Consider the following 44,455-nt stretch of genomic DNA (forward strand, 5'->3'; position numbering starts at 1 on the left):
AGCAGGCGGCTGGGGTGCGCCTGCAGAAGGACGCCGCGGTCGTTCCGATGCGGCGGCGGGCAAGCGTGGCGGCAGCGGCTATGACGCTGCTGCTCCTAAGGGCGGCGGCAAGGCTGCCGGCGTAGTGCGAGTAGGCGGCGGCTATGGCGCCTTCGCCTCCCGAGGCGAAGCGTCTGCCAGCGGCAACGCGGCAACGCCTAGCGCCGGTTCGCGCGGTGCGAACCGGAAGGGCGGCCCAAGCACTGGCTACAGTGAGAACGTAGCTAGAGGTGCGGACGGCGGTGCCTACACTGGAGGCACTCCACGTGGCGGCTTAGGCAGCGGCTACGGTGCAGGCCCGTCTAGAGGCGGCAAAGGTGGTAAAGGCAGCAAAGGAGGATACGCCGGTGCCAAGGGTGGCGCTGCTGGCAAAGGCGGCCGCAACGGCGGCGGCGGATCTTCACGCGGTGGCCGTAGCAATGGATCCGGTGGCTTTAAAAGCGGCGGTCGCGGTACTTCCAGATAAAGTTAGTAGAGTTTTATAGATGAAACTTGTTACCATAGGGTAGTTAGCGCTGAAGCTAATGACCTATGGTAACCTTTATTTTATAGCGTAGAACATATTGATTTTTATATTTAAATTAGGTTCTTAGTGAAACATTTATGAAGGAAAGCCTGTCTAATAGATAAATAGAATGTTCGGCTTCGAGGAGGAAGAACTTACAGATGTCAAAAAAATTTAAAATTATAATCTTGTTAATTGTCGTTATTGCTGTCGGTTGGGGAATAGGAAAGTACACGTCTCCTTCTGCTTCGGAGAGTAACGGTTCAAATATAAATGTGGGGGATAATCTTCAAGGTGAGCCTGGGGATACGGGGGAAAGTGATGGAGGGGGGATTACAGACCCGGCAGTAGCTGATCCATCTGATACACCAGATCCATCAGAACCCTCCAGTCCGCCTGAATCAGGCGGTGATAATGCCGGTAGTGTACCAGATCCTATATCTGCAGAGCCTGATAGTATTACAGTGATGGTAAATAAGCAGTATGGTTTGCCTGATAATTATAAACCAACGGATCTTGTCTATCCTGATGTCCGTTTTACCTTCAAAGAGAAAATCGAAAAGCGTATGATGCGCAGCGAAGCCGCTAAAGCCTTGGAGAAGATGTTCGCAGGTGCAGAGGAAGACGGAATTTATTTAGCGGGCGTTTCTGCCTACCGCTCACAGGCAACCCAGACGACTTTGTATAACCGTTATGTGGAGAGAGATGGGGAAGAAAAAGCCCGTACTTACAGTGCAGTCCCTGGCTATAGCGAGCATCAGACCGGGCTGGCTATTGATGTCTCGGGAAGTGATGGCAAGTGTGCCGCCGAGAGCTGTTTTGGTGGAACGAAGGAAGCCGAGTGGTTGGCCAAGCATGTAGGAGAATATGGTTTTATCATCAGATATCCTGAAGGTAAGCAAGACATTACCGGATATAAGTACGAGCCTTGGCATATCCGTTATGTAGGTAAGGACATTGCTGCCTATATCAATGAGAAGGATATTACGTTGGAAGAATATTATGACGCAATTCCGGTATCGAAATAACACAGACGCAGAGAGCAGTCCTATGAAATTTGTAGGGCTGCTTTTTCTATGGCAATAAAAAAAGCTCAGAAGTTGCATTCCCTTACAGTTCGGGTAAGATACGTAGTGTAGTCTAAGTACAAGGAAGGAAGGGGAATAAAGATGTCGATCTACAATTTTGCCGGCGTTACACCTTCGGGTAAAGAAGTGCCGTTTGCGGAGTATGAAGGTAAGGTGCTGCTGATTGCTAATACGGCTAGTAAGTGCGGACTTACGCCACAGTATGGAGACCTTCAGAAACTATACGAACAGTATAGCGATCAAGGACTTGCAGTATTAGGATTCCCCTGCAACCAGTTTGCGGGCCAGGAGCCAGGTACGAGTGAAGAGGCTGAGGAATTCTGTCAGATTAATTATGGAGTTACCTTTCCGGTCTTCGCCAAAGTTGATGTTAATGGACCGGATGCCAGCCCGCTTTTTAAATATTTGAAGGAGCAGCAGCCTGGTGCTGGAGACAGCAGCGACATTAGCTGGAATTTCACGAAATTTCTAATTGATCGCAGCGGCAATGTAGTGGCTCGTGTGGAGCCCAAAGAATCGCCGGAAACGATGAAACAACATATTGAGTCACTACTGTAGATCCATTATGGGGTCAGTTGCAGAGTGATCTTTCAAGTATCCCTTCGACTCGGTTTCGACCGATGCTCGCGGGGATTTTCTTTTTTTTAAAGGATTAATGGAGATTGCCTTGAATTTTTATTGTGATAAATTATACTTGACGCTTTAAAAAGACGATGTATCCTTTGAAGAGAATATAGCAACTGTGCGAACATGCATAAAAAAGCGGAGTACAGCAGGATAATAACGGCAGGAGGGTTTTATACAAGCATGAAGTTAATTACAGAGGTAGCAGCACAAGCAGGAATCGACGAGCAGCATCTGGAACTATACGGCAAATATAAAAGCAAACTCTCACCTTCCTTATGGGAGGATATGAAAAACAAGCCAGATGGCAAGCTGGTTCTGGTCACTGCGGTGAATCCGACCCCTGCTGGAGAGGGTAAGACCTTAACAACCATCGGGTTGGCGCAGGCAATGAATGCAGCAGGTGTGAAGACTGTGGCTGCTTTACGTGAGCCCTCGCTTGGGCCTTGCTTAGGGATGAAGGGCGGTGCAACAGGCGGCGGGAAGTCGCAGATTGTTCCGGCTGATGAGATTAATTTGCACTTTACCGGTGACATTCATGCAGTAACTTCTGCGCATAATTTATTGTCCGCTATGATTGACAATCATATCTTCCAAGGCAATGAGCTGGGACTGGATCCGCAGCGTATCGTTTGGAAACGTGTCATGGATATGAATGACCGCAGCCTGCGCAGTATTGTGACTGGGCTCGGGGACGGAAATGGAGCGGTACGGGAAAGTGGCTTTCAGATTACAACAGCTTCTGAGATTATGGCTGTGTTATGCCTATGCGATAACCTTATTGATCTCAAGAAGCGTTTAAATCGTATTCTGATTGGTTACGACCAAGAGGGACAACCGGTAACAGCTGAGCAAATCGGGGCCGTTGAAGCGATGACAGCGCTGCTTAAGGAAGCAGTTAAGCCAAACTTGGTACAGACTCTGGAAGGTACGCCTGTTATTGTGCACGGGGGGCCGTTTGCGAATATCGCTCATGGCTGCAGCAGTGTTATTGGCACTCGTTATGCCCTTAAGCTGGGAGAGGTTGTGGTCACCGAAGCAGGCTTCGGAGCGGATCTTGGTGCAGAGAAATTCATGGATATCAAATGCCAACAGGCCGGGTTGACTCCTTCTGCTGCTGTTCTTGTTGTAACTGTTAAGTCCTTAAAATATAACGGTGGTGTGCCTAAAGGTGAGCTTCTAACCGAGAATCGGACGGCGCTGCGCGCGGGATTGGTGAATTTAGAACGTCATGTAGAGAATCTCGGTAAATTTGGAGTCCCTGTTTTAGTTGCCATAAATCATTTTGAAGGGGACAGTGAGGGCGAGATTAACGATGTACTGGAGGCCTGCCGCAATTTAAACGTGCCGGCTGCGATCTCAAAAGTATGGGCGGAAGGTAGTGCAGGTGGACAGGAGCTGGCTTCTGAGCTGAACAAGCTCTTGGACAATAGTGGCACGAGCCAGTTTGCTCCTTTGTATGAGAAGGATCTCAACATTTCATCCAAAATTAACAAAATTGTCCGTGAGATCTACCGCGGGGCAGAAGTGAACTTTTCTCCGGCGGCTAAGCGGAGTCTGGCGGTTATCGAGCGGCTTGGGCTAAATGATCTTCAAGTATGTTTGGCGAAGACACCTTATTCCTTCTCCGACCAGCCTAGACTACTCGGAGCACCTGAAGGCTTTACGATTGGTGTCCGAGATATTACCCTTTCACTTGGTGCCGGCTTTGCGGTAGTTATTACAGGCAATATCGTTACGATGCCAGGTCTGCCAGCTAAGCCAGCTGCTGAGGGACTATGGATGGACGAGGACGGCGAGATTCACGGTCTGGTGTAAAGTGTTTTTATAAAAGGCTTCTCCTTATTGAATTAGAGGGGAAGCCTTTTTTATGTTTCCTTTGAATTCCTGCAAAATGCGGATCATAATGTACCTCCCACGTGGCAAAGCTAACGGAGTCGCATTCGGCAGCAGTGGCGGAAAAAAACTTAAAATTGTGAACAATATGAGGATATAGGTAAAAAAGACTTGTAATGTGATAAATATCACAATATAATCAGTTTATAAAGTGAAATTAATCACAACCAACCCATTGTTGATCAGATTCCATCATTGATCGGTCATGCAAGTCAAATATATAACCCGATTGTCCATTTGAAGGAGGAAGAAATAATGAAAGTAGCTGTCATTGGATGTACCCATGCCGGAACCGCCGCAATTGTGAATACTGCTCAGCTTTACCCGGATGCCGAGATTACTGTATATGAGCGTAATGATAATATTTCCTTCTTATCCTGTGGAATTGCCTTGTATGTAGGTGGAGTGGTCAAAGACCCAGAGGGGCTATTCTATTCTTCACCAGAAAAGCTTGCAGAGCTTGGCGTAAAGACCAATATGCGTCATGAAGTAACTGCAGTGGATACGAATTCCAAAACATTACGTGTTCGCAATCTGGAGACAGGCCGCGAGTTCGCTGACACCTACGATAAGCTGATTATGACTACAGGTTCATGGCCGATTGTGCCGAAGCTTGAAGGGTTTGAACTCGAGGGGATTTTACTTTCCAAGAACTATGATCATTCCAACACTATTATAGAAAAAGCTAAACAAGCGAATAAAATAACCGTCGTCGGTGCTGGATATATCGGCGTTGAACTGGTGGAAGCTTTTCAAATGAATGGTAAGCAAGTTACGCTAATTGATGGTGAAGATCGCATTCTGAGTAAATATCTGGACCAAGAATTTACTGCACCGATCGAACAATCTTTTCAGGATCATGGGATTAAATTGGCACTGAATGAGAAGGTCAGCTCTTTTGCAGGCAAAGACGGTAAGGTTACAAAAGTTATTACAAGCAAAGGTGAGCATGAGACAGATCTGGTCATTCTCTGCATTGGTTTCCGTCCTAATACTGAACTCTTAAAAGGTCAAGTCGATATGCTGCCTAATGGTGCCATTGTAGTCAATAACTATATGCAGACTAGCTGCCCGGATGTATATGCCGCTGGCGACAGCTGTGCGATTCATTACAACCCTACAGGCAAACACGCCTATATCCCACTGGCAACCAATGCTGTGCGGATGGGAACCTTAGTTGCACGCAACTTGGTAACAGAAACCATTCCTTATATGGGTACACAAGGGACTTCGGGCATTAAGATTTATGAAGACAATATCGCTGCAACAGGGCTTACTGAAGAAGGAGCTAAGGCTGAAGGAATGGACGTAGAAACCGCCATGATTATTGATAACTACCGTCCGGAATTTATGCCAACCTTTGAGCAGGTTCAGTTAAAAGTAGTGTTTGATCGCGCCACACGCCGTATTCTCGGGGCTCAAATTATGTCCAAGATGGATCTGACGCAATCGATCAACACAGTGTCTGTATGTATTCAAAATCAAATGACAATCGACCAACTAGCCTTTATCGATTTCTTCTTCCAACCGCATTACAACAAACCTTGGAACTTCCTGAATACAGTAGGTCTTCAAGCGCTGCCGACAACAGTACCAAGCAAAGAGGCTGTAACGGTTTAAAAAGAAACGATTGTTTCTGAGTGATTTATCGACGAAAAGACAACCTTATAAAGCTAGAAAAGCAGCGATTCTCCTGTAACGGGAGGATTGCTGCTTTTTTTGTTAGGTGCAGAATGATTAGCTGCTTGGGTAGATGCAATCCAATGGCTTCGGTGATGGTAGCAATCCAAATATGCTCAAAAGTTACGACTAGGGTCAACTGTGTCCGATCGTGCTGAGTCATCATCCCTCCGCAGAAGCTTTCGGACTCAGAAGGCGCTATTTAGCAATTAATCGCCGTTTGAGTGTGATTTCGGACTCCAATGCAGCTATTACATAGAATGAGGTACAACTAGTGTGTTTTTCGTGCTAATAGCGACTATGGGGTCCGATAGCAAGCCAAATGTGCTCAAAAGCTACGTATAAGGTCATCTGAGTCCGATCGTGCTGAATCATCGCCCTCCGCAGAAGCTTTCGGACTCAGAAGCCGCTATTTAGCAATTAATCGCCGTTTGAGCGTGGTTTCGGACTCCAATGCAGCTATTACATGGAATGAGGTACAACTAGTGTGTTTTTCGTGCTAATAGCGACTATGGGGTCCAATAGCAAGCCAAATGTGCTCGAAAGTTAAGATTAGGGGCATCTGGGTCCGATGTCCGGGTGTGGGCCAAATATGCTCAAAAGCTACGATTAGAGTCATCCGAGTCCGATAGAATGCCGATAGTGAAGTATGACGATAGTGAAGTATGACGATAGTGAAGTATGACTATAGTGAGGTATGACTCCAGTGAGGTATGACTCCAGTTAGGTATAGCTCCAGTGAGATATAGCTGCATATAGGGTCAACTGAGTCCGATAGCTGCTGCGTACGCCCAAATGTAATCCAACGAAACAAGATATGCTGGCTTAGTAGGTCAGTCGCAAACTTCTAATTGTGCACAGGTCGGAGTAAATTTGACATGTCAGTGAAAACTTTCACTTAGTTTTCTCAAAGTGATAATTATCACGTTAATGTGTTTTACGACACGCTACAATGGTCATAAAGGAACAAATTTGAAGTAAATAGATGAAGGGGATAGGAACCATGGCTTATAGCAAACCGCAGCAAATTGCCGAAGTAACTGTAGAGAACGGCATAAAAAAAGCTCATAATCCGCTAAGTACCGTACTTATTCTGGGCTTTTTGGGAGGAGCGTTTATTGCGCTCGGGTTTTTATTAGATATTCGCGTCATTGCTGGCGCACCACAGGAATGGGGTTCCATTGCTAACTTTATCGGAGCCGCAGTCTTCCCCGTTGGGCTGATCATGGTACTCCTTGCAGGTGGAGAACTGCTAACAGGAAATATGATGGCCGTGCCGCTCGCTTTTATGGCTAAGAAGATTTCTTTCTGGGAAGTTGTGAAGAATCTTTTGCTCATTACGATTAGTAATCTGGCAGGGGCATTATTTGTAGCTTATTTCTTCGGTCATGTGGTGGGTTTAACTTCAGAGGGTGTATATTTAGAAAAATTGGTGGATATGGCTGGTCATAAAATCGATGCAGAATTCTTTCCGGCATTTGTTTCGGGTATCGGCTGTAACTGGCTCGTTGCACTGGCCGTATGGCTCTCCTACGGAGCAGATAACTTCAGCGGCAAAATCCTTGGTATTTGGTTTCCAACAATGGCCTTTGTTGCGATCGGATTCCAGCACGTTGTAGCTAACATGTTCCTAATTCCAGCAGCTATTTTTGAAGGTTATTATTCATGGGGGCAATACTTCACTAACTTTGTTCCCGTCTGGCTCGGCAATCTAACGGGTGGAGCAATATTTGTCGCAGCTGCCTATTGGATGGCATACTTGCGTAAAGCACCTACGGCTATTCAATCCGTAGATAGCATGTCCGGCAGCAGTGTCAAAAAACACGCTTAAGCTCGTCTTATAGAGCACTCCATAGAACATTCAAGGTCTGCCTTATTGGTGGCGTTAATGTTTTAGGGGTGCTTTTTGTTATGTAGACACAAAAAAATCCGCCGTGATATATCCGCGCTCGGGGGAACGAAATCGGATCACGGCGAATTTTGAAGGGGGAGTGTTTCTAGGCTCTATTACCCCGTCTTTCGGATAGCGAATCAGTTTCTTCTTGTTTAGTTTGCTTTACGGACGACAGCCACGGCTTTAAAATAAGAATAGATATTAGAACTAGGGAGGACTGCGGACGTGAACCCCAAGGGAGACGGGATATTTCATGCGATATGTGCGTTTTATCCTCTAGATTTCATGCGTACTTTATCACGATAAAACGTCAATGTGTATGCTTGCTCATAGCCCTGTTTTGGGATGATACTGGATGAATTAATGACACATATATAACAGGGGATGTACACTACTTATGAAGTTTTTACAGGCATATCCAAAAGAAGTGAAAATATTTCTAATTGCCAGCCTAATTAACGCAACAGGTAGTGCGCTGATGTGGCCGCTCGTTACGATGTATGTATTTGATGAGCTTGGACGCAGCATGTCAGATGCTGGACTGGTGATTCTTATTCAATCGGTTGGTGGGATCGTGGGTCAACTACTCGGAGGCTCACTCTATCATAAGGTAGGCGTTAACCGGCTGATTGTCGGTGCGCTCGCCATGAATGCTTTAGCACTGTTCACCTTGCCGGCAGCTAGTAACAACTGGACGTTATTTATGGTTGCAATGGGACTGGTAGGATTATTTAATTCCTTATCATTACCGGCCATTCAGGCATTTATCGGCTTTCGTTTCACGAAGCAGCGTGGTGAGCTGTTTAATGTTATTTATGTCGCCAATAATATTGGTGTAGCACTGGGTACGGCATTAAGTGGGTTTTTGGCTGATATTTCCTATATGCTAAGCTTTGTAATGAATGGTGTAACTTCGGCGGTATTTGCGGGTTTCTTTTTTATATATCTGAAGAAAATCGGTGGAGAACCTGCGCATGAGGTAATGGGGCATCAGAAGAATGAACCAGAGAAACAATCCACGTGGAAGCTAATGGGGCATACTCGTATTTATCTTTATATGGGGATCGGTTCTTTGTTCCTGCTTCTCGGTAACTCTATCTGGAATACAGGGGTATCTCCGTTCATTATTTCAGAGGGCTGGCCTAAGAAAACTTATGGTTTTCTCTGGACACTGAACGGTATTTTGATTTTTGCAGCTCAGCCATTGGTAACAATGATTAAGCGCTGGTTCGCGTCTACCTCAACGGCGCAAATGACTGCAAGTGCCCTGTTTTATTTGGGTGGCTATGCGTTTCTTTTGTGGATGCCTAATTATCCTGGCTTAGTGCTCGGAATGGTGCTTGCTACACTGGGAGAAATGCTGATTTCTCCAGCGATGCCATCCTTTATCTCGGATCATGCGGGGCGCAGCGCACCATTTTATTTGGGACTAAGCGGAGGGATTGGTGCGGTCGGGAGAGTCATTGGCCCTTACTTCATGGGCAGACTGTATGATAGCGGTGGTTTGGCACCGACAGCCTGGCTGGCCTGTGCGATGGCGCTGCTGTCTGTAGGATTTTTCGTCATCCATTCTTTAGTCAATCGTAAAGGCCATTCGTTAGAGCGGTCCGTAAGATAACTATACACAGTGGATTCCAACATCTGCTGTGAATTCTATAGAGGTGCAAGGCAAGGGGTGTACATCTTATGAAACAAATCAACAAGGCAAGGTTAACTATTAGACCATCAGAGATTAAAGACGTGCGAGAACTGATTGATCTGGACCATCTGATTTGGACAGAGGACACTAGCCCGGGACCTATGTTGTGGCGCTCACAAGAGGATTTCTTGCTGAATGCTCCTCCGGGCTCTCAGCTCGTAGCACTGCAAGATGACAAGCTATGTGGATATGTCGGGTTTGGCTGCCCTAGTAGAATGGAGAGCAACCGGCATGTGTGCGAGGTTAATATTGCTGTTCATCCGAACTATCAACGTTTAGGCATCGGCCGGCAGCTCATGGAAGCCATTAAGGAACATGCTGCGGCGCATGCTATTCGTAAGCTTCGCCTGCGTGTATTATCCTGTAATGAATCAGCGATTTCTTTTTACCGGAAATGCGGTTTTGTGGAAGAGGGACGTCTGCGGGAGGAGTTTTATCTTGGCGGCCGTTATGTGGATGAGATATTTATGAGCTGCATGCTGACAGGAGGAAATGGATATGGAGATCGTCTCGCTTAATGTCGGTCGGCCGGTGACGGTGGATTATCGGGGAAAACCTTTGGAGACCGGAATTTATAAAACGCCTGTAGAAGGATCGGTTCAGCTTCATACCAATGGATTTGTTGGAGATGGTCAGGCAGATCTTAAACATCATGGAGGTCCGGACAAGGCGGTGTGCGCCTATCCCATTGAGCATTATTCTTATTGGGAACAGCAGCTGGGAAAGAAATTGGAGTACTCGGCTTTCGGAGAAAATATCACCACCACAGGTCTGCTGGAGACAGAGGTGTGTATTGGCGATGTATATGAAATAGGCACCACTCTGCTTCAGGTTAGCCAGCCAAGATATCCTTGCTTCAAAATCTCACAAAAGCATGGACCCGCAGATCTTCCGGCTCAAGTTCTGGATACAAGGTATAGCGGATTTTACTTGCGTGTACTTCGTGAAGGAATGATTTCAACCGGCGATGCAATTGTCAAAAAAGAAAACGGAGACAGCAATGCTTCCGTGGCGCATGTATTGCATTTAATGCAGGTTGGGCTGCAAGAGGAAGCTGCTTGGGCAGAGCTTGTGGAGCTGGAAGCCCTCTCAGCCGTAGTACGGAACAAGTTTCGAAAACAGCTGGGTATGCCAGAGATCTAATCTGGGTCTGCTCAATAAAATAAACCTGGGGGCGTATGCCAGCCAGGTTTTTTTCTGCTTGCGTGTTTGTTTAACTTTGCTTTGCTTAAGTAACTTAGCCGAGCAGCTGCCACTCACTACGCAATAAACCATATACGGCGTGATTCACGTAGCCATCGGGCAGCTTTTCTGCCTGTCTGATCACACCTTCGAGCACAAAACCAAGCCGTTCAGGAATTGCCCGGCTAGTTACGTTGGCGGTTGCGCAGCGAATTTCTACCCGCTGCAGCTCCATTTCCAGCAGGGCGTAGTCTACTAGAACTCGGCAGGCACTGGTCATATAACCTTTGCCTTCATAGCCATCACCAAGCCAATAACCAATCCCTACGGAACGGTTATGCCAGTCAATCTGGTGATACCCAATGACGCCAGCCAGCTCGCCGCGGACCCAAAGTCCAGCAGTGAAGGCGCCATTGTCAGTGCCTTGTTTTATAGCATTTTTAATGAAATTAAGGGTGTGATCCTGTTCCGTAACGGCATCAACCCAAGGAAGCCATTGCCTAAGTCGTTCCCGCGAGCGCTCCACTAACGCGAATATGTGCCTAGCATGCTCAGGCATGAGTGGCTTTAAGATAAGCTCTTCGTCGATGACATAATTAAACAAGCGGTTGCCTCCTTTTCGGCACAAGGCCTTATGTATGATTATGGATTTTTTCTTATGATTATCATGCTACTCTATCGCCAGCAGAGAAGTCAAAAGGTCTAAAGATGCTAAAAATTGATCCAGGCCATGTGCCCCCTTTTATTGAACAATCTACAGTTAACGGGTATATTAGTAGGAAACATGTTTATACAAGAAGTAGTGTAACACTACAGAACGAAAGGTTGATAGCTGTGGAGAACCGTACTACCCCCTCCAATTTTATTAAAAATGTTATTACCGAAGACCTCCGTACGGGTAAAGTAAAAGAAGTTGTCACACGCTTTCCGCCGGAGCCGAACGGTTACTTACATATCGGACATGCCAAGGCGATTTGGATTAACTTTACACTGGCGGACGAGTTCGGTGGCAAGACTAACCTAAGATTTGACGACACGAATCCTGCCAAAGAAGATACGGAATATGTGAACTCCATTCAGGAAGATGTAAAGTGGTTGGGTTATGAATGGGAAGAGCTGCGTTTTGCATCGGATTATTTTGAGGAAATGTACAAACGTGCCGAATTATTAATTACTAAAGGTAAAGCTTATGTAGATGACCTCAGCGCGGATGAAATTCGCCAATTGCGGGGAACGCTGACAGAGCCAGGACAGAACAGTCCACATCGTGAGCGCAGCATCGAAGAGAATTTGGATCTGTTCCGCCGTATGCGGGCAGGGGAATTCAAAGATGGTGAGAAGGTTCTTCGTGCCAAGATCGATATGGCTTCACCAAATATTAATCTGCGTGATCCTGTCATCTATCGGATTACTCATGCGCATCACCATAATACAGGGGATAAATGGTGCATCTATCCGATGTATACATTCGCTCATCCACTTGAGGACGCTATTGAAGGAGTGACTCACTCCCTTTGTTCGCTTGAGTTTGAAGATCAACGCCCATTTTATGATTGGGTCGTAGCGGAATGTGAGATGCCTTCTGTTCCGCATCAATATGAATTTGGCCGTCTGAATCTCGCTCAAACCATGACTAGTAAACGTAAGCTGAAGCTGCTGGTAGACGAAAAACATGTGGATGGCTGGGACGATCCGCGGATGCCAACGATCTCCGGCCTGCGCCGTAGAGGATATACGCCGGAAGCGATTCGTAAATTCGTGTTCGAGGCAGGGATCTCTAAGAGTCAGGGGCTAGTGGACCTGCAAATGCTGGAGCACTTTATCCGGGAAGACCTTAAGTTAACTGTGCCTCGCACCATGGCTATACTTCGTCCGCTTAAGGTTGTTATCACCAATTATCCGGAAGGCCAAACAGAATGGCTTGAAGCGGAAAATAATACAGAGAATGAAGAAATGGGTGTACGCCAAATTCCGTTCTCTCGTGAGATTTATGTTGAGCGCGACGACTTTATGGAGAATCCGCCCAATAAATATTTCCGCTTGTTCCCCGGCAATGAAGTACGCCTGAAGCATGCTTATTTCATCAAATGTAATGAAGTCATTAAAGATGAGAATGGCGAGGTTGTTGAACTGCATTGTACGTATGATCCGGAAACAAAGAGTGGCAGTGGATTTACAGGCCGCAAGGTAAAAGGTACTCTGCACTGGGTAGAAGCTAGTCAAGCTGTGCCTGCAGAATTCCGTTTATACGAGCCGCTGATTTCTGCTGAAGAAGTAGATGAAGCTGCAGAAGTCGAAGGTCTGGATTCCACGGTAGAGAAAGCGGAACCTAGCTTCTTGGATCAGCTTAATCCTAAATCCATTGAAATCTTACAAGGGTTTGTGGAACCCGCGCTTAAGGACAGTGTGGCTCAGGATAAATTCCAGTTCTTCCGTCATGGCTATTTTAATGTAGATAGCAAATATTCGGCGCCTGGGCATCTCGTATTCAATCTTATCGTTTCACTGAAGAGTTCATTTCAGCCTCCAAAACAAGGCTAACACTTGATTTGTTCAGGTTCTTTATAATAAAACAGGCTCAAACGTCCCGTTTAGGTACGTTTGAGCCTGTTTTTATATTTTCGCTTATAATATTTCGATGTGAGAGAGTTCTTCCTCATCCTCTGTAGGGGGCCGGTAGCCTCCACGGTTTACAAAGAGCCACATGAATGTAAAGCCAAGCGTTCCAAACAGTGTTAAGAAGACACCCGCTTGGTACATGCTCTGTGCCCCTAGATTTTGATACATCCACCCTCCGAGAACTCCTCCAACAATACCGGCTATGCCGCTCCAAGTCAGTGTGTAGAGCGCTTGTCCTGAAGCACGGTAAGGTCTTGGAATAAGAAGCATGGTCAGTTGAGTGCCAACATAGAAAAAACCACCAAATGTTATGCAGTGTAAAATTTGAATGAGCACTACTTGGAGGGCTGTAGTTGCGTCCGCCATAAACCACCATCGTAGTACGAATAAAGCGCTAACCAGCGCAAGCCAGCCGAGCAGAACAGATATTTTACGTTTAAGGAATCGGTCGCAGAGAACAAATACACCCACTTCCAAAATAGAGGAGAGGAATACTGCGAGACCAATCATTCCCTTGGAGCCGCCTAGATCCGTAATATACAAAGACATGAATGTAGTGTTCATGGTGTTCGGTATGGAAACTAGGATACCAAACAATATGAAACACAAGAAAAAGGGGTTATAAATGAGTTTGCTGAAGCCTCTATACGGCATGGGAGCCATGCCAATGGTATGGTTAAGTTTCGGTAATGCAAGAATGGATAACATTGATGCACATAGTAAGCCTGCAAACAGATAGGACAAGATAGATACACCAGCCCAATCAAGGACCAATCCGGCGGCAATTGCAATTAGTGCCCACCCCAATGAACCCCAAAGCCGAAAAGAACGGAAGCGGTAGTTAGTTCCGTCAATATAGCTGAGAATCATCGTATTGCTCTGAGCAAATAACGGTCCTTGGAAGAAATAGAACAAAAGAATGGAGATGTAGATCATCTCATATGTATTTGCCCGAAACATAAGCTGGGATAACACTAACGTTCCGATTAACATAAGCAAAACGATTCGCCGGATATTCTGGTATCGGTCAGTCCAGATTGCCCAGAATGGATTTGCAAAGATGGATACTAGCGCACCCATAGAGAATACGGCACCGATCTCTAATTTGTTCATCCCTACATCCAGCAGGTATAGTTGAAAGAAGCTGGTGAAGAGGACCATGGTTCCGTATACAAAAAAATTGAACCATTTTAAAGACGTGAAAGAAGATGGATAGTTAACGCCTTTCCGCAAATGCGTCACTCCTTTCCCACTAGATGTCTTGCATGGATATACTGACCAATATTAGGCCCTTCTATCACTGTAACACGTGTTGAAAAGGGATACAAACTTCCTTTTTTACTTTTTTACATTTTTTTAACGTTTATTTAAATTTGATCCGCTAAGTGACAAAAAACGCATATAACAAGTTTGCAGGTGGCAGAAATGTTAAGAGTTTGCTCTTCCTTACGAGGAACATGCCTGAGGGTTACCCTATCTATGTTCTTACAAAAGCGAATCAACGGGTTTAACTTCAGTTTACAATTCAGGGCTAGGATGGGGTTAAGCGAAACAGAGATGATACACTCTTCTCGCAGATTTACCAAGAAAAGGGGAGCTTTTGCATGAAAAAATCCGAAGCTAAGGGGAAAACGGCGCTGAAGCCATTCCTCACATTATTAAAAGAAACAAAGCCTTCATACGGCTTATTGGCAATAGCCATTGCACTAAGCATGATCTCGACATTGGTTAGTCTGGTGATCCCAATGTTCACCAAAAATCTGGTGGATGGCTTTTCTTTGGCCTCCGTCAGCAAGCTGCAAATTGCAGGCATAGCGGGTGCTTTTATCGCGCAGACGATCGCCGGGGGAATCTCTATCTATCTGCTGAATTATGTAGGCCAGAAGATGGTTGCAGGTCTTCGTGACAGGTTATGGCGTAAATTTTTAGTGTTGCCAGTAGCTTATTACAATGATAATCGAACAGGAGAAAGCGTCAGCCGAATGACGAATGATACAGGGATCATCAAAACGCTGATCTCTGAACATCTGGCCAGCTTATTTACCGGAGTGATTTCCATTGTGGGCTCCATTGCTGTGCTGTTATTTTTAAACTGGAAGATGACGCTTGTTCTGTTCACCGTTCTTCCACTATCTGCGTTGATTTTGGTGCCACTTGGACGGCAGATGTACAAAATCTCCAAAGGCATGCAGGACGAAACAGCTTCTTTTACCGCCACACTTAGTGGTGTATTGTCAGAGATCCGTCTAGTGAAATCCTCGGGTGCAGAGAAAAAAGAGTACGAAGCAGGCAAAACCGGAATTACGAACCTGCTCTCCTTTGGTATTCGTGAAGGCAAAATCAGCGCTATGATCAGTCCACTGGTCTCTTTTGTCTTTATGATGTTACTTGTAGTCATTATCGGTTATGGCGGGATGCAGGTATCTTCCGGGGCTTTGACAGCTGGAGAGCTGGTAGCCTTTATCCTGTATCTTATTCAGATTATTATGCCGCTTACTCAATTGACCACGTTCTTTACACAGATTCAGAAGGCTAAAGGGGCATCAGAGCGCATTATTGAAACCCTGGCAGCAGAAGAGGAGGTATATGAGGGCCAGGAAGAGGCGAACGGTGCAGAAGGTCCTATCTCGGTAGAAGATCTAAGCTTTGGATATAAAAATGGTGAGAATGTGCTAACCGATGTAAGCTTCCGGATGCTTCCGGGTCAGGTGACGGCTATTGTTGGACCGAGCGGGGGCGGCAAGACTACATTATTTTCACTGCTCGAACGATTCTATGAGCCTCAGAAAGGTATGGTTAAGCTAGGTGATAAACCAGTGTCAACCTTCTCATTACGCTCATGGCGGAAACTGATCGGGTACGTCTCACAGGAAAGCCCATTGTTGGCAGGTACGATTGCTGAGAATTTAACCTATGGATTGGATCGCGACGTTAGCATGGAGGAGATGCGCGCAGCAGCAGCAATGGCTTATGCAGATGGCTTTATCGATGAGCTTCCTGAAGGATATAATACGGATGTTGGCGAGAGAGGTGTGAAGCTCTCGGATGGACAGCGGCAACGTATTGCTATTGCTAGAGCGCTGCTGCGGAATCCAAAGATTCTTATGCTTGATGAGGCGACCTCCAGTCTGGATAGCCAATCAGAGGCCGTAGTGCAGAAGGCACTGTCCAATTTGATGAAGGGCCGGACTACGATTGTAATTGCGCACCGTTTGGCTACTGTTGTAAATGCTGAGCAGATTATTTTTATGGAAAAGGGCCAGATTACCGGGATGGGTAGACATGAAGAACTGCTGGAAAACCATGAGCTATATCGTGAATTTGCCACCCAGCAGCTGCAGATGAATAACCTTGAGATTCAAGACAATAAAGAGGAGGCTCCAGTGATACATGACAAAAATACTAGTAGCGGACGACGATCCGCACATCCGCGAATTGGTAGAAGTATTTCTGAGAGCTGAGGGGATGGATGACATCTATGGAGTTTCTGATGGACTGGAGGCTCTTCAGATTCTGGAGAGCCATAACATAGACTTAGCCATTATTGATGTGATGATGCCCAATTTGGATGGCTGGGAGCTGTGCCGGAAGATGCGCCAAACCTATGATTTTCCAATATTGATGTTGACGGCTAAGGGGGAGACCTCACAAATTGTGAAGGGCTTTGAGCTGGGAAGTGATGACTATCTCGTCAAACCCTTTGAGCCAGTGGTGCTTATTGCGCGAGTAAAGGCACTGCTCAAACGTTACCAAATCTCTGCTGCACAAAGTGTGGGGATTGGCCGGCTGCGAATGAATCGTAAAACCTATGAGGTATCCTCAGCGTATGGAGAAGTTACCTTACCGCTTAAGGAATTTGAGCTGTTATTTAAGCTGGGCAGCTATCCGGGGCAGACGTTGACTAGAGACAGGCTGATCGAAGAGATATGGGGTTATGATTTTGAAGGGAATGAGCGGACGCTCGATGTGCATATCAACCGTTTGCGCGAACGGTTCGCTCCTGATAAATACGGGTTTGTTATTCGTACCATCCGCGGATTAGGCTATCGGCTGGAGGCAGAGGCATGAACCGGTTTAAGGAGCTTCTTAAGCGGATTGGGATGACTTTTATTTACTTCGGTGGCGTTGGGATTAGCTGGAGTGCAGCTTATTTCTTGATGAACTGGATATATGGCAGGGTTGGACGCCCCTCTTCGGAGTATTTGACCCAGTTAATCGGCGTGATGGTCGGAATTGTGATTTTGTTCATGATGGCATTGGTAACCTCCAAGTTATTCCGGGGCTGGGAACGTGTTTTTTATAAATCAATTATCGAAGGTTTAGGGCGGATTGCTAAGGGTGATTTCAATGTGGTACTGGATAATACTAAGGACTACGGTGATTTTGGTGAGATTGTAGAGAGTATCAACGTAATGGCCAGCGAACTGAGCCAGATGGAGACCATGCGTCAGGATTTTATCTCTAATGTATCGCATGAAATTCAATCTCCGCTAACCTCTATTCGGGGGTTTGCTCTTGCGCTGCAGGATGAAACTCTGAGTGTGAAGAGCAGGAGGCACTACCTTAATATTATAGTGGCTGAGAGTACCCGCGTATCTGGGCTCAGTGATAATTTATTGAAGCTGTCCGCGCTTGAATCGGGCAATTTTCCGTTTGAAAATCAGATTTACCGCCTGGATAAGCAGCTTAGAGATAGGATTCTGGCTTCTGAACCACAGTGGTTGGAGAAAAATATAGAGGTAGAGGCTGAACTGGAAGAAGTGAATGTATCTGCTGTAAAAGATTTAATGAGTCAGGTCTGGACTAATCTGCTGCAGAACAGTATCAAGTTTACTCCGCAGAACGGCTGCATCCATATTAGCCTTCGCATGGTGGATGAGCAGGTAGAGGTGGAGATTCAAGATAGCGGGATTGGCATCTCGGAAGAAGATCTGCCTAGGATCTTCGAGCGTTTCTATAAGGCAGATAAAGCTAGAACCGCAAGTGGTGGCGGTAGTGGACTGGGTCTGTCACTGGTTAAAAAAATCGTTGAGCTGCATGAAGGTAAGGTAACTGTAAATAGTCGTCCTGGGGAAGGGACAGCGTTCAAGGTGAGCTTGCCAGGACGAATGAAATAAACTTGCTGTATGTGAAAAAGAGCTGAAGCCAGTATTCTGGGTGGATTCGAAGATAACACCTTCCGTCCTGAGAAAAAGGCTACAAGAGCCGAGGCGGCGACGGCGGTGACTATTTATAAGCTGCTCGAAGCTCTGTCTCTCTAATAGTGATTGAATAGCTCATCGCTAAGCTTTAAGCACAACGCCGCTTTCCCAGTTTGTTCAGTGGGAAAGCGGCGTTTTTTGTATTTATGCATTTTAAAGAGGAACTATAATACCGGGATGGACGTTTATCCACCAATTTGAGACATGCGCCGAGCTGTCGGCGTGTGGCTCTGTGCTTTTTTTTCCAGAGCTAAGGCCATTTCATGATTATGGGGTTTGTTGCCCAGCGCTTTCCGGAATAAGGCCTGCACAGCAGCAGGATCGCTTATTAAAGGACGGACATTGTATTCATCTTCCCAATACAGGCAAGCTTTGATGTGCCCATCTGCGGTAAGTCTTAGGCGGTTGCAATTATCGCAGAAGTGATCGCTCACCGGATGAATCAGGCCGAATGTACCAGGGGCTCCGATAACCCGCCGATTCTGGGAAGGGCCATTCCCGGAGGGCATTTCTGCTGCTTCGGTTTCCCAACCAGCCTCAGTACAAGCTTCTACAACCCTTTCCAGAGGCAGATAAGTCTGGCGCCAAGCATCAGTAGCACTGCCAATCGGCATGTATTCTATAAAGCGTACATTTAGAGGACTCTCCAGCGTAAGGGAGATGAAGTCTTTGATCTCGTCGTCATTAATCCCTTTCATCAATACGACGTTAAGCTTTATCGGTTGAAGTCCGGCGGCTTGTGCGGCCTCGATCCCCTTTAATACCTTAGCAACTTCGCCGCCACGAGTAATCATAGAAAATCGATCCTGCCGTAAGGAGTCTAGGCTGATGTTTACCCGTGACAAACCGGCTTCTTTTAGCTGTGCTGCTTTGGCTGGAAGCATTAAACCATTTGTAGTCAGCGAAATATCTTCTATACCTGGGATCGCAGAGATCATAGCAACAAGCTTTTCCAGATCTTTGCGGACAAGAGGTTCTCCACCAGTTAGTCGTACTTTACGTAATCCAAGAGGGGCTAGCGACTTAACGACTGCGGTAATTTCCTCGTAACTCAGAATCTCGTCCTGCGGTTGGAATTGCATCCCTTCCGCTGGCATACAATAGATGCAACGCAGGTTGCAGCGGTCGGTAACCGAAATGCGGATGTAATCGTGTAAACGTCCAAAAGGGTCCGTCAGCGGCTCCATGGCGTTGCTCCCTTCCTTTAAATCTGGCTGATAAATTGCTCTTATACTTTCTCGTATACAAACATAACGTCCCTAATAGGACAAAACGCGAAGATGTTTATACTTGTTTAGAATTTTAAAGACCGCTTGGATTCACGTCAATGAGCAAAGTTCTGGACGACAGGGTTTCATTACATAAAACTGGACAAACTAGATAAGAAGATAACGCATATTGAACAACGGAAAGTGTGACAAAAGTACGACAAATAAAGTTTTTAGACATAGAATGCTCACGGAAAGCGCTTTTAATATCCGATATAATCTAGGTGCGGATTAGTTTTAACGTTCACTTTTGCGAAAACAGAATAGGATACCGGAAACCGCACGTCGGTAATGTGACAGAGAGTGACCGGGAAACCATTGAGGAGGATTTGCAAAATGAGTACACATACTGTTCCATCGCTCACCGTTCCGGAGGCTTTTAGCCGTTGGTTGGAAAGTCGGGGATTAATATATCAGCTTTTAGTGGATTTTTTGGGTAGAAGACCATCACTCTCTCTAGTGGCTCAATGGAGCCGCAATCGCCAGATGAGTGTAGCGGCTGAGATGACGGAAGGCGGTCGGGAGCTGAAGCGCTATTTGAGTCAGGAACCGAACAAGCTGCCAATGATATGCGAGAAAGAGAGCAAGGAATATAAACGGCTTATGCAAGAACAGTCCGTTAGTTCTTTTAAATTGCGCGAAGCAGCGATTTTAGGTCGCTCGGAGGATTTCTGCAACGTGCTTGCGGATGTGTACACCTCCGCTGGAATTGTATTCAACAAGTGTAATGGTGAAGCCGATGATCATATTGCTATTGAGCTCGAATTTATGGCAGTCATGCATGAGCGTATGCTTTACAATAGCTTTTCAATAAGAAGTGCTATGGAGCTGCTTGATATTCAGGAGTCCTTTTTGGAAAAACATCTACTGCAATGGACACCGCAGTTCTGTCAGAAACTGAATGCAGCGACGGATAGTCCGCTATATCTAGGCCTCTCACATATGCTTGAGGAGTTTCTGCCACTTGATCTGCAAATGCTTCGTTCCTGGAGAGCTTCATTGGAGAGCAGTGCAGCTACAAGCATTTAATATTAGAAAGCCCGACCTAATTGATAGGTCGGGCTTTTGCGTGCTGGTCAAGTGGAAAAGAAACGTTGTGTGAAGCACCAACTGAAGTAGTAATTGAAGTACCAACCGAAGCGTCTTATTGTTGCCCAACTCAAGCGCCGATAGAATAATTGGGGAATTTCTCCCTGAAATTCTGGGATTTTCAGTCATCAGACTAATAATTAGGGAAAACCTCCCTAAAATATAGCTGATTCGGTGGTAATTAAAGAAATCCCCCTTATTATCAGGGAGGAAATCCCTAATTTCGTTCATTTAGAGAAAATATTAGCTTTTTTCAGGGAGTTTTTCCCTAATTAGTTTAAGATCCACTCCGCGTCGCCCAAACACAGAATGCAGTAAATACAAATGTACGCCGTCCAAACGACCCACGCAGATCACCCGCGTATACCGCATATTGCAAACGTTCACGGTACATTAGCCTCCCCACGCACAAACGCACATCATCCACCACCCAACCTAATAGTGATGAACAATTGGCACAGCACACAGTCTATTGGGCAAAGGAGGAATCCGCTGTGCAGCCTTTTACTAAAAAAAGAAGCTGCCTCATAAGTAGAATTCACTACTTTGGAGACAGCCTCTTGTTTAAATCTAATTTACTTGGTCACATCAGGTGTTCTAATCAATTACCTTTTTGCTGCGGAATTTCATCAGGAATTCATACACGACTGGCACTACTACAAGTGTCAGCAGCGTGGAACTGACCAAACCACCGATTACGGTCACGCCGAGCCCCTTAGAGATAATTCCTGCACTGTTTTCAAGTCCAGTAACCAATGGCAGCAATGCACCAATCGTTGCAAGGGCAGTCATCAGGATTGGACGTAAACGTGTGCCACCTGCTTCAAGCAAGGCTTGACGCGTAGTGAGGCCTTCTTTTTCCTTATGAATAACGCGGTCGATAAGGACAATCGCATTCGTTACTACGATACCAATCAACATCAGCGCACCCATGAGCGAGGACACGTTTAAGGTTTCTCCAGCGATCAGAAGGGCAACGAGTACCCCGATCACTGTGAAAGGAAGTGAGAACAGGATAGCGAATGGTGCTAATCCACCGCCAAATGTAACCACAAGCACGAAGTATACGATGGCAATAGCAGCTGCCATAGCAATTCCTAATTGACCAAATGTATCATTGATCTGCTCGGTTACACCGCCGAAGGTAACAGTTACACCATCAGGCAATTCCATAGCGTCTACTTTTTCTTTCACGCTGTTCGAAGCGCTATTCACGTCACTCGAAATAATTTCGGCAGTAACATCGACCTTCATTTTACCGTCCATACGAGTAATCGAGTCAGGGGAGGAGCCATTTTCAATTTTAGCGACTTGCCCGATTGGCACGGAGATGCCTAGTGGCGAAGTCAAAGTAGCCTCTTCCATTTCTTTAATGCTCTTATACGTTTCTTTATCTGTTTCGATATAGACTTTGTAGTTCTTGCCGTCCAATTCTACTTCTGTGAGCACTGGACGTGTGCCTGCTGGACTCAGCTTCATTGCAATTTGTCCGGCTGTAAGTCCAAGGGAGCTAAGCTTCTGTTGATCCGCTACAATCGTATATTGATCGTAAGCTTCCTTGAGACTGGTTTCTGCGTCTTTGAAATTAGTGGTATCAGCCTGTACGATTGAGGCAATTTCATCCGCGACCGGCTTCAATTGATCCAGTTCATCTCCGAATACATTCACGGTCAGAGTGCTTCCACCCATGCCTCCACTCATCAGAGCGGACATGTCACCCCATACACCATCTGGCACTTCTGCGGTCAAACCTTCAATAAGTTTCTCTTTAACGGCTTCGAAATCAGGAGTGTCACTATCATAAACGATGAAAAATAGTCCTGAATTGCTGGATCCACCCATACCCATCGGGCTTCCGCCGCCAATGGAATATTGCATTTTGTCTATATGATTCTGCGCTAAAATGTATTTTTCAGCTTTCAGACCTTGCTCTTGAACTTCCTCAATCCGTTGTCCAGCCTTTGGTGAATAAGTAAGCATTACGGTTTTATCCTCTTGGGACGGCATAAAGCTTACACCAATAGGCTTGATTAAGAACAAGCTGCCCGCAAGGAGAAGAACGGCAACTCCAAAAGTAACGAGCTTATGAGAAAGACACCAGTTCAGAATCTTTTGATAACCAGCAGAAAGTTTGTCTGGTTTCTCGCTGTGAGTTTTTTTACCTTTCAATCCATTACGGAACAACGAGTGAGCCATTGCAGGAACCAGGGTAATCGCAACTACTAAGGAAGCGAGCAGGGCGAAGACCATGGTCAGAGCGAAAGGCAAGAACAGCTCGCCAACCATACCACTAACCAAAGCAAGTGGTAAGAACACCGCGATGGTTACAATTGTAGAGGACATGATAGGCACGAACATTTCACGCGTTGCTGCACTGATTAATTCTCTGCCCTTCAGTTTCTCACCAGATAAGGAGAGCCGTCGATATATGTTCTCTATGACTACAATCGAGTCATCGACTACCCGCCCAATCGCAACCGTCATCGCTCCAAGTGTCATCATATTAAGCGTAATGTCCATCTGCCGCAGACACAGCACTGCGATTAGCAGGGATAATGGAATAGAGATGATGGAAATAATCGTCGAACGAATATTCCGCAGGAACACCAAAATGATAATTACTGCGAATAAGGCACCAAATACCGCTTTGGACAACATCGTATTTACGGAGTCCTCAATGGGCTTACCTTGGTCAAGTAGAACAGTAAGGTCAATGCCTTTATATTGTGCTTTTAATTCTTCAGTTTTGTCTTTAACGCCATTTACAACATCAACAGTGTTGGCATCATTGGCTTTGACAATCTGAATACCGATCGATTCTTTACCATTTGTACGGGAGATGGATTCGGAATTGCCCACAACCTCAATCGTGGCCAGTTCTCCGAGCTTCACGGTTGGAAGTCCCATACTTGCAGCTCCGCCAGGAGCTGCATTTCCAGCACCAGCACCAGCAGCTCCGTTAGCAGCACCAGCATCAACGCCGGCAGCTCCAGTAGCTCCAGCACCAGCAGCGTTAGCGCCAGTTGGCATTACCGGAATGGTTACATTTTTAAGATCCTCAACGGTAGTGATGTTGCCGTCCACGACCACTGCCTTTTGAGCCTTGTCCATCTCGAACAGTCCAAGTGGAACACGGAGGGAAGAGCCTTGAATGATACCTTTAACGGTATCTTCGGTCAGTCCATATTGGCTGAGCTTGTCTTGATTGAATTTAAGTGATACTTCTTTGACATATTGACCAGAGATTTGAATAGAAGCCACACCCTCAACATCCTCTAGGGCCGGGCGAATATCGTTCTCAGCAATACGGGTCAGTTCCTCAAGATCCTGGGTATCCCCGTTAGAAAGACTGAGGGAGACAACAGGCATTGAGCTAAGACTAAAGCGGGAAATGGAAGGCTTCTGCACATTGTCTGGCAATGAGACTTCATTTAGTGATTCGCGCACTGCTGCTGTAGCATTATCCAGATTTGTTCCATAATCGAATTCAATTTGGATACTGGAGGCATTCTCCAAAGAAGTGGAGGTGATCGTCTTTACACCATCCACATTGCGGAGCTTTTGCTCCAACGGTTTGCTGACATCATTAACGACGCCTTCTGGTGCGGCCCCCGGATAAATGGTTGTTACGCTAAGATAGGGTATACTAATATTAGGCAAGGTTTCTTGCTTCATCGTCAGTCCGCTATATAAACCGGCAAACACAATAATTATCGTCAGAAGCCAAATGGCAAATTTGTTCCTGAGCGAGAAATTAATTAAGCTTTTCATAAGTTTCGTTTCTGCTCCTCTCGGCCCTCTTCTTTACGAAATAGGGCACCATTATAAAAAATCATAATACTCACTATCCATGACTTTCTCTCTACCGAACTCTTCTTAGAGTCAATTAACGAAATACACATGAATTGTGCGGAATTGAGGCAATTAGCTTCCTCAGCTCTTCCAATTCTGCTGTGAGCTCAGAGCAGGATTGGAGGTTGGACAGCATCCCCTGAATGATTGCTTTTCGCGGGTGAGGGATAAGCACTTCACCTTCCAGAATATTGAGCGATTCCAGCAGATCGGCTGCTTCTTCGGATGCTATACTATCTAGTTTACTGATCGCAGTCTTCATTTCCTTAATGAGCTGTAATGGATTTTTTCGTTTGTTCTCCTCATTCTCCGCCATCCAGTTCGCTAAAGTAGCAGAGTTGATTAGTGGAGCCTGTTTACTAGTAAGCAAGCCAGACACAATCATATCCATTAAATTCATTAGATGATCCGCCATATCGGCAATAGGTACCTGCGTATCCTTACGAAAAATAACCGCAATATAAGATTTGATGAGACCGTGTCCGATCATACATAAATCTCCGGTATAGGGAACGACGTCTTTTCCGTAGAGTAACTCCATTTTCACCTGGAACCATCTTAAGAAGGAAGCGTTGTTTCTACGCAGCCAGTCCGGGACTTCAGTATCAAACCCTTTGCCCGCAACCTCCTGAATTTGACGCTGCAAGAACTCACGCAATTCGTACACATGACTTAGCAGAATTTCTATCTGATTCCTAAGCTTCTCACGTGGTGTTCGTCGGGTCTCCTGTTCTTCATTTAACAAGGGATCTCGAATCATCCGATAACAATAAAGGAAGATACTGCGCTCCAGTTCTTCTTTTGATTTAAATACCAGATATAAACTGCCCTTCGAAATCCCGCATAATTCAGCTATCTCTTGCATGGATGTGGACGAGGAGCCTTTTACAGCGAATAACTGCATAGCAATCTTAATAATCTGCTCCTGCTTATCAACATTTTTATCATTCATTAAAGGATTAACCTCCTTTCTGACTACCCGGTTCTATAATTGACTAGTTGGTCAAAATAATTATATTCTATACAACCAGGCATTACAAATATCGGAACAGAAGGGTTACAGTTTTGTCGTAAATAGACTTTAAACAGTAATTTGCTAGGAAGAAATGTGTTCTTCATGTAATATATAAAATGTGTCAATTTCGTGTTGCTTGTATGAATAAGAAGGTAGGTAGAGTATGAGAAGAGGACTTCAATCTATAATTATCATTGGGGCATTCATAGCATTTTATTATTTTGGTTTCGGCATTTTTGGGAGTACTGCGGGAACGATTATTAGTATCTTCTCCACTCTGACAGTCATTTCGATTAGCTTGGCTATTTTTATGGAGAACCGTAACCCTTCTACAACAATGTCATGGATCTTATTGCTTGCGTTGATCCCGGTGCTGGGACTGGTCTTCTATTTTCTATTTGGGCAAAATGTGTTCAAACGCCGTAAATATGATAAAAAGGCACAAAGAGACCTTATGGCCTACGAAAGAATTGAGAATGACGCTTTACGTACGCACCAAGATTGGTCAATCTTTGATCCCTCGCGCCAAAAACTGCTGCTGTTATCCAAAACTTTAGCACGCACTCCTATTTCCTTTGCATCAGAAACACGTATCCTCACTAATGGTGAAGAGACGTTTGGTACGTTATTGTTGGAGCTCCGTCAAGCTAAACATCACATTCATATGGAGTATTACATCTTCCGGGCGGATCACATTGGAACACGCATTAAACAAATTCTGATCGATAAAGCTCGCGCAGGTGTTGCAGTCAGATTTATGTATGATGCCGTTGGCAGTTTTCAGCTTTCCAAAGCTTTTTTGAAGGAAATGAGTGATGCCGGGGTTCAGGTGGCTTCGTACGGAAATTCCACATCCTTTTTTTCCAGCCGTGTGAATTACCGGAATCACCGTAAGATTGTTGTGATCGACGGCGATGTCGGATTCATGGGGGGTCTCAATGTAGGAGATGAATATTTAAGCCGCAGTAAGACTTATGGGTTTTGGCGTGACACACATATGTTGGTTAGAGGCGAAGCGGTACGGACGATGCAAATTATTTTCCTGCAAGATTGGATGCACACTACGGGCGAAAAGATACTGGAGCAAGATTATCTTACTCCGCAACTTCGCTTTATGACAGGTGATGGTGCCGTACAGATTATTGCTAGTGGGCCGGATAACGAACGTCGTGCGCTCAAAAACATTTTCTTCTCCATGATCACTTCTGCCGAGAAATCGGTGTGGATTGCCAGTCCATATTTTATTCCTGATGAGGACATCTTAACTGCACTGCGTGTAGCTGCTGTTTCTGGTTTAGATGTTCGATTGTTATTCCCGGCTAAGCCGGATAAATGGATTCCGTTTCTGGCTTCACACTCTTATTTTCCGGCGTTGCTGGAAGCTGGCGTGAAGATTTATGAATATGAAAAGGGATTTATCCACTCGAAGCTGCTTATCGTTGATGGTGAAATAGCGACCATTGGCACGGCCAATATGGATATGCGCAGCTTCCACCTTAACTTTGAAGTGAATGCACTTCTGATTCAGACGGAGAGCGTTGCCCGTATTGTTGCTGATTTTGAACGGGATTTATTATCTACCAGCTTAATTGAGCATGAAGAATTTATGAATAAGCGTATGGTGATCCGTATACTGGAATCTGCTGCTCGACTTATGTCGCCGTTACTATAACCCAAAAACCACCGCAGAGGGTGTGATGCCTAATCTGCGGTGGTTTTTGCTTTAAAAAGTAGTTAAACCCAAGGTGGTCTGCAACCGGAACAGAATGTATTTGAACCAAGTCACTTCGCCCTGATAAGCCTCAAGAGGTAGAGTATACTCATGGTCCTCGTTATTCCACAGTCGATTGAAGTAGGCTTCCATCTCGGCATAAAGAGGCTGATCTTGTTTTACAGATACCCACAGATTATTCTCCAGGTTGTAATCATCCAGATTGCGTGTCGTGAAATTGGTGGAGCCACCAAGAATGATGGAATTTCCAGTCTGTTTGGCAATGAAGAGCAACTTTGGATGATATTGCTCTTTGGTCGTATTGTACCAGCGAATAGAGATCTTTCCGTTCGTGCGCTTGTTCAAGTTCATAGCAACTGGACGGTTAGGAATGCCGATTTTATCACGGCCGAAGGCGTTCTGATTGGGGTCCAGTATCAATTTTACCGTAGCCCCTCGTTCCGCAGCCTCTACCAATTCATCGAGAATGGCATCATCGGCAAGGTAAAACATACCCATCCAAATGGTGTCACCCTTCTGTGCAGATTGGAGGGCTTGCCGTGCATATTTATATACCTTTCCTTCCGTTAAATAGCGGACCTCCATAGATTCTTTAGAGTGCTGATCCTTCTCCTTGGTGAAGTCTGGCTCATAAGTGAGTAGTGGCCCTGCAGCCGAAAGATTGGCCGCGGCTTGTTCCGTCTGGAGAATATCAGCAATAATTGGGCCTTGTACTTCCAGAGCGATATTGGAATGATAGGCGCTGGCATCATGGATATTTCCTGAGGAGACCAGAGCGGTATTCTCACTAATAACCACCTTACGGTGGTTAGCCTTCACATTAAGTAGCTTCAAATAAGAACGTGCGGTAATATCCGGTCCTCCGCTGGCCATAAGATTGGGAATCCGGCCTTCGCCCGACTGTCCGAACCATTGAATAAAGGTACGCCAGACAGCGGAATAAGCAGGCGTAGAATCGCGTAGAGCATTTACATCGGTCAAAATCACTTTAATCCCCGCAGCCTTCAATTCTTCCAGAAGATGGTTGGGTGCAGAGTTGTAATTGGTATTAACCTCATCCGTAATGAAGACGATCTCCATCTCGGGATAAGTTGTTTTTTGTAAGATAAGCTTGTCCGTCAACATTCGGCTGACTGGAGGAAAGGACTGATCCTTATGGGTATAATCATTGAAAAGAAAGAGGTCAATTACTAAAAACTCTTTGGAATCCTCGATAATTTGTAGAATCCTCGGAAGAATCTGACTCTCTTGAGTGCCCGTGGCGGTACCGTCCGAATAGGTTAAGTCGTGCCAGAAGGATACATGATTCGTTTTGTATATAGGGCTTTCATAGGAAATGCCGCTGGGTAGAGATTTGTGTGTCTGATAAATCATTACGCAGGTTAACCAGAGGATTAGAATGACGAAAGCCCATAACACCCGTGTACGGCGGCGTGTACCGGAACGTTTCTTCGTAGTTAAACCGGGAGTGTAGTTTATTTCTTTAGGTTTATGGGGGTAAATGGGTTGCTGACGATTTGAATTCATGGAAGTTCCTCCTGAAATTATTGCAGAGCACTTCCTAGTGATTGTTATGCTCCGGTGTATTACCAACCTATTAACACCTAGTGGAGCGAAATGAAGCAGCATCCGTATCATTAACGTTTAATGACATAACACATAGGCTTATGTATAATGAGTGTGAAAGATTTGTATAATGTTTAGGGTTTCGAATTTGGGCAGTTGCAATAAGGAAAGAGAGTGAGTTCTATCATGTATTCCATCAAACAGGTTGTTGAAATGCTGGATATTCCTTCTGTGACACTCAGAGCTTGGGAGAATCGGTATCAGGCGGTTACACCTGAACGAACCGAATCCGGGTACAGGCTGTATAGCCATGAGAATGTCGAGGATCTGCGCTGGCTGAAGGAACAGACCGAGCAGCAAGGGGTAAGCATATCGCATGCTGTTCGAATGCTGAAGGCTCGTAAAGAAAAACAACTGGATGATACTCTTTCAGTCGCAAGCGGAAACACTCAGGATGCTTTTGAGAAGATGAAAGAACAAATATACAATGCCCTACATGACTTTCAGGGCGAGCGAGCTAATGCCTTAATTGACTTTGGGTTGTCTCTTTATGGTTATGAAGTAATGTTCCATCAGGTACTTGTGCCTATCTTGATACAAGTAGGCGATGCCTGGGAAGCTGGCATAGCAACGGTAGCGCAAGAACATTACACTACTCATATGATCTCCAACCGGTTCTATCAAATATTCCACGTATTCCCCGTTTACTCCCATTTGCCGAAGGTGCTGGCTTTCTGCCCTGCTGGAGAGCATCATCAAGTCGGGCTGTTGTTATTCGCCTTGTTTTTGCGCAAGAATGGAATGGAGGTCATCTACTTAGGAGCTAATACGCCTGAGGAAGGGATCATCTCGATGCTGGAACAACAAAGTCGTGTAGGTTTGATTTGTCTGTCGATTACGGATAAAGAATTGATTTCCTTTAGTGAGGAGCTTATTGAGCGGCTAAGAATAGTATGTCCAGGGGCTAAATTCCTGGTAGGTGGCAAGGCCTATGAAAGAGACCCTTCTTTATCTAAAGCGGATTATGTGATGACCGAACCTGCTGAACACTGGCAAGCGTGGTTTGATCATGTGTTTACAAGTATGAGGAGCAAGTAATCATTCTGATCAAGAAAATAGAAATGTAAATAGGAGTCTGTAATATCACTTTCGGGTGATATGGCAGGCTCTTTTTTTATTGAAAAAGGAGGGATCCTACAGAGTTATTTACATAGCTGTATAAACACTGTATGATATTTGTATAGTGTTTGTATGATTTTTGTATAATGTTTGATTGACATATAAAGCAGTAAAGGAGGGATCGTATGAGCAAAAGAAACAGAGCTAGAGTTGCAGTGGTTGGAGGGGGTCCGGGAGGGCTTGCTGCGGCTATGCTCCTGGCTGCTGACGGCTATGATGTCACAGTTTATGAGAAGCAGGAGGTTGTTGGAGGTCGTTCAGGTGAACTTCGTCTGGGTGATTACCGATTTGATCGTGGAGCTACATTTTTAATGATGCCGCATTTGCTGGAAGAGTTATTTGCCTCCGCTGGTCGATCCCTGAAAGAGTATGTGGACATGAAAGAGCTTGACCCCCTATATTCGCTTCATTTTGGAGATACCGTATTTACGCCTTCTACGGATCAAGAGCGGACCGTTGAAGAGATAGAGAAGCTGTTCCCCGGAAACGGTAGTGGATATAAACGATTCATGGCTGAGGAACAGGATAAATTGGACCGGGTAATTCCGCTGCTGCAGCGGCCATTTCAATCTGTAGGGGACTATGTCAAAAAGGATGTCCTACACGCGCTGCCTAAGCTGCATGCAACCGACACTGTATATAATAGACTTTCGAAATATTTTGATGATGAGCGTCTGAGGTTTGCTTTTGCATTTCAGGCTAAGTATTTGGGGATGTCGCCTTGGGAATGCCCGGGTACCTTTACCATTCTTTCCTTTATGGAGCACCGATATGGACTGTATCATCCCATTGGTGGAATTAACCGTGTGCTAACGGCGATGGCAAAGATTATTTCCGAGTACAGCGGAATCGTACATACTTCTTGCGGAGTAAAGCGAGTCTTGGTACAGAACGGGCAGGCGTGTGGTTTATTGCTGGAGAATGGAGAGAAGGTGGAGGCCGATTATGTGGTGCTGGGTGCTGATTTTGGTTCGGCTATGACACAGTTATTCGAGCCTGGCATTCTTAAACGTTATTCACCGGATAAAATATCCCGCAAGCGGTACTCTTGTTCTACCGCCATGCTGTATTTGGGAGTCGACGGAGCCGTTGATTTAGCTCATCACTCCGTTCATTTCGCTGACGATTATCGGCTTAATGTTGAAGAGATTACTCGCCTTGGCAAGTTGTCTGCAGATGCTTCGATCTACGTTCATAATCCCTCCGTTCTAGATCCTACGTTGGCACCAGCCGGGAAATCATCCCTTTATGTACTTATGCCGGTACCTAGCCTGATGGCTGATATCGATTGGGAGCAGAAGGGGGAATTGGTGAAGCAAGATATGATGGATCGGCTTCAGCGCATTCCAGGTTTAGAAAATTTGCCTCAGCGAATAGAGGAGAGTCTGTTCTTCTCACCACTAGATTGGCGGAACAAGCAGAATGTATATAACGGGGCAACTTTTAATTTGGCTCATAATCTCGGGCAGATGATGTATATGCGACCTCATAACACCTTTGAAGAGGTGAAGGGAATATGGCTGGTTGGCGGAGGGACTCATCCCGGAAGTGGTCTTCCAACGATATTTGAATCGGCGAAAATTAGTGTGGCGCTGCTGAAGGAGCAAGACCGTGCAGTTAGATCTAAGGTGGTATCCACAGGATTCGCCGGAACGGGAGCTTCATTATGAGCCGGGTTGCTATTGTGGGCAGCGGTATAGGTGGTCTTACAGCAGCACTTCTGCTAAGCCAGCGTGGGCAGGAGGTTACGGTGTATGAACGTGCACCTCGGGTTGGTGGACGTGTGGCTTTTGAAGAGAATGGCCGTTACCGGATCGATCAAGGACCAACAATTGTACTACTTCCGGAGATGCTGCTGAGCATTCTGGAAGAGGGTGGCCTGCCACCGGAGAGTCTGGAGTTGCTACGGTGCGATCCACTCTACCGTGTTCATTTTAAGAATGGGCGTACCTTGACCAAAGTGAACGGAATAGAGGCGCAGGCGGCTGAGATCGAGAGGTGTTTTCCCGGTGAAGGGCAAGGATTCATTAGATTCATGGAAGAGATGTCGGGCCTGTATCCCTTAGGGAAAGCTTCTTTTCTGGAACGAGGCTTCAAGACTCGCAGGGAATTCTTCAGCCTGAACAATTTGAGGCTAATGGTTCGTTTACACGCCTATAAGAATCTAAGGGCTGCAGTTGGGCAGTATTTTCGCAGTGATGAGTTGAAGGATGCCTTCTCGCTTCAGAGTCTATACATTGGTGGAGCACCTTTCCGCACCCCCGGTCTTTATACAATGCTTCCTTATGCAGAGCATGCCTTTGGAGTCTGGATGCTGAAGGGAGGATATGGGGAGCTGCCTCGAATCATTGCACGAGAGCTAGAAAGACGCGGAGTCTGTATGCACACAGGTACGGAAGTAGAGTCACTGCTTGTGGATGGTGGCAGATGCCACGGAGTAGTTGTTCATGGACAAGAGATAGCTTACGATGCTGTGCTCTATAACGGTGATTTTCCACACTTGTCCGATCTTTTACCTGAAGTTAAAGGGAGACAGTACAGTAAAGATTTCATGCCTTCTTCAGGCTGTCTGCTCATCTATGTAGGAGTCTCCAAGCAATGGGAGGAGTCGCTGACACATCAATTTTTTCTTCCTGATTCCTTGAATAAGAGCTTGCGTGATTTATTTGATCGCAACAGCATCCCTGATAAACCTTCCTATTATGTGTTCAATCCGGTGATGCTTGATGATACGGCGGCTCCTGAAGGAGAAAGTGTTCTTTATTTTCTCGTCCCAGTACCTGCCGGTGAAGAGATAGATTGGAATATGTCTGCTGAGCCCTTGGCTTCACAGGTCCTGGCAGATGCCGAAGAGCGCGGTTTTCCTGGGCTTGGTGCTCATACAGTCTGGCGAAAAGTTCGTACACCGGCTGATGCTGCCAAGGAAGGTTTATTCGGCGGTGGAAGCTTTGGGATCGCACCCGTGCTATCCCAATCCGGTGTATTTCGACCTCAGTCTAAGCCCTACAATATTGAAGGTTTATATGCTGCTGGTGCATCTGTGCATCCTGGCGGCGGCGTTCCTATTGTTATGCAGGGCGCAAAATTGGCAGTTCATGAACTGATGAAGGAGATGAACAATACATGAATGAACAAGTATTACAGAAATGTGAAGAAATGATCAGAAAGGGTTCTTCTTCGTTTTACAGGGCATTTGATGGCTTGCCTAGTCCGCGACGGGAGGCGGTGCATGTAATCTATGCCTTTTGCCGCCTAATAGACGACAGTGTAGATGAGCCGGAAAAATCACCGTATACGATTCATGAGCTCCGAAATCATTTCCGAAACTTAGAGCAAGCAGAGGGACATTTTATCTGGCCTGCATTACGCTGGCTGCTGCACCATTTTCCTCATTTGGATAAACAGCCTTTTCTGTTACAAATGGAAGGTCAGGTAAGAGATCTCTCCTTCACTCATTACGAGACGCTGGAAGAGCTTCTATCTTATTGTTATCTAGTAGCAGGTACTGTAGGAGAGATGCTGCTACCTGTATTGAGAGACGACGGAGGCGATGAAGCACAGGAAGCGGGGATCGCACTTGGTATGGGTATGCAGATCGTAAATATTATCCGTGATGTGGGGGAGGATCTAGAGCGCGGAAGGAGGTATATCCCTTTGGAAATCATGGAAAAAAACGGGTACAGTCAGCGAGAGCTGGAACACGGAGTAGTTAATGAGTGTTTTGTAGCTGTATTACAAGATCTTAGAAGAGAGGCATTACTGTGGTTTGAGAAGGGTCTGAATAATGTGGATACTTATCCCCCGGAGAGTGGGATGGCAGTAGAATTGGCCGCCGCCTTTTACGCAGGTATTCTCGATGATGTAGCCGCAGGCAATTACGACGTTTTCCGCAGGCGTGCCTATGTCAGTGATGAGGCTAAGCTTCGGATGTTCCATCGTACCGCTATGCGTTATGCACCAAGTTTAGGAGGCAAGGGCAGAACGGCGGTGTACTAAATGATCCGAATAGTATTCTGGGTATGGTACTGTATTGGAGCGCTGTTGTTAATATGGGTTGGCATTCCTGAAAGTTTACAATTTTCGAATGGTTTATTTCTTCTTTTTTATGCTGCCTATGCTGCAGATCTAATTTACAAGGGATCGAAGCAGCAATTAATGTCTGACCAGTCAGTCATTAAACAATGCAAGCCTGTTATTTGGGTGTCGGCTATTTTTATCTGGACCTTAGGCATGTCCGTTGAGTGGATTGGTGTTCATTCCGGTAAGTTGTTTGGTACTTATAATTACTCTGATATTTTAGGTCCGCTACTGTATGGGGTGCCTATTACTTTAGGTTTTGCTTGGATTGCTGTAATATACAATGCTGCTTTGATTAGTTACGATTTCGGACTAAGGGGACCACGATTATGGCTGGCAAAAGCACTTCAGATTGGGTTTTGGACTGTACTGCTGGATCTCGTATTGGACCCTGTTGCTCATGCTAGAGGCTTTTGGCATTGGGGTAGCAGTGGAGGATTCTATGGTGTGCCTTGGAGCAATTTCGCCGGATGGTTCATCGTAGGGATGATCTTATCCTTAACGCTACGTAATGTTAAGAGCACTAGTTTGTCTGCTCGTAGCGGGACCCGGTTATATCAAGCGATATTAATCTTATTTGGAACCATTGGTCTGCGTGAAGGCTTGCTGCTCTGTGGAATTATTGCTGTGCTAGGGGCGTTACTTGCTGAAGGGAGCTTGCGTTATGTTGGAAGCCGTCAAACACAAAGGCTTTGATAAGCTGTTCTATCATTACAATCGGCTTTATTTGATTCAAAGACATTTCCGTTATGTTGGGGTCGCTGGACAATTGCAGCCAAAATCTGCGGGAGATAGACCCATTCTATATATTATGAATCATAGTTCTTGGTGGGATGGATTACTGGCTTACCATGCAGCGAGAACCATGACTAGTAGAGAGCACTTTTTCATGATGGAGGAAGAGCAGCTGCGGAAGTACGCTTTCTTCCGCAGGCTCGGCGCCTATTCTATTAATCGGCATAACACCGGGGATATCAGTGCCTCGCTCCGTTATACGGCAAGGTTACTACATAAACGGGGAAATATATGGATATATCCCGAAGGGGAAATTCGGCCGCTGGAGCACCGTCCATTAAAGTTGCAGGCAGGGGTAGGACTAGTACTTCGATTATGTCCAGAAGCACTTGTTGTACCTGTCACTCTTTATCATGGCTTGTTCCGGCATTCCAAACCGGAGGCGACGCTGTTGGCGGGCAATGCTATATCCCATCCATGGCGTGATATGGATCGCAACAATATCATAAAGGAGCTGCAGGCTGTGCTTAGAGAGCAATTGGATCATCATCGTCTGATGATGGTTAATAACGGGGGTTATATTCCGGGAGGGTTTACTCCACTCATGAAGCAGGGCAAATCTATTAATGAATGGTTTGATGCTGCCCGACTATGGTGGAGAAGATGACTCTTTTTCTGCAGATCATTAGTGCATGCCTTCTCCTTCAATATTTATTTGCACTGTGGAATACAGCCCAGCTACCGAAGCTTGGGATATCGAATTCGGAACATGCCACTAAGGTTAGTGGAAGTTCTTCTACAGAAGAATGTAATCGACGTGTGTCTGTACTGATACCGGCTCGTGACGAGGCTGACAATATTGGGGATTGTCTTGCTTGCGTGTTGGCCTGTACAACTACAGGGTGGGATTTGGAGGTTATTGTTCTGGATGACCGGTCTGGTGACGAAACAAGCAGGATTGCCAGAGCTACAGGAGATGAGCGTGTTAAGGTTGTGAACGGAAGAGAATTGCCAGATGGCTGGTTAGGCAAGTCATATGCCTGCAATCAGCTAGTGGAGGGAGCCTCTGGAGAATGGTTGCTTTTTCTTGATGCAGATATTCGGCTGAAGCCTGAAGCGTTGGAGAACGCTCTTGCCATGGCTGAAGCACAAAAAGAGGGTCTCATCACAGGATTTGCTTATCAGCATACTGGGACTTGGCTGGAAAAGATTGTGGTACCTTTAATGACCTTTACGATCATTTGTCATTTGCCGATTCCTCTTGTTCGTACTTCCCGTGATCCACGATTCGTAGCAGCACATGGAGGATTTATGCTGGTTCACAGGAATAGTTATATACGCTGTGGTGGTCATGCGGCGATTCGAACGGATCTTGTAGATGATATGTCCTTAGCCCGTGCGGTCAAGAAGGCTGGTGACCAAGTAACACTTGCCGATATTACGGAATATGCGGAAATGAGAATGTATCATAATGCCATCGAGGTATGGAATGGTTACCGCAAAAATATTTATGCTGGATTAGGTCGCCGCCCAGTTATTCTACTGGGAATGTTAAGTTTGTATACTTTGTTATACGTGTTTCCTGTAGCGGCGTTTTTTTTCTTCAGTGCGACAGGTCAGGCTATTGAGGCTGCATGGGCTTTGTCGTCTAGTCTGTTAGGCATTGCTATTAAGCGGGTTAGTGATGCCTCTGCCAGACAATCTGTATGGTTATGCTTGCTGATTTCTGCGAGTATTGTCTGTTTGTCAGCCATTGCGATTAGTTCTTGGTGGGGCAGTCGTCCTGGTCAAGGCTATGAGTGGAAAGGAAGGCGTTACCTATGAAATCAAAGGCAGTAATCATCGGTGCAGGTTTCGGTGGACTGTCCTGTGCTGTAGCCTTAGCCTCGAAAGGCTGGGAGGTGACGGTGCTGGAACGCCAACAGAATCCTGGTGGCAAGCTGCAACGGATCGAAATCGATGGCTATACCTTTGACAGAGGCCCGAGCACGATAACAATGCCTCATGTATTTCGCTCACTCTATGAGCTTGCTGGTGCTTCTATGGAGGATTATGTCCAGATGTATGAGCTGGAGCCGCGCACACGTAATATTTTTGCGGATGGAACTGTAGTAGATTTCTCTCGCGACCAAGCGTTTATGAAGGATCAGATAGCCAAATACAGTTCAAGTGATGCACTCCGGTATGACGATTTTATGGCTGAAGCTGCTATACTCTATCAACTCAGTGAGAAGCAGTTCTTAAATAAATTGCTGTTGTCCTGGCGAGATAAGCTGTCTCTTCCTCTACTACGGGATCTGCTGCGAGTCAGGCCCTTTTTAAGTTTGCATTCACTCCTAATGAGATACTTTAGCCATCCTCACACCTTAGCCATGTTAGGGCGCTACGCGACCTACGTCGGATCTTCCCCGTTCCGTTCACCAGCTATTTTCGCCATGCTTGGATATGTGGAAAGTGTAGAAGGAGTTTATGGTGTGCGGGGCGGAACTTACAAGCTGGTCGAAGGTCTTTCGGAACTGGCACAAGGCTTAGGGGTTCGTATCATGACAGGTGTTGAAGTTACAAATATTTCCGTGGTAGAAGGAGTAGTCGAAGGTGTGGATACAACACGAGGCTTCTACAAGGCGAAGACGGTTATTGCAGGAGGAGATGTGCTCACTGTTAACCGTATGCTTGTGCAGGAGAATAGCCGTCCTTCTATGAGTGATCGCAAAATCGCTGCTTATGAGCCCTCTTTATCAGGGTTTGTAACACTCGCAGGTGTTCCTCGTAAATATAATGCTCTATTACATCACACAGTGTTTTTCCCAGAGCAATATGAGTTAGAGTTTAGAGATATTTTTGAACGCAAATGTCCTCCCGAGCATCCGACCGTTTATGTGTGCCACTCTGGATACTCTGAGTCAGGTATGGCCCCTGAAGGAAGCAGTAATCTGTTTATTTTGGCTAATGCACCTTATATAAATGAGGTCTGTGATTGGCGGACAGAGACTGCTTCCTATGGTAAAAGAGTACTATCGGTGCTTGCGAGCCATGGAATTACAGGTTTACATCAGAGCGATGTGCTCCAACATTATACACCTCAAAATATCGCAGATGACACACTGGCTCACAAGGGCGCGATCTATGGGATTTCCTCTAACTCAGTAGGGCAGACCTTCTTCAGGCCGGGCAACCGTTCAAGCGATGTTAAAGGGCTCTGGTATGTAGGTGGAACTACACACCCCGGCGGTGGCACACCGATCGTCTCGTTATCGGGAAGGTTAGTCGGTGAGCATATTGCTCGTCATGTGTAGAAGCTGATTTGTAGAATAATAGAGATGTGAATTGTAATCGCGAACCTCATATTGTAAATTCATCTGTAGGGATATGTTATAATAAATCGAGTTTGGAAATAGGAGGAACGCAGCATGAATCATACGCCAGAAGAGGCCGTGCCATATGATGCGACTAGGCAGTCTGGCGCAGATCATGGCAAGGACCTACCGGCTGCAGAGGCTTCTGACAAAAGATCTTTATTGCCTACATCGAAGACAGGCGAACGCAAAATTGAACATGTACGCCTTTGCCTAAATGAGGAAGTAGGTGGCGTCGGTGTGACTACAGGGTTTGAACATTACAGATTTCAGCATAATGCTCTGCCAGAGCTGAATTTCGACGATATATCATTGCAGACTACGTTTTTGGATCGTAAGCTGCGTACACCGCTGCTCATCAGCTCGATGACAGGTGGCAGTGCAGCTACAGGAGCGATTAATGCTCGGTTAGCCGCAGCTGCGCAGCGTCGTGGTTGGGCGCTGGGTGTAGGTTCGGTTCGGGCGGCAGTGGAGCGTTCTGAGCTTACGGCAACCTTTTATGTGCGGGATCAAGCGCCTGATATTCCGGTTATCGCCAATATTGGTGCTGTACAGCTGTCCTATGGTTTTGGGATTGAGGAATGTCGCCGGGCTGTGGATATCGCAGGCGCTGATTTTCTTGTACTGCATCTGAATGGCCTGCAAGAGGTTTTTCAACCGGAAGGGAACACTGGTTTTGCCTCTTTGCTATCGCAGATAGAGAAGGTATGCCGGGCACTTGAAGTCCCTGTAGGTGTGAAAGAAGTAGGCTGGGGCATTGATGGAGATGCAGCTGCACGTCTTTATAATGCAGGAGCGGCTTTTATTGATGTTGCGGGTGCAGGCGGGACATCCTGGAGTCAGGTGGAGAAGTTCCGCAGTGTAGATCCTATACGGCGGGCAGCGGCGGAGGCTTTCGCGGATTGGGGCACTCCAACAGCTGATTGTATCACAGAGGTGCGTGCAGTTTCTCCGCAGGGCGCTTTGATTGGCAGCGGCGGACTGAAACATGGCGTGGATGCAGCGAAAGCATTGGCACTTGGAGCTGATCTGGCAGGCTTTGGCCGCAATCTGTTAGGGCCGGCTGTCGATTCTGAAGAGGCGCTGGATGCTGCATTAGCACAGGTAGAACTGGAGCTAAAAATAGCAATGTTTGGTATTGGTGCTCCAGATTTAGCAACTTTACGTGGAACTTCCCGTTTAATACGTAAATAGGATGGTAAATATTGAAGCGAGGAAGTGAGTAAGATTATGATTAAACTGATCCATATGGATGAGTCGGCCTTTCAATTTTTCTTAGGTCAAGCTACCCGGGATTATGCGGAAGATAAGATCAGCGCCGGTGCTTGGGATCCAGAGATCGCGATGAAGCTGTCTGAGGAAGCCATAACACGCTCTTTGCCAAAAGGGCTGCACACAGATGGTGCTTATCTATATTCCATAGTAGAAATAAGCAGTGATGAACAGGTCGGTTATATCTGGTTTAACGTAAGTGAAGGCCGTGGTGGCCGCGAGGCTTTCATTTATGATTTTTATGTTTTTGAACCGTTCCAGAGTAAGGGTTATGGCAAGCAGGCTATGATCGCACTCGATGAAGAAGCCCGGGAGATGAATGTTACCAAAATCGGGTTGCACGTCTTCGGCCAGAACAATCGCGCATTTGAGCTGTACAAAAAAATGGGGTATATCGTAACTGACATCACGATGTCTAAAGATCTATAGTCCATAAGTGTGAGGACCTCGAAAGAGGTCTTTTTTTGTTGTTCTACTGAATTATTATGTAAATAATTGTGATAAATATATTTGATTTAGGATGATTAGGAAAATATGATTAAAAAATAAATTCCTGAAAATGGATTAAGTCATAAAGAGAGAAAAGGGGGGGATTAAGGTGAGGCCAAGGACTGTACTGTGGGTGGTTGTTTCCGCAGTAGTATTACTATTACTGGTTAGCTGCAACAGTGGCGATTTACCAGGAAAGAAGAAATCTGAGTCTGAGCAAGTTCAGGCAAGTCCGGTTGCACCGCTAGCCTCTTCAGCTGTAGTTGAAGAACAATCGAAAGTAGCGTTGCCTTCATTGACAGTGGAAAAAAGGCTAGAGGATTTTGAATATATGTGGAAGATTATTGAGGAGAACTATCCTTTCCTAGAGGTGAATAAACGTCTGAATGGAGAGGATTGGCTTGCTAAAAAAGAGGAATACCGCAATAAAATAGCAGCCGTGAAATCGGATGATGAGTTTTTGAGACGAATGAGATTTGTCCTTAGCAGATTAAACAATGGGCATACAAATTTTATATCCAAGGAGGAATATCCTTGGTATCTACATACCTATATTCAGGCAGGTTTTGGTTATGAACCTTGGATCGACGTGGTTCAACAGCCTAACGTATTGGCCCGTTACAACCAGAAACCTTTAGCAGAGCAGCAAAGCTCTAATGATATCAATAACGATATGCATAATGGTGGAGATGGAGTAGGAGATGTAACAAAAAAGACTTCGGGGAATGTAAAAAAAGTCATTATAGAGCCCGATCGAATCGCTTATCTCGGCATGCAAAGCTTTGACGGGAGTCTCATGGAGATGGACAGCTCCGAGATCCATGATTTTTTAATAGAGGTAAAGGACTATAAGACATTAATATTAGATATCCGCGGAAATGGGGGAGGAAACAGTAATTATTGGAGAATTCATATTGTTCCTCTGTTGATTAATAAACCTATCGAATACAATACATACTTCCTTTATACAAGAGGCAAATATGCGGAGACCTTTATGCAGGCACGTCAGATCACAGCCGGGCAACAACCTATTTCCGGCATCAAAGATGAGCAACTGCCTAATCTGCCATCTGAGGCCTTAAAGATGTTCAAGACATATAGAAAAATAACTGATGTAGTAACTCCTAATAAATCTGTTGGATTTAAAGGGAAAATCTATTTGCTGGTAGATAGCTCTGTGTATTCATCAGCGGAAGGTCTTGCAGCCTTTGCAAAAGGCACCGGGTTTGCAACGGTTGTAGGCGGCAGGACAGGTGGGGATGGACTAGGGATAGATCCGCTCATCGTTGCATTGCCTAATAGCGGTTATCTCTTCCGATTTTCCTTTGAAATGGGTCTGAATTCTGATGGGAGTTGTAATGAAGAGGTAAAGACTGTGCCTGATGCGGAGGTTGATCCAGATAGATCTAAGCCTTTACTGGACCAGCCGGCCATAAAAAAGGTATTAGAGCTTGCGCGTTCGGACACATCTGCTTGACATCCGGTGTTGCTGGCGAATATGTTCTAATATATAATGGTTTAGATCGTATAGCTTATTCGGATGATCAATTTAGCTGAAAATAGGAGTTGTCATATAAATGGCTTTGAAAGCTGGAATCGTCGGTCTTCCTAACGTAGGAAAATCCACATTGTTTAATGCGATAACGCAAGCGGGAGCAGAATCCGCTAACTACCCTTTTTGTACCATTGACCCTAACGTTGGTGTTGTTGAAGTTCCAGACGAGCGTCTTGATAAACTGACTGAGCTGGTACAGCCGAACAAGACCGTACCTACTGCTTTTGAATTTGTTGATATTGCTGGTCTCGTGCGTGGTGCGAGTAAAGGAGAAGGACTAGGCAACAAGTTCCTGGCCCATATCCGTGAAGTAGATGCTATCGTGCATGTGGTTCGTTGTTTTGAAGATGAGAACGTTACCCACGTTGATGGAAAAGTAAATCCGATCAGCGACATCCAGACCATTAATCTGGAGTTGATTCTTGCTGATATTGAGAGCATTGAGAAGCGGATTGAGCGTTCCCGTAAGAATATCAAAGGCGGCGACAAGAAATACGCTCAAGAAGTTGAACTGCTAGAACGCGTCAAAGAAGTGCTCTACGAAGATAAACCTGCACGCAGTATAGAATTGTCTGATGACGAGAAGCTTATTATCCGCGATCTTCATCTGTTAACATTGAAGCCAGTGCTGTATGCGGCGAATGTAAGTGAAGATGAAGTGGCAAGTGCTGAGGACAATCCTTATGTACAGCAAGTTCGCGATTTTGCAGCTACTGAAGGTGCAGAAGTTGTTCCGATCAGTGCTAAGGTGGAAGCAGAAATTGCTGAGCTTGAAGGCGAAGATAAAGCTATGTTCCTGGAAGAGCTGGGACTGGAAGAATCCGGCCTTAACCGGTTGATTAAAGCAGCTTATAAACTGCTTGGTTTGTATACGTATTTCACAGCAGGCGTTCAGGAGGTTCGGGCGTGGACGATTCGCCGCGGCACCAAAGCACCTGGAGCTGCCGGTGTGATTCATACAGATTTCGAACGCGGATTTATCCGTGCTGAAGTAGTGGCTTACGCGGATCTTGTGGCAGCTGGTTCCATGAACGGTGCGAAGGAACGTGGTCAACTACGTCTTGAAGGTAAAGAATATTTGGTGCAAGACGGGGACGTAATGCATTTCCGTTTTAACGTTTAAGAAGGTTTAAGTGTACGAATGATATAGGGGTCATCTCGAGCAGTGGGAGTTTCTATTGCTGGGATGATCCTTTTTAAAAATATAAGCTTTTTATTAAGGTATTGTGCGTACGGAACTGTAGCCATTTCACAATATCTTTGGTATAATATAAAGTCGTATATCTATTTTTATGACAGTACAAATTTGATGTTATATTTGCGAATTTGAAATTGAATCAGGAGAGGTGAATTCCCTTGTTGGACCGATTGCAATCCCTGGCGGACCGCTATGAGAAGCTCAGTGAACTGCTTTGTGATCCGGATGTTGCAAACGACAGTAAGAAACTGAGGGACTATTCCAAAGAACAATCAGACCTACAGCCCGCATTTGAGGCGTATACTGAATATAAGAGTGTAATGGAAGAGCTTGAAGCTGCTAAGCAGATGCAAGGCGAAAAGCTTGATGATGAGATGAAAGAAATGGTCAAGATGGAAATTGATGACCTTTCCAAACGTCAAGTGGAGCTGGAAGAGAGAATCCGCGTATTGTTGCTGCCTAAAGACCCGAATGATGATAAGAACGTAATCGTTGAAATTCGTGGAGCAGCGGGTGGAGATGAAGCAGCATTGTTCGCTTCAGACCTTTACCGGATGTACACTCGTTATGCTGATGCACAAGGATGGCGCGTTGAGTTAATGGATGTTAACGCGAGTGATCTTGGTGGATTCAAAGAGGTAATCTTCCTTATTAACGGCCGTGGTGCATACAGTAAGCTGAAATACGAAAGTGGTGCGCATCGCGTCCAGCGTATCCCAGCGACTGAATCCGGAGGTCGTATTCATACCTCTACTTCTACGGTGTCCGTGATGCCGGAAGCTGAGGCTTTTGAGATTGAGATCCATGATAAAGATATTCGCGTGGATACCTTCTGTTCAAGTGGTGCAGGCGGACAGTCTGTAAATACGACCAAGTCTGCAGTACGTGTAACCCATGTACCTACAGGCATCGTTGCTACCTGTCAGGACGGTAAGTCACAGAACTCCAATAAAGAAAAAGCGCTGCAAGTGCTTCGTGCCCGTATCTCTGATATGAAACGGCAGGAAGAAGAAGCGAAGTATGCTGGTGAACGGAAGAGCAAAGTAGGTACGGGTGACCGTAGTGAGCGCATTCGGACGTATAACTTCCCGCAGAGCCGGGTTACAGACCATCGTATTGGCCTGACACTGCACCGTTTGGAGCAGGTTATGAACGGAGAAATCACTGAAATTATCTCAGCCCTTTCAATCGCTGAACAAGCTGACTTGATGGATAATATGGATAATGGAGAATAATGCTTTGAACGATGGCGTATATGTCATGTCGGAAGTCAAAAGCATCCGGGAAGCCTTTGCGGAGGCTTCTTCTTTTTTGAGCCGGAGCGGCTGCAATGAACCGCAGCGCAGTGCGCAATTGCTGCTGGAGCATGTGCTTGGAGTGTCTGGCGCAGCTTATTACATGGCGCTGGCAGATCCTTTTCCAGCTGCGGTTAAGGAAGCATTTGAGGCGGGAGTTACCCGCCGGGGCGTTGGTGAGCCGGTGCAGTATATCATCGGTGAGCAGGAATTCTACGGGCGGCCTTTTGAGGTGACGCCTGACGTGCTTATTCCGCGGCCGGAGACGGAGCTGCTCGTCGAGGCGATTTTACGTTACGGCGCAGAGCTTTGGCCGGACGGCATCGTAACGCCTGGCGAAGCAGCGCTGG

Annotated in this window: 36 protein-coding genes; 30 read left to right on the forward strand and 6 right to left on the reverse strand. The window is 45.8% G+C overall.

What is annotated here, in order from left to right; all coding sequences use genetic code 11:
• Positions 1-124: 124 nt before the first annotated feature.
• The 9 genes from MHH60_RS29175 to MHH60_RS29215 all read left to right on the forward strand — a co-directional run bounded on the left by MHH60_RS29175 (position 125) and on the right by MHH60_RS29215 (position 10,568).
• Positions 125-505: a hypothetical protein gene (locus MHH60_RS29175; RefSeq protein ID WP_341161188.1), complete on the forward strand. Its 381-nt coding sequence runs from the start codon at positions 125-127 to the stop codon at positions 503-505.
• Between the two features lie 200 nt (positions 506-705).
• A complete protein-coding gene (locus MHH60_RS29180; protein ID WP_076123968.1) occupies positions 706-1,572 on the forward strand; it encodes a M15 family metallopeptidase in 867 nt (288 codons plus the stop codon).
• A gap of 141 nt (positions 1,573-1,713) precedes the next feature.
• Positions 1,714-2,190, forward strand: a complete 477-nt coding sequence (locus MHH60_RS29185) for a glutathione peroxidase (RefSeq protein ID WP_076132601.1) — start codon at positions 1,714-1,716, stop codon at positions 2,188-2,190.
• A gap of 249 nt (positions 2,191-2,439) precedes the next feature.
• Positions 2,440-4,074 (forward strand): formate--tetrahydrofolate ligase, encoded by a 1,635-nt coding sequence (locus MHH60_RS29190; RefSeq protein WP_076132599.1) that lies wholly within the window; start codon positions 2,440-2,442, stop codon positions 4,072-4,074.
• A 333-nt stretch (positions 4,075-4,407) separates the two neighbouring features.
• The gene (locus MHH60_RS29195; RefSeq protein WP_076132597.1) at positions 4,408-5,772 is read left to right on the forward strand and encodes an FAD-dependent oxidoreductase; all 1,365 of its coding nucleotides are present in this window, start codon (positions 4,408-4,410) and stop codon (positions 5,770-5,772) included.
• Between the two features lie 1,063 nt (positions 5,773-6,835).
• Positions 6,836-7,663 carry a formate/nitrite transporter family protein gene (locus tag MHH60_RS29200; RefSeq protein ID WP_036681949.1) on the forward strand — a complete coding sequence of 276 codons (828 nt, stop codon included), beginning with the start codon at positions 6,836-6,838 and terminating at the stop codon, positions 7,661-7,663.
• 460 nt (positions 7,664-8,123) lie between these two features.
• Positions 8,124-9,344 carry an MFS transporter gene (locus tag MHH60_RS29205; RefSeq protein WP_036681946.1) on the forward strand — a complete coding sequence of 407 codons (1,221 nt, stop codon included), beginning with the start codon at positions 8,124-8,126 and terminating at the stop codon, positions 9,342-9,344.
• 68 nt (positions 9,345-9,412) lie between these two features.
• On the forward strand, positions 9,413-9,943 hold the full coding sequence (locus tag MHH60_RS29210; RefSeq protein ID WP_038573668.1) for a GNAT family N-acetyltransferase: 531 nt from the start codon (positions 9,413-9,415) through the stop codon (positions 9,941-9,943).
• Positions 9,924-10,568, forward strand: a complete 645-nt coding sequence (locus tag MHH60_RS29215) for an MOSC domain-containing protein (RefSeq protein WP_081389133.1) — start codon at positions 9,924-9,926, stop codon at positions 10,566-10,568. The genes MHH60_RS29210 and MHH60_RS29215 overlap by 20 nt, the downstream gene beginning before the upstream one ends.
• Before the next feature lie 94 nt (positions 10,569-10,662).
• Here MHH60_RS29215 and MHH60_RS29220 read toward each other — a convergent pair whose 3' ends face one another.
• Positions 10,663-11,211, reverse strand: a complete 549-nt coding sequence (locus MHH60_RS29220) for a GNAT family N-acetyltransferase (RefSeq protein WP_036681941.1) — start codon at positions 11,209-11,211, stop codon at positions 10,663-10,665.
• A gap of 230 nt (positions 11,212-11,441) precedes the next feature.
• Here MHH60_RS29220 and MHH60_RS29225 point away from each other — a divergent pair, with 230 nt between their 5' ends.
• Entirely contained in the window at positions 11,442-13,148 is a 1,707-nt protein-coding gene (locus MHH60_RS29225; protein WP_076137942.1) for a glutamine--tRNA ligase/YqeY domain fusion protein, read from the forward strand.
• An 84-nt stretch (positions 13,149-13,232) separates the two neighbouring features.
• On the opposite strand, the gene MHH60_RS29230 is transcribed toward MHH60_RS29225, so the two are convergent.
• A complete protein-coding gene (locus MHH60_RS29230; RefSeq protein WP_306082312.1) occupies positions 13,233-14,468 on the reverse strand; it encodes an MFS transporter in 1,236 nt (411 codons plus the stop codon).
• 362 nt (positions 14,469-14,830) lie between these two features.
• Here MHH60_RS29230 and MHH60_RS29235 point away from each other — a divergent pair, with 362 nt between their 5' ends.
• From MHH60_RS29235 to MHH60_RS33370, 4 genes are read left to right on the forward strand one after another with little or no spacing between them, the layout of a single operon-like run.
• Positions 14,831-16,687, forward strand: coding sequence for an ABC transporter ATP-binding protein (locus MHH60_RS29235; protein ID WP_076137922.1), 1,857 nt, complete (start codon positions 14,831-14,833; stop codon positions 16,685-16,687).
• Positions 16,617-17,294 carry a response regulator transcription factor gene (locus MHH60_RS29240; protein ID WP_076137920.1) on the forward strand — a complete coding sequence of 226 codons (678 nt, stop codon included), beginning with the start codon at positions 16,617-16,619 and terminating at the stop codon, positions 17,292-17,294. Before MHH60_RS29235 ends, MHH60_RS29240 begins: the two co-directional genes overlap by 71 nt.
• Complete coding sequence (locus tag MHH60_RS29245; RefSeq protein WP_076137918.1) at positions 17,291-18,343, forward strand: HAMP domain-containing sensor histidine kinase; 1,053 nt, start codon at positions 17,291-17,293, stop codon at positions 18,341-18,343. Before MHH60_RS29240 ends, MHH60_RS29245 begins: the two co-directional genes overlap by 4 nt.
• A gap of 33 nt (positions 18,344-18,376) precedes the next feature.
• The gene (locus tag MHH60_RS33370; RefSeq protein WP_081389136.1) at positions 18,377-18,487 is read left to right on the forward strand and encodes an S-layer homology domain-containing protein; all 111 of its coding nucleotides are present in this window, start codon (positions 18,377-18,379) and stop codon (positions 18,485-18,487) included.
• 125 nt (positions 18,488-18,612) lie between these two features.
• Here MHH60_RS33370 and moaA read toward each other — a convergent pair whose 3' ends face one another.
• On the reverse strand, positions 18,613-19,614 hold the full coding sequence (gene moaA / locus MHH60_RS29250; protein ID WP_076137916.1) for a GTP 3',8-cyclase MoaA: 1,002 nt from the start codon (positions 19,612-19,614) through the stop codon (positions 18,613-18,615).
• Positions 19,615-20,031: 417 nt separating this feature from the next.
• On the opposite strand from moaA, the gene MHH60_RS29255 reads away from it, so the two are divergent.
• The gene (locus MHH60_RS29255) at positions 20,032-20,724 is read left to right on the forward strand and encodes a TorD/DmsD family molecular chaperone (RefSeq protein ID WP_076137914.1); all 693 of its coding nucleotides are present in this window, start codon (positions 20,032-20,034) and stop codon (positions 20,722-20,724) included.
• 657 nt (positions 20,725-21,381) lie between these two features.
• Here the strand turns inward: MHH60_RS29255 and MHH60_RS29260 are convergent.
• Together MHH60_RS29260 and MHH60_RS29265 are read right to left on the reverse strand one after the other, a co-directional pair.
• The gene (locus MHH60_RS29260; protein ID WP_076137912.1) at positions 21,382-24,555 is read right to left on the reverse strand and encodes an efflux RND transporter permease subunit; all 3,174 of its coding nucleotides are present in this window, start codon (positions 24,553-24,555) and stop codon (positions 21,382-21,384) included.
• A gap of 115 nt (positions 24,556-24,670) precedes the next feature.
• Entirely contained in the window at positions 24,671-25,588 is a 918-nt protein-coding gene (locus tag MHH60_RS29265; RefSeq protein WP_076137910.1) for a TetR/AcrR family transcriptional regulator, read from the reverse strand.
• 226 nt (positions 25,589-25,814) lie between these two features.
• Here MHH60_RS29265 and cls point away from each other — a divergent pair, with 226 nt between their 5' ends.
• Positions 25,815-27,323 (forward strand): cardiolipin synthase, encoded by a 1,509-nt coding sequence (gene cls / locus MHH60_RS29270; protein ID WP_076137909.1) that lies wholly within the window; start codon positions 25,815-25,817, stop codon positions 27,321-27,323.
• Between the two features lie 51 nt (positions 27,324-27,374).
• Here cls and MHH60_RS29275 read toward each other — a convergent pair whose 3' ends face one another.
• Entirely contained in the window at positions 27,375-28,910 is a 1,536-nt protein-coding gene (locus tag MHH60_RS29275; RefSeq protein WP_111505827.1) for a phospholipase D family protein, read from the reverse strand.
• Between the two features lie 225 nt (positions 28,911-29,135).
• On the opposite strand from MHH60_RS29275, the gene MHH60_RS29280 reads away from it, so the two are divergent.
• From MHH60_RS29280 to MHH60_RS29345, 14 genes are all read left to right on the forward strand, one after another.
• On the forward strand, positions 29,136-30,047 hold the full coding sequence (locus tag MHH60_RS29280; RefSeq protein WP_076137907.1) for a MerR family transcriptional regulator: 912 nt from the start codon (positions 29,136-29,138) through the stop codon (positions 30,045-30,047).
• 206 nt (positions 30,048-30,253) lie between these two features.
• The gene (locus MHH60_RS29285) at positions 30,254-31,798 is read left to right on the forward strand and encodes a phytoene desaturase family protein (protein ID WP_076137904.1); all 1,545 of its coding nucleotides are present in this window, start codon (positions 30,254-30,256) and stop codon (positions 31,796-31,798) included.
• A complete protein-coding gene (locus MHH60_RS29290; protein WP_076137900.1) occupies positions 31,795-33,255 on the forward strand; it encodes a phytoene desaturase family protein in 1,461 nt (486 codons plus the stop codon). Before MHH60_RS29285 ends, MHH60_RS29290 begins: the two co-directional genes overlap by 4 nt.
• Positions 33,252-34,124, forward strand: coding sequence for a phytoene/squalene synthase family protein (locus MHH60_RS29295; protein WP_076137899.1), 873 nt, complete (start codon positions 33,252-33,254; stop codon positions 34,122-34,124). The genes MHH60_RS29290 and MHH60_RS29295 overlap by 4 nt, the downstream gene beginning before the upstream one ends.
• Positions 34,125-34,901: a carotenoid biosynthesis protein gene (locus MHH60_RS29300; RefSeq protein WP_076137897.1), complete on the forward strand. Its 777-nt coding sequence runs from the start codon at positions 34,125-34,127 to the stop codon at positions 34,899-34,901. It abuts the gene before it with no gap.
• Entirely contained in the window at positions 34,870-35,607 is a 738-nt protein-coding gene (locus tag MHH60_RS29305; RefSeq protein ID WP_076137893.1) for a lysophospholipid acyltransferase family protein, read from the forward strand. The genes MHH60_RS29300 and MHH60_RS29305 overlap by 32 nt, the downstream gene beginning before the upstream one ends.
• On the forward strand, positions 35,592-36,764 hold the full coding sequence (locus MHH60_RS29310) for a glycosyltransferase (RefSeq protein ID WP_256715212.1): 1,173 nt from the start codon (positions 35,592-35,594) through the stop codon (positions 36,762-36,764). The genes MHH60_RS29305 and MHH60_RS29310 overlap by 16 nt, the downstream gene beginning before the upstream one ends.
• Positions 36,761-38,236, forward strand: coding sequence for a phytoene desaturase family protein (locus MHH60_RS29315; protein WP_076137890.1), 1,476 nt, complete (start codon positions 36,761-36,763; stop codon positions 38,234-38,236). The genes MHH60_RS29310 and MHH60_RS29315 overlap by 4 nt, the downstream gene beginning before the upstream one ends.
• Positions 38,237-38,350: 114 nt before the next feature.
• Entirely contained in the window at positions 38,351-39,490 is a 1,140-nt protein-coding gene (gene fni, locus MHH60_RS29320; protein ID WP_081383175.1) for a type 2 isopentenyl-diphosphate Delta-isomerase, read from the forward strand.
• A 36-nt stretch (positions 39,491-39,526) separates the two neighbouring features.
• Entirely contained in the window at positions 39,527-39,997 is a 471-nt protein-coding gene (locus tag MHH60_RS29325) for a GNAT family N-acetyltransferase (RefSeq protein ID WP_232061473.1), read from the forward strand.
• 169 nt (positions 39,998-40,166) lie between these two features.
• Positions 40,167-41,534, forward strand: coding sequence for a S41 family peptidase (locus tag MHH60_RS29330; RefSeq protein ID WP_081389132.1), 1,368 nt, complete (start codon positions 40,167-40,169; stop codon positions 41,532-41,534).
• 100 nt (positions 41,535-41,634) lie between these two features.
• Positions 41,635-42,735 (forward strand): redox-regulated ATPase YchF, encoded by a 1,101-nt coding sequence (gene ychF / locus MHH60_RS29335; protein WP_036681604.1) that lies wholly within the window; start codon positions 41,635-41,637, stop codon positions 42,733-42,735.
• Between the two features lie 233 nt (positions 42,736-42,968).
• Entirely contained in the window at positions 42,969-44,045 is a 1,077-nt protein-coding gene (gene prfA, locus MHH60_RS29340) for a peptide chain release factor 1 (RefSeq protein ID WP_036681601.1), read from the forward strand.
• A partial coding sequence (locus tag MHH60_RS29345) for a N5-glutamine methyltransferase family protein (protein WP_445667989.1) occupies positions 44,035-44,455 on the forward strand: 421 nt, incomplete at its 3' end. The genes prfA and MHH60_RS29345, both read left to right, overlap by 11 nt.

The sequence above is a fragment of the Paenibacillus sp. FSL H7-0716 genome, from assembly GCF_038002705.1.
In the GTDB taxonomy this organism is placed as follows: Bacteria; Bacillota; Bacilli; order Paenibacillales; family Paenibacillaceae; genus Paenibacillus_AQ; species Paenibacillus_AQ odorifer.

What these genes read in the sequence shown, in the direction of transcription:
- MHH60_RS29195 (WP_076132597.1), top strand. Translation starts at nt 4,408, where the DNA reads ATGAAAGTAGCTGTCATTGGATGTACCCATGCCGGAACCGCCGCAATT.
- MHH60_RS29255 (WP_076137914.1), top strand. Translation starts at nt 20,032, where the DNA reads ATGAGTACACATACTGTTCCATCGCTCACCGTTCCGGAGGCTTTTAGC.
- MHH60_RS29190 (WP_076132599.1), top strand. Translation starts at nt 2,440, where the DNA reads ATGAAGTTAATTACAGAGGTAGCAGCACAAGCAGGAATCGACGAGCAG.
- MHH60_RS29215 (WP_081389133.1), top strand. Translation starts at nt 9,924, where the DNA reads ATGGAGATCGTCTCGCTTAATGTCGGTCGGCCGGTGACGGTGGATTAT.
- MHH60_RS29260 (WP_076137912.1), bottom strand. Translation starts at nt 24,555, where the DNA reads ATGAAAAGCTTAATTAATTTCTCGCTCAGGAACAAATTTGCCATTTGG.
- ychF (WP_036681604.1), top strand. Translation starts at nt 41,635, where the DNA reads ATGGCTTTGAAAGCTGGAATCGTCGGTCTTCCTAACGTAGGAAAATCC.
- moaA (WP_076137916.1), bottom strand. Translation starts at nt 19,614, where the DNA reads ATGGAGCCGCTGACGGACCCTTTTGGACGTTTACACGATTACATCCGC.
- MHH60_RS29185 (WP_076132601.1), top strand. Translation starts at nt 1,714, where the DNA reads ATGTCGATCTACAATTTTGCCGGCGTTACACCTTCGGGTAAAGAAGTG.
- fni (WP_081383175.1), top strand. Translation starts at nt 38,351, where the DNA reads ATGAATCATACGCCAGAAGAGGCCGTGCCATATGATGCGACTAGGCAG.
- MHH60_RS29295 (WP_076137899.1), top strand. Translation starts at nt 33,252, where the DNA reads ATGAATGAACAAGTATTACAGAAATGTGAAGAAATGATCAGAAAGGGT.
- MHH60_RS29300 (WP_076137897.1), top strand. Translation starts at nt 34,125, where the DNA reads ATGATCCGAATAGTATTCTGGGTATGGTACTGTATTGGAGCGCTGTTG.
- MHH60_RS29315 (WP_076137890.1), top strand. Translation starts at nt 36,761, where the DNA reads ATGAAATCAAAGGCAGTAATCATCGGTGCAGGTTTCGGTGGACTGTCC.
- MHH60_RS29265 (WP_076137910.1), bottom strand. Translation starts at nt 25,588, where the DNA reads ATGAATGATAAAAATGTTGATAAGCAGGAGCAGATTATTAAGATTGCT.
- MHH60_RS29310 (WP_256715212.1), top strand. Translation starts at nt 35,592, where the DNA reads ATGGTGGAGAAGATGACTCTTTTTCTGCAGATCATTAGTGCATGCCTT.
- MHH60_RS29200 (WP_036681949.1), top strand. Translation starts at nt 6,836, where the DNA reads ATGGCTTATAGCAAACCGCAGCAAATTGCCGAAGTAACTGTAGAGAAC.
- MHH60_RS29290 (WP_076137900.1), top strand. Translation starts at nt 31,795, where the DNA reads ATGAGCCGGGTTGCTATTGTGGGCAGCGGTATAGGTGGTCTTACAGCA.
- MHH60_RS29275 (WP_111505827.1), bottom strand. Translation starts at nt 28,910, where the DNA reads ATGAATTCAAATCGTCAGCAACCCATTTACCCCCATAAACCTAAAGAA.
- MHH60_RS29280 (WP_076137907.1), top strand. Translation starts at nt 29,136, where the DNA reads ATGTATTCCATCAAACAGGTTGTTGAAATGCTGGATATTCCTTCTGTG.
- MHH60_RS29305 (WP_076137893.1), top strand. Translation starts at nt 34,870, where the DNA reads ATGTTGGAAGCCGTCAAACACAAAGGCTTTGATAAGCTGTTCTATCAT.
- MHH60_RS29210 (WP_038573668.1), top strand. Translation starts at nt 9,413, where the DNA reads ATGAAACAAATCAACAAGGCAAGGTTAACTATTAGACCATCAGAGATT.
- cls (WP_076137909.1), top strand. Translation starts at nt 25,815, where the DNA reads ATGAGAAGAGGACTTCAATCTATAATTATCATTGGGGCATTCATAGCA.
- MHH60_RS29245 (WP_076137918.1), top strand. Translation starts at nt 17,291, where the DNA reads ATGAACCGGTTTAAGGAGCTTCTTAAGCGGATTGGGATGACTTTTATT.
- MHH60_RS29205 (WP_036681946.1), top strand. Translation starts at nt 8,124, where the DNA reads ATGAAGTTTTTACAGGCATATCCAAAAGAAGTGAAAATATTTCTAATT.
- MHH60_RS29180 (WP_076123968.1), top strand. Translation starts at nt 706, where the DNA reads ATGTCAAAAAAATTTAAAATTATAATCTTGTTAATTGTCGTTATTGCT.
- MHH60_RS29325 (WP_232061473.1), top strand. Translation starts at nt 39,527, where the DNA reads ATGATTAAACTGATCCATATGGATGAGTCGGCCTTTCAATTTTTCTTA.
- MHH60_RS29240 (WP_076137920.1), top strand. Translation starts at nt 16,617, where the DNA reads ATGACAAAAATACTAGTAGCGGACGACGATCCGCACATCCGCGAATTG.
- MHH60_RS29235 (WP_076137922.1), top strand. Translation starts at nt 14,831, where the DNA reads ATGAAAAAATCCGAAGCTAAGGGGAAAACGGCGCTGAAGCCATTCCTC.
- MHH60_RS29285 (WP_076137904.1), top strand. Translation starts at nt 30,254, where the DNA reads ATGAGCAAAAGAAACAGAGCTAGAGTTGCAGTGGTTGGAGGGGGTCCG.